A 57,671-nucleotide genomic window follows, 5' to 3' on the forward strand; every position below is an offset into this window, starting at 1 on the left:
TGGCCCCTCCTGTGACCGGACTTTCACCGGCTAGAGAATGCGTGCTTAGCTGGGCACGCCATGCAAAAAAAGACCGCACATCTATGCGCAGTCAGCATGATTACTATTCGGTTCGCGGCGATAGGAGGTACTCCGCCTCAGCGGCCGGATAACTTTTCGTCCATGTATGGTCCGCCCGCATCTGATCATCACTCAATAAAAAAAAAAATACGTATAGTCCGCTTTCCTGCCCCGGTCCGGCAAAGGATCATTCCAGGTCACGTCCATATGGTACCAAACCCCGTCAACCTGCACGAGATTCCATGCATGATCGCCGGTGGCGACTGTCCCTTCTACGATCCGGCTCGGAATGCCGGCCATATTCAGCATCTTGTTCGCTAACAGCGAATAGCCCTGGCACACCGCAAGCCCGCTGTCCAATGCATCGTAAGCCGTATACCGTTGATAACTCCGATCGTAAGCTACGTTGTAGATGATCCAATCATGGATTTGCTTGACGATCTGATCGTCATCCATTCCATTCTTAATAATATCTGTTAATATTGCTGAAACCCTTCGATCGACAAATGCCGTCTGTTCCTGCGATTCCCTGTATACAAATTCAAGCTTGATCTTCGCATTGGAACTCCAGGTTTGGATGGTATAGAAATAGGAGTCAACAATATATCCCGTATAATCGTCCGTCTCCAACGCTTCCATGATGACAGCCGGAAGGCTGGCCGACAGCTCGTCTTTATCGCCTGAATACTGCACCGAGAATTCTTCGTTCCGTATGAGCAAATTGGAGGCGATCCGCGTCTTTAACTCCGCTAAAGATGAAATGGAGGAAGAGTCTGCTATAACAGGCATGAACTTCAATTCGCTGCCTAAACCGACGATGATAACGAATAAGAGTAAACATAATTTGAATAACATTCTCTTCATCCCTGCACCTCCTCGGTTTTCTTTCATTATAAACAACATCTTCCAAAAAAAGAAACCTTTTCACTCTATCATGTCGTTGAGGAAGAGGCCCATCTGGTAAACAAATGGGCCTTTTCCACTTTATTATTCTTGTGCTATTGGTTTAGAATGCGATGGATCACTTGGCCTGCTTCGGCACGGCTCATCCATGCCTGAGGGACAAACAAGTCTGATTTCCGCCCTTTTATCAAGCCAAGCTCAAATGCGGACCGGACGGAGTCAATTGCCCATTGGTCCACTTCTTCCATATCCTTAAATGGGAGCGTGATGTCCACTGCTGCGGCTGTCCCATTGGTAATCGAATACGCCGTCATGGCCATGACCGCCATCTCTTGGCGTGTAATCGCAGCGTTCGGATCAAAGGATTCGCTGCTGCGGCCCTTTACAATGCCAGCCTCGAAAACGGCAGCCACAGCCTCCGCATACCATGCATCCACAGGCACATCGGTGAATGGCATTTGCCCGTTAGCTTGAAGCCCCAGCGCGCGAGCTAGCAGTGCGGTAAATTCAGCGCGCGTAATTGAACGCTGCGGTTCGAAAGCGCCCGGAGCGGTGCCTTCCATGATCTGTTTCGCCGCAAGCTCCTGTATGACATCATGGGCCCAGAATGAAGCCTCTACATCGTCAAACCGGGGCGTCACCTCGAGAACGGCGTACATGCTGAAATGGTCGATTTGCGCAGTAAGCTCGCCGCCTGTCCAGCTTCCTCCCGCATACTCCATGCTGCCGTCATTTGCAATATAATAGATGCCGGTCAATCGTCTGTCCGCAGCAGGATCAGCCTTTAAACGAATCGTGATCGGCTGGCTGAAATGAGATATGCCTGTTTCTTCCCCATCTTCGGTTTGCAGAACCAAAATAAAGTCGTAGGCCTGGCCGGCAATCTGAACCGTTAAACCGGGATTTCTGCCTGACAGAGCTGTTTCCGCCTCTGCTTTCCCGATCGGAGTGAAGGATAGCGCCAGCGTACCTTTTTCACCTTCCGGCAATTCGCCCAGCAGGTCCTTCAAGAGCCCGGATGGAAACTCGAGAGTCAGATTGTCCGTCTTGATCTCCAGCCGATCATCATTTAACTGGTTTAGAAGCTCCGATGGAAGTTCAACCTTAGAAGCCGTTGGAGGCAGCTCCACTGTCGCCTTCCCGGCTTGATTATGCTTCAGCTGCTCCGGACCGACAGTCACCGTCTGATTGGTATCCTTGCGATCAGGCGATTGAACCGGATCCGGATTGCTGGGCGCCGGTTCGCTTGGTGCGGGTTCTGCAGGTGCCGCCTCTACCAACATCAGCTCTACTTGGTCAAAATAACCCCAGACATCTCCCGGCGCCTCAACATCGAAGCCGATCGTCATTTGACCATCCGTTACCTTGATGTTTTCGACGGTGTACGCATTCCACACATTCCAGCCTGTGTTAACGATATCCGTGCTTAACATCGCCTTCGCAGCGCCGTCCATCGTTTCCGCGAACAGCTTCAGCTTCGTTTCGCCTCCACCGCCCGAGGCCCATGCTTTCAGCGCATAAGTGCCGTTCTCCAGTCCGTTAATCGTCTGGGTCAATTGATAGGCATACGGCGTGCCGTACCAGTAGTTAAACGCGTGGCTTCCCGCATATGAATTGCCGGCGTTATTCTCGACCTTGCCGGCATCCGTCGTTCCGGTCAGCGTCCAATCGGTCAAATCTCCGTTCTCGAAGCCCGGATTCTTGACCTGATTAACAGGAGGCGCTTCAATCAGCTCAAAATCATCGAAGAAGCCCCACACCTCTCCCGGTGCCTCAACATCAAAACCGATTGTCACTTGGCCGTTCGTGACCTGAATGTTGTCCACCGTATACGGCTTCCAGACGTTCCAGCCCGTATTCACCGCATCAGTGGTCAATGCCGCACCGCCGTAATTTTCCGCGAACAGCTTCAGCTTCGTCTCGCCTCCGCCGCCGGAAGCCCAAGCCTTCAACCGATACGTGCCGTTCTTCAAGCCCGTAATCGTCTGGGATAGTTTATAGCTATAGTCGGTATTATGGTGATAGTTAAACGAATGGCTCCCGGAATGGGCATTGCCGGCGCTCTCATCGATTTTGCCGGCGGTTGTTGTGCCCGTCATCGTCCACCCGGTCAGATCTCCGCTCTCATAGCCCGGATTGCTCACCAGATTCGGATTTTCCAGCACGGTGATTTCGATGGATGCCTTTTGGTTCAATCCCGCGACTGTACCTTGTACTGTGAACTTGCCAGGCGTATTCAACTGCTCGCTTGGGATGCTGTCCCAAGTGACGTCAGCAGGTGAGACCGTGCCTTCATTATAAAGTACGTCGGCTTTATCAGGCAGCGGAGGCGTTTCGCCTCTCACCGTTGTGATACTTTGCGAAGCGTACACCATGATTGGGGCTGTTTCGGTGATGCTTCCCGGTGTATATTGAAACACTTGGAGTGAGTCAAGCGCTCTGCCCTGATAATCGAACATCGCCTGATTTTCCCAGCCGTTGCCTTCACCAAGCTTCCAACCTACGCCCGGCAGCCAAGCCGGCTCCCAATAAAAGATACCCAATCCTTTTCCATCATTGACATGATATACCGTATTCATCACGGTTTGAGTGACCAGCTTCTGATTGGCTGCCGAAGCCGGAAAGCCTGCGACCTTTGTTTCCACTTCCCCTGCGATATTGCCTAAGTCGTCTCCGTTCTCGTAGGTGAACGGATAGGCCGTCTCGGCGACGACAATTTGCTTGCCGTAGCGGGCTGCCATGTCGTTCATATTCGTCTTTAACTGCTGGAACGTGCCGTGCCAATACGGATAATAAGACAAACCGATAATATCGTAATCGACACCCCGCTGCGTAACATTGTCAAAGAAGCTGCGGAATTTATCATTGCTGCCCCCTTCTGCCAGATGAAGCATGATCTTCGTCGTATGGCCTTGCGGTGTCGTGTCTCGAACCGCCTTGACGCCCTGCTTCAACAGCTCGGCCAAATTGTCGAATCTGCTCGCGGAGCCCTCGGGATGGATCATCCCGTTATTGATTTCGTTCCCGATCTGGACCATATCCGGATAAGCGTTAACCGCCTTCAGATCATTCATGACTTCAGCCGTGTAGTCATAGACCGCCTGCTTTAATCCGGCAAAATCCAAACCCGCCCATGCGGCAGGCTTCACCTGCTTGCCCGGATCTGCCCAAAAGTCGGAGTAATGGAAGTCGACAAGCAGCTTCATGCCTGCCGCTTTTACCCGCTGTGCCATCGCCACGGTATGGGCCTTATCATTATAGCCTTCTGCTTCTATCGGGTTATTCCATACGCGAAGACGGACGTAGTTCACGCCGTGCTCCTTAAGAATGACCAACAGATCCTTCTGCCCGCCGCCGTCATAGAATTTGATGCCTTTGTCTTCCAGCGCTTGCAGCGTCGAGATATCTACGCCTTTAATAAATTCGTTCGGATCTGACTGCCCCGCAGCTGCGGCTGGTCTCTGCACGTTTACGCCAACAAACGATGTAAGCGCTAACGTAACTGTCACTAAAATAATCGTCCATTTCCGTCTTATTTGATTCAATTCCCTTTCCTCCCTATTTTTTTATTCATTCCTAATTGTAGTTCTCAGCCGTACTGCCGAACATCGAGACAAACAACTAAAACGAATACACTTTCTACGATATATCATCTTCTTCCATTTATGGAATGCAGTCTTTCCTAACAAAAAAAGCTTCTTCACGGTCATTCTTCCGCAAAAAAGCTTCATTTGATTGGCCTGTTTTAGCTGTTATTCGGTATCCGGTGAGCCGGTAAGCGCCTCCATGGATTCCAGCTTACGGCCTGAGAAATCGAACAGCGTCAGATTCGCCCAATTGTTCGCATGTCCCACCGACCACTCTTCCTTTGATGGAATCCAGGCCGGCTCCCACCAATAATAGCCGATGCCCCTGCCTTCCGGCGTTTGTTTGATGATCCCGATCAGATCGCGAAGATAACTGCCTTGGCCCTCCACCGTCGCCGGGTAACCGTCATGAAGCTGTTCCTCCTTGTCGACGATGAACTGCCTTCCGCCCGTCGTGTCCAGCGTCCATGGATAGGCTGTTTCCACCACGTTAATGTCCTTATCGAACACCTGCGCAAGCGTGAACAGATTCATGCGAAGATCCTCAAGCGTACCGTGCCACCACGGATAAAAGGATAGTCCAATCGTATCGAATTCAACCTGATGCTTTTGGAACCTTTCGAAAAAGGCATGGCTGGCCGCAAGGTCTCCGCCCCGGTCGATATGGATCATCACGTTGATCGACGGATCAACCGCTTTGGCTGCGGCGATACCGGACTTGACCAGCGTCGTGAACCTCTCCCACTGCTCATCCGTATCGAATTCCCCGCTAACCTTGCCCTCGTCCCAGAGCATGCCAGGCGTAATCTCGTTGCCGATCTGAACCATGTCCGGCAGAGCGCCCTGCTTCTGCAGCTCGGATAATACATGTTTTGTGTAGTCATAGACCGCTTCGCATAACCCCTCGAAGCTGAGGCTCTCCCAAGCCTTCGGCTTCCACTGGTTCGCAGGGTCGGCCCACTTGTCGGAATAGTGAAAATCCAGCAAAAAATGCATATCGAGCGCTTTAATCCGTTTTGCTATGACAATGGTCCTCTCCAGATTGCAAAAGCCTCCGGCCGGCTCATTCCAGATGCGAAGACGGATCGCGTTCACTCCGCTGCGCTTCAGGATGACTAAAACATCCTCCGCTGCGCCGTTGTCCTCATACGTTCCGCCAGACATCTCGATCTCATCCAGAAAGGACATGTCCATGCCATGAATAAAAGGTTTTCCCATCACGAGGCCTCCTTGAAATGCAAGCAATCGGACGGCGATTGCCCGCCGTCCAATTACCTGTGAAGTGAATTAAACTTTTCGTTTCAAAATACGGACTCCGTGCTGCTGAAGCTCGACACGGCCTGACACGGTTTCCCCGGTCTCCGCATCGACATAACCGGCCTGATTCAGCCCGATCTCGCAAGCCGCGCCGGAGAAATTCAGGATAAAGACGTAATCGGACGCACCGTCGCTGCGAAGCTGTGCCGTGACGCCTGCCGGAAGCTCGGCATCGATCGCGCGGCGAACGCCGGCATCCTTAATCAACCGGCCGTAGAAGGCATCGTAAAACGCCGGGTCACTTACGCGCGCGGCCAGATAGTAAGCTTTGCCTTTGCCAAACGCATGTACGGTAAGGGCTGGTCTGCCTGCATAAAAATCATCTTCGTACACGGCAAGGACGTCAGCGCCTTCCGCATGAATCAGCTCACAAAGCTCATGAACCTGGTAGCTGCCGTCAAGTCCGAGCGCATTGCCCGCCTGCAGCACGATTCCGTTGCGGTCATGATCGTGAAGCCCTTCAATCTCCTCCGCCCAGATGCCAAGCGTGCTCCGAAGCGGCCCCGGGAATCCGTTCAAGTAACACAAGTCGTTCTCATTGACGACGCCTGACCAATAGGTCACGGCCACTGTGCCGCCGTCGCGGACGAACTGCTCGATGCGCGCTCCCGCCTCTTCCCTAAGCAGATAAGCCATCGGCACAAGAAGCAGCTTATACTTCGACAGATCATCCTCCGACCCGATAATATCGGTCGGCACGCCCTGCTCCCATAATGCGCGATAGTGCTGCACCACTGTCTTCTCATAATGGATGCCGCCGTTGCGCGGACCTTGGGCATCATTTACCGCCCACCGGTTGTCCCAGTCGAACAAGATAGCCGCTTCGGCAGGCACTGTTGTCCCGATGACTTCCGTCAATCCGGCCAGCGTTTCGCCCAGCGACGACACGTCCTTGAACACCCGTGTATGCTCATGGCCTACATGGTCGACAACCGCTCCATGAAATTTCTCGCTGGAGCCCCGGCTCTTGCGCCATTGGAAATACTGCACCGTATCCGATCCGTGCGCCACCGCCTGCAGCGAGGACAAGCGGTGCATGCCAGGCCGCTTCAGCTTGCTGACCGGCTGCCAATTCGTCAGGCTCGGCGTGCTCTCCATCAGCATGAAAGGCTTCTGCTTCAGCGTGCGGAACAAGTCGTGATTGAACGCGAACCAGGAGGCAATATTGCCTTCCGAAGCTGCTTCATGCCATGTCGGATACGCATCCCACGAGATCACATCCAGCACCTCCGCGAATTTGCGGTAATCCAGATCATAGAACAGATCCATCATATTTGTCGTGCATGGAAGATCTGCATTAGCCGCCTTGAGCGGAGCGATCTCATGCTTATAGAAGTCGATCGTCTGGTCGGTTACAAAACGCTTCCAATCCAGGTTTTGTCCGTGAACCTGCGTCTCGCCGTGCGGGGCAGGCGACTCCACTTGCGACCAATCCGTATAGGTGTGGCTCCAGAACGTTGTCCACCATGCGCGGTTCAACGCTTCCAAGGTGCCGTATTTGCGTTTTACCCACGCCCGGAAAGCATCCTGGCAATAATCGCAGTGGCAGTCGCCGCCGAACTCGTTGGAAATATGCCAGCCGACAACGGCTGGATGCGAAGCATAGCGCTCAGCCAGCTTGCTGTTCATGATCGCGACCTTCTCGCGGTACACCGGCGAGGTGAAACAGTGGTTGTGGCGGAAGCCGTGAAGATTGCGTGTGCGGTTGGCCTGAACGCGCAGGACTTCCGGGTACTTCTGCGACATCCATGCCGGCCGTGCTCCGCTAGGCGTAGCCAGCCAGGCATATAGCCCGTTCCCGGCAAACGTGTCTAATACATGATCAAGCCATTCGAAATTGAATTCCCCTTCTGCAGGCTCCAAGGTCGCCCAAGAGAAAATGCCTACCGCCATGACATTACAATGGGCCAATTTCATTAATCGAATATCTTCTTCGAACACCTTCGGGTCGTGCAGCCATTGATCCGGATTATAATCGGCGCCGTGCATGAACACGGGCAGCTTGCTGCTGATTGGCGGAACCTTTTTCTCCATCTCTCTCGATCTCCTTTGTCGTGATAAAGAAAGGAGGGGACACTTGTCTCCTCCTGCTCTTTATTGATTATTGTTGGTTAGCCAGGAAAGCGTCGATCTGGCTTTGCAGCTCTTGCTGAATCTCATTGATGCCAGCCGCTTCCAGCTGCTTCAACAGCTCGGCCTGCCCTTTGTCGATGTCCGGGATCAAACCGTATTCCAGCGGGATTGCATAGCGGAGCATCACATTTCCTACGCTCGCCACCTGGTTCTTCACCTTGGAATCATCGAATACAAAGGTTTCCAGCGGGAAGTGGTGCAGCTTGGATTCCCACTCAGCGGACATGTCGATCGCTTCCTGCGGATAAGAGGCATCCGTACGGTTCAGCGGGGAGTTAAAACCCCAGTTCGAGAATCCGGTATAGTTCGCAGCGCTTGGCCCTGCATTGAACTTGTCATCGCCTACAGGCTCATAGTGCGTGCCTGCAATGCCGTACATGACAAGATCATGCAGCTCTTTATCGTTTTGCATCAGATCGATGAACATGAGCGAGCGCTCCACCTTCTTGGATGTTGCATGGATCGCCATGCCGTTCTGGGTTGAGATCGCGCCGATTTTCTTTTTGTCCGGCGTAAGATCCGCAATTGCCATTTCCAGATCCGGCGTATCTCTGCGTGCTTCGGCTACATTTGCCGCAACGGTACCCAGGTTTTGCGCGTAGGAAGCCACTTTGCCTGCTTTAATATCCTGCCATACGTCATTTTTGTTGCTGACAACGTTTTTCGACCAAGCGCCGTTATCCGCCAGATCTTTGTAGTAAGTCAACAGCGATTTGAATTCCGGCGTATCGTATACGTTGAAGAGCTGGCCTGAAGCATCATCCAGCTTGTATGCTAACGGTACATTGTAGTCCACCAGATTCCATTCATTCTGCTGCTCGAGCAAAATTTGGTCCAGCTCATGCCATTTCCAGCCGTCAGCGGCTTTCGCGCCATAAGCGGTAACGCCCTTCTCATTCGCAGCAATCGCCTTCACATAATTCGCAAAGCTTTCCGGGCTGTTCACCGGCTCAAGATTGTGCTTTTGGCGCAGGTCTTCACGGATCAGAACGACTTTGTCCGTCACTTCGGTATTGTTATGAGGCACCATATACAGCTTGCCGTCTACTTTTGCCTGTTCCCAAGCTACCTTCGGCATCGCTGCCCAGGTTTGCGGCATATTGGTGGACAGCATATCCTCGGTCAATTCCAGGAAACCGCCCTTCAAGGCCTGGTCGTTATAGAACGCCCAGTTCGCTGTATAAGCGATGTCAAAATCTTCGTTTGCAGCGAATTTCAACGGATATTTTTGCGTCCAGTCGGACCAGTCCAGAAACTCCACTTCTACGGTTGCATTGATTTTTTCCTTCAGCTTGTTATTCAGCTCTGTGAATACCACGTCATAATCAACAGGCTTTGCACCGACCATGAGCAGCTTCAGCGTCAATTCCTCCGACGTTCCGCCATTGTTCGCTCCTGCGTCTGCACCGGATTGCGACCCGTTGTCTACGGCTGCTCCGTTGTTCGCATTGTTTCCGCATGCGGAAACAATAAGCGCCAGCGCCATGAAGATCGTCAATACTAACGTCGCATATCTTTTCTTGTGTTGCATGGCTGAATTTCCCCCTAATAATGAAGTGTTTTTTTGAATATTGATAACCAGGTTTCCCTGAGATCATCCTTTTACTGCGCCAATCGTCAAGCCCTGTACAAAATACCGTTGGATGAACGGGTAGGCGATCAGAATCGGGCCGGTTGCCACGATCGTCATGGCCATCTTCAGGCTTTCGGTCGGAATGCTCGTTGTCACGACTGCACCCGAGCCGAGCATCGCTCTGCGGATGCCGTCCATATTGCCGAGCATTTTATACAGATAATATTGAAGCGGCATCAGATTGTCATTGGAGATAAACAACAGCGCGTTATACCAGTCATTCCAATAGCCAAGGGCGATGAACAAACCGATGGTCGCCAGCGCCGGCTTGGAGAGCGGGATGATCAGTTGAAGAAAAATACGGAAATCTCCGGCGCCGTCGATCTTCGCCGACTCTGTGATCGCTTCCGGAATGCTGCTCATGAACGACTTCATGACGATAATATAGAACACGTTGAACAGCATCGGAAGAATTAAAACAAGCAGCGTATCCTTCAAATCCAGATAATTAACAATCAGCAGATACCAAGGGACAAGGCCGCCGCTGAACAGCGTAGTGAAGAAGAAGAAGAACGAAAAATGATTGCGCCACTTGAAATCTTTTCGTGCCAGCACATAGGATGTCATCGCCGTCATGAACAGCCCGAGCAATGTGCCGAGAACGGTTACGGCGATCGTTACGCCATAGGCCTTCATCATCTGATCCGGAAATTCGAACAGGATGCGATACGCCTCAAGCGAGAATGCCGTAGGGATTAATTGGAATCCGTCTTCAATGATTTTGCTTTCCTCCGTCAGTGACGACGAGAGGATGAGAAGAAACGGGAAGATACAGAAGACGGCTAAAATCATAAGAAAAATATATCCGATGACGGCCAGCAATTGGCGGTCTGACTGCCTTTTTCTTGTTGTCATCGTAACGTTGCTGGTGTTTATACCGGTTGTTCGCATTGCATTCCCTCCGTTTGTTTAGAACAAAGCACGGTCTTTGTCGTATTTGCGCACCGCCCAGTTTGCCAACATAATGGTCGCAAACCCAAGAACGGACTGATAGAAGCCAGCGGCGGCCGACATCCCGATTTCATTCGATGTAATGAGTGAGCGGAACACATAGGTGTCGATGACATCGGTGGTAGAGAACAGGATACCGTTATTGCCGACCATGTTGTAGAACATTCCAAAGTCTCCGCGGAATATGTTGCCTATGGCCAGCAGGATCAGAATAATTAACGTCGGGTACAAATTCGGAATCGTAATTTTGAAGATGCGTTGAAACACATTCGCACCGTCAATCTCGGCTGCTTCGTACATTTCCGTATCAATGCTCGTGATGGCGGCCAGATACATGATCGTTCCGTAACCAATCGCCTTCCAAGCCGAGATGATGACCAGAATCAAAGGCCAGTATGCCGCCGTGTTGTAGATATCGATCGGTTCCATACCGACAGCCCTCAGGAAGACATTGATCGTTCCCACATCGTAGTTGAACAAGTTATAGGCGATGGCTCCGACCACAACCCATGAAATAAAGTAAGGCAGGAACAGGGCTGTCTGCGTAATTTTGCGGAACCATTTGCCCGCCACTTCAAACAGCAGGATCGCAGCGGCAATCTGAAGCACGTTATTCACAATGATAAACGCGATATTGTACAGTGCGGTGTTTCTCGTTACCCGCCATGCATCTCCGGAGTCAAAGAAAAAACGAAAGTTGTCAAGTCCGTTCCAAGGGCTTCCGAAGACGCCGCCGGCATAATTGAACTGTTTGAAAGCAAGGACGATACCGGTCATCGGTATATAAGCGAACAGGAGAAAAAACAATACGGCAGGCGTTAACATCAACAGTAATGTTTTATGTTTTACGACTTCGCCCCAAAAACCGTGTCGGTTCATCTGTGAGCTCCTCTCTTTGTTGTCTTATCATGTTTTCATTATAGCCGCTGCGGCAATGCGGTTGGATTCAGGGAAGCAACTAAAAATAATACACATTCTACGATTTGTTGAATAACGCATATAAATTTCACTTCGTGCAGGCGAAATGATCACAAAAAAAGCCCCGGTCCGCGTCGGGACCAGAGCCAGCCGTAAGGCAGTGCTTGTTGTGCTTGTTGTGCTGTATGTTATTTTGCGAGTTAAATTTTGTGCTTCTTCCTGTACTCCCCCGGTGTCATGCCCGTCGACTGCTTGAACTGGCGGTTGAAGTAAATGATATTCTTGTACCCGCAGCGTTCGGCGATCTCATAAATTTTCATCGTTGGGTCTTTCAGAAGCCGGCATACATGATTGATCCGCTTCTCATGCAGGAAATCGCTGAACAGCATGTCGGTCTCCTCTTTGAACAGATGGCCGAGATAATTGGGCGTGAAATCGAAGTGAGCCGCAACCTCTTTCAGAGTCAGCTTATGTTCTAAGTTGCTTTCCACGTACAGCATAATCTCCTCAATCAGCTTCCGTTTTTGCTTTTGCCTCTTCATGTACAACAGCTCGGAAAGCTCGAAGAACCGTCTTCTAAGCCATGACAAGATATCATGCACCGTTTCGAACTGGAACAAAATAACCGGTTGATGCGACTCCCACTTGAGCAGCTCGTACAAATTCTCGTTCATTTGCTGCAGATCCGCATGCAGCTTCGAAGTCATGCGAATAATCAAGTCGTACACGTCCGATTTTTGGGATAATGGTACCTCCCCGCCGAAAAGCAGCAGCAGGCAGTCGTCGATCGCAACCAGGTCATATTCCAGTATCGCCTGTAACATGCGGTCCACGACGGGCTCCAGATTGGCTGCCGGCGTGCCTTGGGATGTCGACTTGGAAGGCTCTTGAATAAGCCTGTTTTTGCCGAGCAGCCATTTGACGCTTAGCGCTGCTTGGGCCTGGCGATACGATTCATGGAGCTGGTCTGTTCCCCTTGCATATCTGCCGATTCCGATCGTGATCGTGAGCGGGCAGGATTGACGAACCGTTTGAATCAACTCCTCAAGCATCGCCGTGAACCGATCCTCCTGCAGAGCAGCAAGCACTACATACCGCGAGTGATGGCTGGCAATAAAGGTTCCCAACTGCCGCTCCTCCACATAATTGCGGGTGAATTGCTCCATATTCGAGATGACAGCCCGCCGCTCTTCTTCCGGCAATTCACGCGTCTTCCACTCCAGATCGTCGGTTTCAATCAGCGCGACGGCGGTTCCCCTGCCCAGTAAAGGCTGCAGAAAATCCCGGATATGCTGCTCGACCGGGCCCGGGGCGTGTTCATTGAACCAACGCAGCAGCAGCTCCTGGTTAACTAACGTCAAGGCCTCGGAGACAGTACGATCTTGTTCCCTCTCCTGCTCCACCTTTGCGCATAACGCTGCAAGCATATCGAACAGCTCGTTGTCTTCGACCGGCTTCAACAGATAGCCGTAGGCATTGATTTTAATTGCTTCCTTTGCATAACTGAAATCCTCATGTCCGCTGATGAATACAATTTTGACTAACGGGTTGATCTCCTTCGCTTTGCGCGCGAATTCGATGCCCGTCATGATCGGCATGCGGATATCCGAGAGCACGATATCGATCTGCGACTCTTCCATCAGCTTTAGCGCATTGAATCCGTTATTGGCCGTGCCGGCAAGGCTCAGCGGCAGGTCAAAGCCTGCTACCCTGCGCCTTAGCCATTCCAGATCAATCGCCTCATCATCCACCAACAGAACATTTATGCTGTTCATGTTAGAAACTCCCTTCCGGTCCATGATCATCCTGCCCGCTCGCACCGTCCATTGGAAGAAGGATCTGGACCGTCGTCCCTCCTCCGTAAATGCTGGCGATATGAATGCCGTATTCGTCTCCGTATCTCAGCTTAATGCGTTCTTCCACATTCTTCAGTCCATAGCCGTCCGAATCGCCGGCATGGGAGAGCATCCGGCTTACCGTCTCCGGCTTCATGCCGATCCCGTTATCAATCACCTTGAGCTCGATCCGGTCCCCCAGCCGTATGCCGGTTATGCGGATCGCAATCGTGTCCCCGAACCAAGCGTGCTTGAATATATTCTCAACAAACGGCTGCAGAATTAATTTGATCACAGGGGCATCCATGATATCTTGTTCTACATCGTATTGTACTGTAAAAGCATCCGCGTATTTCACCCGCTGAATATCAAGATACGTGCCTACCTGCTCGAGCTCCTTCTCAAGCGGAATATACACTTGGCCTTGATTGAGCGACAGTCTGTAAAACTTGGACAGCCCCCGCACCATCTCCGTTACCTTCTTCGTTTCGCCCAGATTGGCCAGACTGCTGATCGTAGAGAGCGTATTATACAAAAAATGGGGATTGATCTGGGCCTGCAGCGCCTCGAGCTCAGCCTGCTTTTTCTGAATGCCCTGCACATAAACGCTGTTGATCAGCTCCTGAATATTGGCGGCCATATTGTTAAAGGCTTCGGCAATCTGCACGAATTCATCATTGCCCGAGAAGCGGATTCTCTTCTGGAAGTTACCCTCCTGAAATGAGCGGACCAAGGTAACGATCCGTTTCATCTTCCGTCCCGACAGACGCGCAACGATAAATCCGATCACAGCCATGACCAGAAAGCTGACGGTACAAACCATAATGATGACTTGCTGCAGCGCAGCCGCATCTTTGTTCAGGTAAGAATACGGGACAAGCGTCTCAATGACATAATCGCTGTCTGGAATCTGCTCCGTTAACCGAAGGGAAGCACTTTGGCCCGATTCCTGGCCGGCAGGGCCGCGCTGATAGAGATTGGCTCCCGTCTTCTGGTCGATCAGCCTTAAAGTGATGCCTTCCTCAACCGGATAGGCCGCGAAATTGCCAAGCAGATCCTCCAGGTTTGCCGCTATTCTGACGTAACCGATGACGGTCTGATAATCGCTATAGGATACCAGCTTGCGAAAATGGGAGATATTCGACAGCTCGCGGTCGGTATCGACCTGCAGCCACACATTATCCAGCCCATTTCCTGTAATGTTCCGCATCCAGTCGGTGTCCTTAATTTCATGAAAGGAAAGAATATAGTAATCGCTCTCCTTAATCCGCTCCGACATATTGTCACCTTCAACAAAATTAAGATCTCCGTTCAAGGTATACAGGATCAGCCGGATATTATTGCCGAACAATTGAAGCGGCGCTTGGATTTGAGGCACGATATCGTCCATCATCGTCAGATATATTTCCAGCGGCTCTCCCTTCTTCTGCAGCGCGCGCTGAAAAGACAGGCTGCCGAACAGCGTATCGGACATCCGGGTGATTTCATCCATTTGGTATTGAATGTTGTCTCTGGTCTGCTCCATCGCAGTCCGGATGTTCGTCTCCGCCATCTCCGTCCGCGATTGAATAAGCATCGTATAGGAGATGTAGCCGATCACGATATCGGTTATCAGCACGAGTATCAGATAGGGAACCATCATTTTGTAAGTAAACGGAAAGTAAGTTTTCATAGACGAACATCCTCATGTCGAATTCTATGTCCATCTTACCTTTCTTATCGATAGAAATAAACCGTATTCTCGTGAAACGCAGGATCAATCATTCGTTCCTATATTTCTGCAAGCACAAAAACCTTGCTTCCGCAAGGTTTTCTGTTTCCTGATTGGATGTTCCCCTATGGCATTGCATGCGTTGCGCTCGTGCCGCTATTCTGGAATCTGCCCGCCTTCCCGCAGCGCTTTCATGCCCGCTTCCAGCACGCTAACAATCCGGTCCACATCATAGACGCAGCCCTTCCAGGTGCCTCCGCTGGCCGCCTGCAAAGCCGCCCATAACCGGGTGTCATCCGGCAGCTCCGGGTCCTCTGCCAGATCGGGATGCGAAGTGCGAGCCGCCAGGATAGCCGTCCCGACCTCCGGTCCGGCAGGCGTCTCGCCGATCCCGACCATATTAATCTCCCCTTCCAGGCGTCTGCCGTCGATCCGGATATCAATCCAATCGCCGTCGCGGAGCTTTCCGACCGGACCGCCGGCAAGCGCCTCCGGCCCGATATGGCCGATGCAAGCGCCGGTTGATACGCCCGAGAATCTGGCATCAGTAAGGAGCGAAACCTCCTTGCCAAACGACAAATGCTTCAACGCGGAAGTCAGCTGATACGTTTCTTCCATCCCTGTTCCGGAAGGACCTCTGCCGATTAATACCATAACATCCCCTGCCGCGATTCCACCGTTTTTAATGGCGTGGATCGCCGCCCGCTCCGTTGTGAATACCTTTGCCCGGCCGATATGCCTGTAGACGCCTTCAGCGTCCAGCATCGCCTTATCGATCGCCGTCGATTTAATGACGGAGCCTTCCGGGGCAATGTTTCCGGTCGGAAATGTGATTGTCGAGGTTAATCCTGCTGCCCTGGCCGCCGGAGGAGAGAAAATAACCGTATCCGGATCAATATTTTCCTCATTCCGCAGATAGGCTCTCATCCGGTGACGGCGCTCCGATGATTCCCACCAGTCCAATACGCTGCCAACCGTCTGTCCGGTAACCGTCAGCGCGCGCTCCTCAACAACACCGAGCTTTCTCAGATGAAGCATCACTTCAGGTACGCCGCCGGCCAAAAACACCCTTACGGTCGGATGATAGATCGGCCCGTTGGGCAGCACGCTGACAAGACGGGGAACGCTGCGGTTCACTTCCGCCCAGTCGGAGACATCCGGCACGCGCAGACCTGCGGCATGGGCGATGGCCGGGATGTGAAGCAGCAGATTCGTCGAACCGCCAAATGCTGCATATACCGCCATCGCATTGCCGATGGCCGCGTCGGTCATGATGCTGCCCGCCGCAATCCCCTGCTCGGCCATGTGCAGCGCCGCCCGCGCCGATTGCCGCGCCATTTCCGCCCAAACCGGTTGGCCGGAAGGCGCCAGCGCCGCGTGCGGCACCGTAAGCCCAAGCGCCTCCGCCACCACCTGGGCCGTGCCTGCCGTTCCGAGAAACTGGCACCCTCCTCCCGGCGTGGCGCATGCCCGGCAGCCCAGATCGGCCGCCTCTTCGAGCGACAGCTCCCCATTGGCATACCTTGCGCCAATCGTCTGGATCTTCCCCGCGTCCTCGCCATTCGTCGGCGGAAGCGTCACCCCGCCCGGCACGATCACAACCGGCAGCCTGCGCATGCTTGCAAGGGCGATCATCATCGCCGGCATGCCTTTGTCGCAGGTGGCCACCCCGATCACCGCGGAACGGGTCGGCAGGGAACGAATCAGCCTGCGCATCACCATCGCCGCGTCATTCCGGTAAGGCAGCGAGTCGAACATGCCGGAGGTGCCTTGGGAGCGTCCGTCGCACGGGTCGCTGACATAGCCGGCAAACGGAATGCCTCCCGCATGCGATATTTCCTCCGCCGCCTCCTTCATGAGCAGGCCGACCTCCCAGTGTCCCGTGTGATAACCGAGTGCGGCAGGCGTACCGTCCTCATTGCGGATACCGCCCTGCGTGCCCAATATGAGAACCTGCTTGCCCAGCAGTCTTGAGGGGCTCCAGCCCATTCCCACATTCTGCGACCATCCGAACAGATCGCCGCTGGGCGCATTTCGGAGCATATCCGGTGTCAAGGGAAGCTTGCCCTCCGGACCCGCAGCATGGGTAATCACGTTGAAATCCCTTGCCTCTGAACTGCCGCCCATTATCTTCTCAAAGCTTGGATCCATGCCGTTCATCCCTTTCAGGGTTGTCTGTAAAGCTTTACGGCTTGATAAAGACCGTCTTGATCGAGGTGAAAAACTCGATTGCAGCCTGACCCTGCTCCCTGGAATGGGAGCTGGACTGCTTCATCCCTCCGAACGGCGCCTGCAGCTCCACGCCCGCCGTCTCCGCGTTGACACGGACCAGCCCCGCCTCCATCTCCTGCACGAACGAGAGAACATTGCCGATATCCTTCGTATAGATCGAAGCGCTCAATCCGTATTCCGAGTCGTTGGCGACCGCTATCGCTTGCTCGATATGTTCAACTGCAATCAGCGCCAGGACCGGGCCAAAGATCTCATCCCGGGCGATGGACATGTCCGGCGTCACGTTATCGAATACAGCCGGTGTGACATAGAACCCGTCCGCCAGATCCGGATCGCTTGGACGCGTTCCGCCCGCCAGCAGCACCGCTCCCTCCTCCGTGCCTTTGCGAATATAGGAAAGCACCGTATCCAGCTGATTCTCGTTCGCACAAGGTCCGAGCCAAGTCGATGCGTCCATTCCGTCCCCAACCTTCAGCGCGGCAACCTTATCAAGAAGCTTGGCCTTAAATGCTTCATAGACGTCCTTGATGACGATAACTCTGCTTGTAGCCGTACATTTTTGCCCCGTCGAACGCAAGCCCCCGCTAATGGTGGCATCAACCGCCAGATCCAGATCCGCATCAGCCGCAATAATAATCGGATTTTTGCCGCCCATCTCCAGCTGGTATTTCGCCCCTCTGGCCAGCGCCGCCTGGCCGACCTGCTTGCCGACGGCATTGGAGCCGGTGAACGTAATGCCGTGGATGCCGGGATGTGAGGCCATTCCCTGACCGATCGCGCTGCCGCTTCCGATCACCATATTGACAACGCCGGGCGGGAAGCCCGCATCATGCAGGCATTGCATCACCTTCGCCGCGGTTACAGCCGTTTCCGTCGCCGGCTTCCAGACAACCGTATTGCCATATGCGAGCGCTGGCGCCATCTTCCAAATCGGGATCGCCACTGGAAAATTCCATGGGGAAATGACACCGACTACGCCAAGCGGCGTACGGGTTGTGAACATGAGGGCCTCCGCATCGGTAGACGGAATAACTTCACCGATGCTGCGCATGCCCTCACCGGCATAGTACCGCAGGATAGCCGCACCGCGAGCGGTTTCCCCTTTGGCTTCGGCCCATGTTTTCCCCATCTCGCGCGTCATCGTTTCGCCGATCTCATCCAACCGGCTCTCCAGAAGGTCCGCCGCTTTGTACAGCAGACTGCCGCGCTGCGCGCCGGTCAGCTTGCGCCATGCGGCCCTTGCGGCCTCGGCCGCCGCGACCGCCCCGTTCAGATCGGCCTCCGACGAGTCCGGCACATAACCGACAATCTCATGACTTCTCGAGGGGTTGATACTTTTTTTCGTCCCTCCCCCGACAGCAGGCATCCATTCTCCATTGATGTAATTGTCGAACGATGGAATTGTGTTCTTCTCCATCCTGCTCACCCTTCCTCCCGCAGATTTAATGTCTTTATAGAGCTTTTAAGCCGAAGCGGCCGTATTCACAAGTCTGCCGATACCTGTAATCTCAATTTCGATCCGGTCGCCAGCCTGCAGTGAGAACTGATTAGGCGGCACGATACAGGTCCCTGTAAGCAGTACCGTCCCGTCAAACACAACATTGTCACGGCTCAAGAAGGAAACGAGCTCATCCAGCCTTCGCTTGAGCGTTCCGGTGCTCGCCGTTTCTTCCACGACCTGCTGTCCATCACGGAAGATCCGGCATGTCATTTGCAGCGCATAAGGATCAGGCACAGCCTCAGCCAGGACAATGGCCGGCCCGATGGAACAGGACTGGCGCCAAATTTTGGCTTGGGGCAAATACAGCGGATTTTCCCCTTCGATATCCCGGCAGCTCATGTCATTGCCGATCGTATAGCCGACGATGCGTCCTTTGCGGTCCAGCACAAGACCCAGCTCCGGTTCGGGAACCTGCCAGTGGGAGTCGCTTCGCAGGCAGACTTCGCCGCCAGGACCGACTGTACGCGCTGCCGTTGATTTCAGAAACAACTCCGGCCGCTCCGCGTCATATACCTTATCGTAGAAGGTCGAGGCGTCCATTCGGCCGCCGGTCGCTTCGTAATTCCGTGCCTCCTTGCTCCGTTCGTAGGTTACGCCCGCTGCCCACACTTCCGGCGCTTCAATGGGCACAACCAGTTCCAGCTCACGCCAATCCCGCTGCAGCGGCTTCGTATTCCCGATTTGCCGGCTGACGGCCTCAAGCGGTGTTATGCCTGCCTTATCGGCATGATGAACAAGCGCCATAAAATCCGGCTCCGCAAGAATAAATGTCTCATCCTGTTCTGTCACAGCAGCAAGCTTAATCGCCTGATCTTCACGAAAACGAATCACTTTCATGCGTTCCACTCCCTTTGTTTTATATTATAAAACGACGTTCTGTTAAAAAGACATCAAGATCCAGCCTCAACAAAACGTCTTTTTATAAAACAGTCCTGGTCCGTCTAGCCCCGGTATCCCAGTTCTCTGGAGATCGACCCCGTTTCTGACCGCAGCAATTGCGCGAGCCTTTGCAGTTCTGCTTCATCCACCTGGGAGACCATCGTGGATATGCTCATCGCCGCAATCACTTGGCCGCTGTAGTCGTAGATTGGCGAGGCGACGCAGCGCACACCCGGCTCATTCTCTTCACGGTCATAGGCGATTCCCTCCTGCCTGACCCGCGCAAGCTCCGTCAAAAACAGCCCAAGGCTGTCGATCGTATGCCCGGTCCGCTTCTCGAAGCGATAATCCATGAGCAGCCGGCTGCGTTCCTGCTCCGAACGGAAGGCAGCCAACACTTTGCCGACCGCGCTGCTGTGCAGGGATACTCTGCGGCCGATGCGGGAGTAGCGGATGGCAGCCTTGGCCCCTTCGACTTTGTCGATGTATATCCCTTCACTGCCTTCCAAAACAACGAGATGCGCCGTCTGTCCGGTGGCCGCCGACAACGCTTGCAGATGGGGTCTTGCAAGCCCGCGAATATCAATGCCTTGCAGCAGAAGCTGTCCCTTCTCGACAAGCTTCATGCCGAGCCTGTATTTGCCCGTTTGCTCATCTTGGTCAATATATCCATGTAATTGCAGCGTTTTCAAAAGGGAATGAACCGTACTCTTGTGCAGCTTCATACGCGAGCTGATTTCCGTAATTTTCAGTTCTTTCGTCTGTTCATCAAACAGCTCGATAATGTTTAAAGCCCGGTCCAATGCTTGGATGATTGGCATAGCGGTAAAGCTCCTCTTGCTTGTTTTATAATATAAAACCATATTTTGTAATATAGACACTTTCATCTTATCAGACGGTTCGGAATAAATCTATCCTGAATTTTTACACTGCTCCAGATTGACCGCTACGATGTAAGCCATTGGATAGCAAAACGCTAAGGCCGCCTCATTCCATTAAAAAAATCACCGACATCGTGCTGTCGGTGATTCCGTCATTGCGTTTGTTCAATCATCCGGTCGAACGCTTCACATGATTCTTTGAACAGACCTTCGATCTCGTCAAGAAGAGCGCCGCAGATGATCATGTCTTGCGCGCGGGCGTGCTGTTCGAAGCCGGCAAGCAGCTGGCCAAGTGCGCTCAATCCGACGCTGACGCTTGCGGATTTGATCGCATGGGCGATTTGCCCCATTTGGTTATAGTCGGCGGCTTCAACGGCTTCCTTGAGAAGACACAGCTTACCCGGCATGTCTTGGCGGTACATGCCGATCAGCTGCTTCAGCAATTCGCGGTCCTGTTCGTCCCATGGCAGCGCTACGATATCCTCGATTGTTTTCCGGTTGAGCATGCCGCTTTCGGCTTCATTTCCTTCTTCTCTTCCCGCTGCTGTAAAGTCGGATATGGCCAGCCACTTGTCCAATACTTCACGGAGCTTGTCCAGCAGAACCGGCTTTGTAATGTAATCGTCCATCCCCGCATCCAGACTAAGCTCCTTATCGCCTTTCATCGCATTGGCCGTGACGGAAATGATCGGCGTATACACGGCCATCCCCCGCTCCCGTTCCATTTCCCGTATCCGCCTGGTCGCGTCGAAGCCGTTAAGAACAGGCATCTGGTTATCCATCAGTATGATGTCTGGTTTCTCCTCTTTCCACAGCTTCAACGTTTCTTCTCCGTTCGCCGCCGTTATAACTTGTTCGTAACCCAGCTTCTGAAGCTGCAGAATGAGGATATTCCGGACAACTTCATTGTCTTCCGCCAGCAAAATGGTCGAAGAACGTTCCCTGCCTTCCGGCCTCCGCCGTTCTTGAATTCCTGTTGAAACCGGGTTAACGGTATGGAGCGGTTCCGTGGCAAAGTCCAGATCTATTTCAAACCAAAAGGTCGACCCGGCTCCTTCTTTGCTGATAACCCCGATCGAGCCGTCCATCATCGCCACCAGCCGTTTCGATATCGATAAGCCCAATCCCGTGGAATGAAATTGGTTCGTAAGCGAGTTGTCCACTTGAAAAAAGGGCATAAAAAGCTTCTCGCTGTTCTCGCGCGAGATGCCGATTCCGGTATCCTTCACTTCAAAACGGAGACGCTGTTTGTCTCCCCCGCCGCTGAGCTTAAATACCCGCAGGTCGATGTCACCCTTATAGGTAAACTTAACGGCGTTACCGATCAGGTTGATCAAAATTTGACCGAGCCGGGTTGGATCTCCGTAATATTCCTCTGCAAGCTGGGGATCGATATAGCAGGTCATCCTGGTTTGCTGCGTCTCGGCGCGGCTTCTCAGCATCCCCTTCGCATGATCGATCGTTTCCTGCAGCCGAAAGCGGACCCGGCTCAGCTTCATTTCCTCGGCTTCGATTTTTGACAGATCGAGAATATCGTTAATGACATTTAGCAGAAGATGGCCGGAATCCATGATGATACCTAACGATTTACGCTGAGTATCGCTCAAGCCCGAATGAGCCAGCAGCTCCGCAGTGGCGATAATTCCATGCATCGGAGTCCGGATTTCATGGCTCATCGTGGCCAGGAACATGCTCTTGGTCCGATCCGCGCTTTCCGCTTTCTCCTTGGCCAGCTTAAGGTCGATATTGGTTTTCGCCAGTTGGCGCTGCAAAGAAACAAGCTCGTTATTGAGCGAAGAGAATTCATCATACGTTTTGAGCTCCTGCTCCAGCTTCAGCACCATCTCCTGAGACAGCTTCTTGATCGTCTCCCGCAGTGAAACCATTTGCTGGTTATTGATTTTCATCATTTCATCATAAAAATAGGCGTGTCCGAAACTGTAATCCGAAGCAACGATTAACGCATTGTTCTCAAACAGTCCTCCGTTAAAATAGAACGTTTTCATGACGTCGCCTGTACGCAAATTGATTTCCCAATTGAAGATCGCCTGTTTTTCATACAGTTCTGTAAGGAAATCTCGGAATTTCATTGCATTCAATTCGTCCAGCACAGCATAGACGCCCGTCCGGCCCTGCACACCGTCCGCAAAACGAATATCATCCCGAATGATGCGGATAATCCCGCCTGCACTGTCGCATAAGAGTGATAGGACGCTGTCCGTGCGCACATTCAATCCGGGATCCCTCCTATAGATTATAAATTTTCGGATATTGTACGATTGCCGAGCAAGATATAAGCTGTTTCGATCGCTGTTTTCGCATCCGGAGCATATCCGTCTGCGCCTACGGTCTCCCACAATTTCTGATCGATATTGAAGGGCATCCCCCCCACGAGTATGCGGACGCGCGCTCCCGCCTTGCTGCTGCGGATCTCTTCAATCATCTTGGCAACCAGATGTACATGGTAGGTCATCGTCACTGAAATGGCCAGAATATCGGCTTCCAGTTCATTAATTGTCCTTATAATGGAGGCGGATGGGACATTGGCGCCAATATAATAAGTATCCCAGCCGTTCATCTCAAAAATATCGGATACCATGCGCAATCCGATCTCGTGCAGCTCTTCGCCGATGCAAGCGGCAACCAGCTTATGCCCTTTGCTCGCTGTGGTGAAAATATAAGGATACAGCTGGGACATGATCATTTGGGTCGCTGCCGTGAAATAATGCTCCTGGGCGACGGATATTTTATTCGCTTGCCAAAGCCGGCCGATCTCGTATTGAGCCTGCTGAAAGATCTGCAAATAAATACTTTCGACCGGCACCCCGTTCCTGACAAGCTCCATGATCAGCCCCGATGCGCCGTACCTGTCGCCCTTGAGCACAAGCTCCGTATACACCTGCGCTTCTTCTTTCAGCTCGCTCTGCTCCAGAAAGGACGGTACCGGTTCGACGGGTTCCTTGACCTGTGCGATGGCCTGGTCCATATAAGGCTTAACCATTTCGAAAATTTCCGTTGGCAATCGCTCCTGCATAACCTGAATGATGCACTCCAGGTTCACCTGCAGGTCCTTCGTCGTTACCCGGTAGCCGGCAAGCAGCACCTTCAGCCAGGTCATATAGCTGGCAAATAACAGCGGACTCTGTATTTGAACGCTTTGAGCCAGGTAGCGCAGGTTATATCTTGTGTCCTGCTTTGTCTTCTCGAGGCCGCGCGGACCAAATCGCTCATGCAAATCAGGCTGCAATTGATATTGAATTTCCGTTACCCGTTCAGTCATTTCATCGATGCGGCTCAGCAAGGCGTTGCCAACATCGGGTAAATCCTGCTTGATAGGCACTGATTAACGCCTCCTTCCTCAGTCGGCCCGGACGTGATAGCGTCTTACTACAGGCTTGATACTGGCCAACTCCTGATCGGGATATTTCTTCTCCAGCTCATGAATGCGCTTAAAATCTTCACTTGTCACCCACGCGACATAATGCTCCTTGCTCTCCCAGGTCATGTGAACGATCAGCTCTTCCGGCTTCGGCTCGTTCTGCAGCAGCTGAAACGACAAAAATCCAGGCTGCTTATCTACGGATCTTGAGCGGTTCCTGTACAGCCCGATGACCTCTTCCACTTTTTCCAATGGGACTTCAACCACAGACTGAACGATATAGATCATTTGTACCTCCCCCGAAATTACCGTCCTCACGGTTATATTTAGAAATAACCAAATGATAATACTATTCCATAAATCTGACATTTGCACGAAGTAATCTCATCTTCATTCTGCCATTTAAAAATAAAATCAACTTAATCATACCATTAATTCATACGATGAAACATAATTTATACCAATAAAATGAAAAAAATTGCAAAAAAATGTCGCATTCTGGCTGAATATGTCCAGCCGAATTAAGAGGCATGCCTATAAAAAAATATGAGATCTTATTGCCGAACAATTGAAGCGGCGCTTGGATTTCTGCCGTATTAACGGGGGATTTGGGAAACAAGGAGAAACGACAAAAAAAACCTTGCTTTCGCAAGGTCGATTGTTTATTTGCTCCAGTATTCATGATGCGGCCCGGATCGGTTCCCCGAATGTATCAAACTCTCCGATATGAAGCACATTGCCTTCAGGGTCGTAGAGCGTTCCCTCTATAAAACGGTCGTCCAGGTAGATTCCCTCAATCATGACGCTGCCGTCAGCGTAAAACCATGTCGCCTCTCCGTTCATCCTCCCTTCCCTGATTTGGACGATCAGGACCTCGCCTTCTGAGTTAAAGCGCACTTCAGTGCCTTCCCAATGGGAAGCCGTGCGGTGATAAGTACCTTGATATCGGATTGCTCCGCCGGGATAATATTCTACTCCCTCTACCATGTTGCCATTCTCCATGATTCCTTCAAAAAATACTTCATCCGTAAAGAGATAATATCTCTGGCCCTTCCCATGCATCTTATCGTTCTTCCATTCCCCTATATATTGGACTCTCCCATTGTCGTGATAGAGCGTTCCATACCCTTCCCGTAGTCCGTTAACAAGGTCTCCATGGTATTTCACGGTTCCATCTTCGAAATACAGCGTATCGTCCGTATCTTTGGGACGAATGAACACGATTCTTTTCTTCCCGTTCCAGGTTACGATGCGGTCCGCCGCTTCTCCGATCAGCCGAAGCGGAACATACGTCGTGCCGCCTCGAATGATCGGCGCCTGCGCGGTTTTGACCGCTTTTCCGTTCACCATGATTTCCTTCCGGTCGATGGTCAGCTTGATTTCCGTATTATCTTTCGTGCCGGTTATCGTGCGGGTTTTGCCGTCCCACTTGATCCGGAATCCCATCTTCTCGAAAATGGTACGGAATTCCACGTATGTACTGCCTTTAATGATCATTGGCGGCACGCGCTGCTCGATTTCATCGCCGTCCATAATAATCTGAATCGGTTCCACATCCCGGACGGCGCGGGCGGCCGGAGGCTGGAAGGACCGCAGAACGACAAATCCGTCTTTGCTCAAATAAACAAGCTTATCTCCGGAAAATCCGATGACACGATGGTAATTCACATCAATCGGCATCTCGAATGTGTCCTTATAAAGCAGATCAACAACGGTGATATGCGTCCGATCCTGCTCTCCCCTTTCCACCCATGCGCCATAGCTCTGCCCGGCGAACATTTTGAACGCGGGGAGCCCATTCTTGACAAGGGCGGTTCCATACTCTTCAGGCTGGGAAGCATTCAGCCATTTATATTGACTGACAGAGTTAGGATATTTCGTTTCGGCCACAATTTGTTTGCCATTGGTAGCGAAAAGCCCGATTGTACTTGAACTTACCCCGGCCATCTCCTGCTTTATTCCGGTCTTAGGGACATAGGCGATTAATTTGTATAGCCCTTCCAGATAGAAAAGCACATTATTTTTCAGCTGCGGGTCCGTCCCCTCGCCGACCGCTTCCGCCGCTCCGGTCGTCAAATCAAGCAAATGGACAACCCGAGTGCCCCTCTCTTCCCAGGCGATGTAGTTGCCGTCAACAGTGGGCTTCTGGTAACTTTTTTCGTTGCTGGAGGCCAGCTTCTTCATTTCTTTGGTCGTTAAATTATAGCTCCATACTTCACTGCCTGCCCCTAGATAGGACTGTGTCCAGACAACCAAAGTACCCTGAGTAGTCTGCGCGGCGACAGGTTCGCCTTTATTGGATTTGTCGTTGGTCAATTGAAGAACTTCCCCGTTTTGCAGGTTCAACGCAAATATATTTTGGGCGTAATCTTCATGCAGTACCCATATGATATAGCCGCCCCCGACATTTACATACTCATATTCTGTAAAATCCATCGGCTCGACTTTCATCTTTGTTACCTGGTCGGTATACGCGTATTCGTTGCCGTCTGCCCCGTGAACGAACCTCCCCTTGTCCCCTAAACCAAACAGTGTAAAAATCATAACAGCAGCAAGCAGACTCCAAAGCATTCGTTTCATTCCAATTCCATCCTTCCCTCTCCCATAGTCAGTAAAGCTGGATGATGCGTAACGTTTCTCCCTCCTTAGGCAGAAATGAACGGCCCGCTATCGCTTCCGGAAGCGTCTCTGACAGGTCATGGCTATGTATGTATACCTATCTGCTGTCTGATTCATCATGACTTACGCCTTATCTTACCGGCAAATGTTCAGGCCAAATGTCCTATCATTTCTATATATCGGTCATTCCAGCGATTTTGTTAATAATTGGCTAACCATTTCCAACGCTTGATAGCTAACGGAATAAGGAACCGGAAATCTCCCTGACTCTATTGTCGAATTGGAAAATACGCCAAATGGGAATATTGAAAATCTCTACGGCGTTATTCAGCGTTATGGCTGATACTCAAAAATATTCTCCTGAGTAACAAGCTCGAACGGGACGATGTTCATATGGTTAACCGGTTCTGAATTTGCAGCTCTGACGGCAATCTCTACGGCAAGGCTTCCCTGGCCCTGCGCGTCCTGAAAGACCGTGGCCGCCAGCTTCCCTTCCTCAATAGATTTCAACGCATCCGGGATCGCATCGACGCCGACTACAACGACATCGTCCTGCCTGTTCGCCGCCTCAATCGCCTTGTACGCCCCTAACGCCATTTCATCGTTTTGGGCGATGACCGCATCAATCCGAGGATATGTTTGCAGCCAGCCTTCCATCAATGAGAAAGCTTGCATCAGACTAAAGTTGGCGGTTTGCTCCGCAATAATTTTGATGTCGGGCGTTTGGGACAGCACCTGCTTAATCCCTTCGGTACGATTCATCTGTGCCGAATCGCCATTAGGCCCGTGAATGATAACCACAGCGCCATTACCACCCAATGCATTCACTATAAATTCGGTTTCCATCCGGCCTGCTATGACATCGTTTGAACCGACATAGGCCGTCGCTTTATCCAGATTGGATACCTCAGCGGTGAGAACAATGATCGGAATGCCCGCATCAACCGCAAAATCGATGGCAGGAGCCACGCCCTTTCGATCCGTTGGATTCACGATAATGGCATCCACCCCATCCGCAATAAACCGTTCCACCTGCGTAATTTGATTATCCGCTCTCCCCTGCCCGTCCGCCTCAGCCAGTTCAACGTTTATCTCCTGTGCCTTAGCGCGGATCGCATGCTGAAGGGCAGCGATATATTCATTTTGCAATTTGGAGTAGGTGACGCCCAGCAGCACCTTTTTGTCGGCCATACCTTCTTCATGCCGGACAGCTGAATCCGCCGGATCGCGTCCAATGCCGCTGCTGCCGCATGCCGTGAGCTGAACCATTAAGAGTGCCGCAAGAACAACTGTTTTCCATTTTTTCATCGTTTGTTTCTCCGCTTTATCATGCATTCTCCTTAAACTCTTTAATCGTACGGCCGGTATATTTCTTAAACACGTTTGAAAAATAGATCGGATCGTTAAAACCGACAAGCAAAGCCACATTGACCGCTTTCATGTCTTTTTCCGCCAGCAGCTCCTTCGCCTTCTCGATGCGAATTTGAATGAGGTATTTTTTGAATGAGCAGCCCGTTTCCTGCTTGAACAATTCGCTGAAATAGGTCCGGTTCATATGGTATTTCAGAGCCATACTTTCCAGTGTCAAGCTTTCGTAAAAACAGCGATCCATATATTCGCGGGCTTGTTGGATGACATTTTTAGTTTCATAGTTTGATGTATTACACACCTCGGCTATGTCGTCTAAAAGCTGAATGAGGCCGTATTTCATATCATCCTTTAATTCAAAGGAGTCGATCCACTCATGAAACCGCGGAAGGCTGTATTCTGATTGGCCTCGCACTGACAGCTGCATTTTGGGAAGATTCATCTCCACCGCGCGGTAAATCTGTGCAGCCAACTCCCTGTATTTCGCACGCTCTTCTCCATACTGCTTGCCAGCCTCGGCAAAAAGCTCTTGAATCTGTGTCACAATGGCTTTTCTGTCATTTTGCTTTATATTATCCATCAGTAAACCGCTCTTTTCTGCATTCCACAAATGCAGCAACCCGGCATCACCGAAATCAATATCATCATAGAAGGCAATCCTGGATATCTCCTTGTCCTGCCACAGGTAGGATGTCTCCAGATAGTATGGATGGGTCGACATGATCGAATCAAAGGGTCTGCTGATCGACACATTGATTTTTGTCTTGTTATAGGTCTCTATATTATCCGTTACTTTCTGATAGATGCCTGCCAGCACTTCGCGAATCTCTGAGGGATCGTCAAATCCATGGATACAGATGTATTCGTTCTCTCTGAACTCACTCTTGAAGCCGACAAAGTGAATCGTATGCGGGATCGTCTCCGCCATCACATTCTCGATCGCAAAAAAGACGAGCGCCGTATTTTTGCCGTAAAAGGATTTCACAGCTTCGTAATCAATGACATTAATAATCGCCAGCGCATAATGCCCAAAACGAAGATTGATGTCCATCAGCTCGATTTTTTCGAGTAGATTGTGCGTATCCATCTGGCTGCCCTGCAGCATCGTGTTAAGCAGATTGCGTTTTAACAGAGGAACGCTTTGATTAAGCAATATATGCTGCTCAATCTTCTCCTTTCTGTTCTTCATGCGAATCCCCAGTTCGTCCACAACTTTCTGCAGCGCTTTCTCCAGCTCCTCTTTGATAATCGGCTTTAGCAAATAATCCGACGCTCCGCACACGATCGCTTTCTTCGCATACTCGAAGTCGGAGTAGCCGCTTAACACGATGATCTTGATCAAGGGAAACTCTTTGTTCAAAATCTCCAGGAAAGCCATTCCTCCCATGCCCGGCATGCGCATGTCCAATAAAATGATATCCGGAGGATGGACCTTGATCGCTTCATAGGCCTCCTCCGCATTCTGCGCTTGGCCCATCAGGCGAATATTGAGCTCATCCCACTTAATTTTGCCGATCAAGCTGCGTCTGACCCCGATTTCATCCTCCACAATAAACACGTTAAATGTATCTTTATGAGGGTCCATGCTGTTCTCCCCATTTCATTTGTAGTCAATCCCAGGAATGTTAATAATGACTGTCGTTCCCTCATGCTCCTCACTGACGATGTCGAATATTAACTCCTCTCCAAACACAATCCTTAACCGGTTAAATACATTCTTCAATCCCAGATTGCTTGAAGCGCTCATGTCAAAATAAGAATGCCCGGACATCCGCTTGTATCGCTCGAAATCGGATAATTTATCGGCGCTGAATCCTGCGCCGTTGTCGGCAATCCGTATTTCCACCCTCTCGCCGTTCCTATTGGCGGATATGCGAATGAAGCCTTTTCCCAGCTTTTTTTCAACGCCATGCTTGATGGAGTTTTCAAGTAACGGCTGCAGCACCATTTTTGCAATTTTACAATGAAGGATGGTGTCATCGATATCCCACTGTACATCCAATTGATCCTCAAACCTGCTTTTTAAAATTAAAACGAAGTTACGGCTGTTCTCCAATTCGTCTGCCAGCGCAACCTGATCTCTGGACAAATCAATGTTGTATCTCAACATTTTGCTCAATGACTGGGTAATCTCTGAAATTTGTTCCACGCCTTCATAATCGGCAATACCGTTTATCACTTCAAGCGTGTTATATAAAAAATGAGGGTTAATTTGCATTAATAGAGCTTTAAGCTCCGCATCTTTTTTGTGAAGCTCTGTTTCATATTGGATTTTTATTAACTGATTGATTCTCGTAACCATGGAATGGAAACTGTTATTTAATTGATGGATTTCCCGGTTTGTATTGCCCATTTTCTCACGGCCGATATTAAAATTGCCGCTCTCCACTCTGGTCATTAGGCTATTCAGCCGCTGGATCGGCCTTGTCATATAGATCGACAAATAATAAGAAAGAAGGAATACCAGAATTAGTGAGAGAATGCTGACGGCCAGCGTGATATCCCGCAGGCTTTGCAATCCTTCAGTGAGCTCGGACATGGGCACGGAGCCCACGACTGCGAGCCCGCTGTTCATGAGCGTATTATAGGAAAAAATAATATCCTTGCCATTCATCTCGGCTACAAAGGAATCCGCGCGTATCGTTTCCAGACGGGAGCGGATACTGTCATCGACCGGTTTGCCGATGCGTGCATGATTGGAATGATAAAGATAAGTATCGTTGTTCCGTACAATTTGCATAATTCCACCGCTGCGGTACTCGATCTCTCTGAAATAGGAGGCAAATGAGGAAAGAGATTTATCATAGCTGATATACCCGAGCCTCTCGCCGCTCACCGGGTGGATGATTGCCCGGGACGCCGTAAAGCTGTAGATGCCATTCACCTCAAACGTATGCATATCAAAGATAAGGTCATCGCCGTCATTGTCTTTCATTAGCTGCTGCCATGTAAGCTCCTCCGGAGAATTATACTTGTGATTATATGTGTCCGCGTTTCTGGCATAGCTTATCAATTGCCCATCATCCGAGAAGATGCGTATACTGATATACTCTTCATCGTTATCGAGAAGATCCTTCATATAAGTAGATAGGTAAGCTAGATTTACAGGATCGGATAAGTCGGCGTGGATGCTGCTTGTTCCATCAGCGGCGGCGTTTTTGATAATTAATGCGGTGAATATATCGGATTGGTCATAGATTTCCTTCAGATACGAATTGACGTTCCGGTTAATACTTTGAAGGAGCAGGTCATTATTTTGCATCGCTTCGCGGGTTATTAAGTCAGCTGCTACCCGATAGGATAAACTGCCGACAATAATGAGGGGCACCAAGTTAATTAACAAATAGGTTAATAACAATTGATACTGCATGCTTCTCATGTTGAAAATCCTGTTCACCAGCTTGCGCATCATGCGTGGTTCCCCCATTCTACTTCAAAACGTATACAATATAAAATATACGCCAAGATGACAGTCTCTGAACGCAGTCGGAGGCTGTCACCTTTGGCGTAACATCAATGCAGTTTATTGAAAATCAGCAAGATTTTCTTTCGTTACGAGCTGGAACGGAATGAAGTTCATATGCTCTACCGTCTCACCATTTGCCGATTTCACGGCAATTTCAAGCGCCGTGCTTCCTTGGCCTCGCGCATCCTGGAATACCGTTGCCGCCAGTTTGTCTTCGCCGACGGATTTCAGCGCATCCGGGATTGCATCGATTCCAACTACCATGATTTCATCCTGTTTTCCCGCAGCTTCAATTGCATTGTAAGCGCCAAGCGCCATTTCGTCATTTTGGGCAATGACCGCATCGATGTCCGGGTACGTTTGCAGCCAGTTTTCCATCAAAGACAAGGCTTGTGCACGATCCCAATTTGCGGTTTGTTCAGCCAGTACTTGTACGTCGGGATTTAGGGATAATACCTGCTTGATCCCTTCCGAACGGTTTATTTGAGCCGAATTGCCATTCGGTCCATGCATAATGACTACATTTCCCGTTCCGCCCAGCTTTTCCAGAACGAATTCGGTTTCCATCTTGCCCGCGATGACATCATCCGAACCGACGAAGGCTGTTGCCTTATCGAGATTCGCTACCTCAGCGGTTAGAATAATAACCGGAATGTTCGCATTAACCGCCAGATCTATGGCAGGCGCTACACCGTTTCGATCCGTGGGACTGACGATGATGGCATCTACTTTTTGCGTAATGTAGTTCTCGACTTGCGTAATTTGATTCTCCGCTTTACCTTGTCCGTCGTTCTCAATCAATTCAACGCCGAGTTCTGCCGCCTTATCGCGGATAGCGTTTTGCGTGGCGATGATATATTCATTTTGCAGGTTGGAGTAAGTGACGCCTACTTTCATGGCTTTGGTCGCTTCTTCTCCTGCGCCCGCCGTTGTTGCCGCCGGCTCATTGCCGCCGCTGCCGCATGCCGCCAATACAAATGTCAGCAGTGTTACAAACACTAAAATGTTCATTTTTTTCATTGAAATTCCCCCAATCGTTTTTTTATAACATCGCCAAATGCAGCGAATGTATCGTTATTGATTCTTTTTATCCAAAAGCACGGCCAATACGATGATCGCGCCTTTGATAATCTGCTGATAGTAAGAGGATACATTCAGCAGATCCAGCCCGTTGTTCATAATGCCGATGATCAACACCCCAACGACTGTTCCAACGATCCTGCCCCTGCCTCCGGCAAGGCTTGTCCCGCCGATTACGACGGCGGCAATGGCGTCGAGCTCATAACCGGTACCAAGAACGGGGGAGCCTGTCATTACCCTTGAGGAGAGCAGGATTCCCGCAAGTCCCGCTGCCAAACCCGATATCGCGTAGACCGCAACCTCAACTCTGCCGACTTTGACGCCCGACAGCTTGGCCGCTTTTTCATTGCCTCCCGAAGCAAATACGTGCCGTCCGAACTTGGTTACATGAAGCGCAAAGAAGCCAAGCAGGATAACCCCTACGAAAATGAGAACAGGTACGGGAATCCCGGCAATATAACCGCCGCCAATAAAGCCGTAGCCTGCGTTCAGGTTGATGATCGGCCGCCCGTCTGTATAGACCAGCGTCAAACCTCTTGCTGCGGTCATCATTCCCAGCGTCACGATGAAAGAAGCGACTTTCCAGCGGGAGATGATGATCCCGTTAATGCATCCCAAAACCAGGCCGGCAATCAAGCCAAGCGTGATCGGCACAATCGTCGGATACATGTCCGAATGCGCAAAGCTGGAGGCGACAACTGCGGAAAAAGCGAGGATGGAACCAACCGATAGATCAATTCCTCCCCTGATGATGACGAATGTCATGCCGATCGCAATAATGCCGCTGATCGATGCTTGGCGGAGAATGTTCAGCAGATTGGTCACCGTCAGGAACGATTCCGAACTGACCGATAACACAATCAGCAGGATGCCAAATGCAATATAAATGCCATACTTGGCTAAATATTTACCGGTGTCTTTTTTTAGGCTCAAACTTAAGCTGCTCATTTTTGCGATTCTCCTTTGCCTGTCATACTGTTTGTTTCAAACGTTTCTTTTTGAAACCTGTCGCGCATTCCATAATGCTCTCCTGGTTAAAGTCCTCGCGGCTGAATTCACCGGTGATTGTTCCTTCATGGAGCACAAGCACGCGGTCGCTCATTCCGAGCAGCTCGGGCATTTCGGAAGAGACCATGATAATCGCTTTACCGTCATGGGCCAGCTGATTAATAATTTTATAGATCTCGGATTTTGCGCCGATATCGATGCCTCTTGTTGGTTCATCCAGAATGAGAAGATCAGGATTGCAGAGCAGCCATTTGGCCAAGACCACTTTCTGCTGGTTACCGCCGCTTAACGTGTCCACCATGGTATTGCGGCTCGATGCTTTGACATTGAGATATTTCATCTGGCGGTCCGCAACCTCACGCTCTTCTTTGAATTTCACGATTTGGCCAAAGCGCACGTAGCGGTCCAGGTTCACCAGCGTCATGTTATCCTTTACGGAAAAATTCAGGTTAAGGCCAAAAAGCTTCCTGTCCTCGGTCACCAGAGAAATGCCCCGTTCAATCGCTTTTTGCGGCGAGTCGATGACGACTTTTTGATTTTGGATATAGATCTCCCCGCCGTCGATCTTTCTCGCGCCAAAAATGGCCTCCACAAGCTCGGTTCTTCCAGCCCCCATCAATCCTGCGATACCCAGAATTTCGCCCTTTCTTACCTCAAGGTTAATATCTTTGAATTTCCCGTTCAGCGACAAGTTTTTAACCTCGAGAAACCGGTCGCCGATCGGAGAAGGCTGCCTGACGTACATATCCGCCAGGTTCCGGCCAACCATCAGGGAGATTAATTTCTGCTGGTCCAGTTCTTTGGTCGATTTTGTATCGATATAGGTCCCGTCGCGCATGACGGTGATCGTATCACAGATGGTATAAATCTCGCTCATTTTGTGAGAGATATAAATAATAGCCTTGCCCTGTGAAGTCAACTTGCGAATGATCTCAAATAACTTGTCGACCTCCCGGTCGGTAATCGCTGAAGTAGGCTCATCCATAACAATGATATCAGCGTTGTAGGAAATCGCCTTTACGATTTCAACCATTTGCATTTCTGCGACACTGAGTTCATGGAGTTTTTTGTCCGGGTCGATCGCCATATCTACCGAACGGAACAATTCCATCGTCTTGCGGCGCATTTCCTTCCTGTTCACGATGCCCAGCCTTCTGCAGGGCTCCCGGCCTGTAAAGATATTCTCAGCAATCGTCATATCCAGGATCGAATTGAGTTCCTGATGCACGATGCTGATTCCGGCATTCATGGCGTCGAGCGGCTCAGCAAACCGGACTTTTTGTCCCTTCAACACAATTTCTCCGCGATCCGGCTGATAAATGCCGGTCAATATTTTCATCAGCGTGGATTTGCCTGCGCCATTCTCTCCCATAAGCGCATGGACCTCGCCTCTTTTTATATTCAACGATACGTCACTCAGCGCTACAACGCTTGAAAACGCTTTACTAATGTTCTTCATTTGCAGAATATAGGGCTTATCCTCCATACTTCCCATCCCCTCATCAACGATAGTTCTGATTATAGACTGTGAAAAATTATAAAAATATGGATCTTTTTCGGAACCCGCTGTGAATTTTTTCGGAAATTAGACATAAAAAAGACGCCTCAATACGTATGAGAGCCTTCTCTTCATGCCTTATGTTATGGATCGTTAGAAGCTTGGCCAAACCGTCAAACGCTCGAACGCTCGATCAGCCGGTATTCAAGCTCCCGATACTCCGGCAGTTCCCTTATTTTCATGATTTGATCGTATGCGATACGAAACGCCTGGCTGCCCATTTCATACAGTTGATTATCAATGGTCGTCAGATCAAATACCTCGGCAATCGGTTGATTGTCAAATCCGATGACAGCAAGGTCTTCGGGAACCCTTAACCCGTTCTTTCCGGCTTCCATAATAATGCCTGCCGCTACCTGATCGCTTGTCACTAACAGAGCGGTCGGCCTGGTTTCCATCTGCAGCAGCTTTCTTAACACATCCACTCCATCTTCAATCCGGTAGCTCTGATAAAAGATCCATTCCTCGCGAATCGCCTCCTGAATGGAAGTAAGCGCATCGACATAGGCCCTCCGGCGCATCTGACTGTTAACGCCGTTATTTCTTCCCAGGCAAAAGCCGATATGACGATGGCCCCGTTCGATCAGATAATTTATGCCTCTGCGAAAACTTGTATAATGGTCAAGAAAAACGGAAGAAACAGGAGAACTGCCGACATCCTCGCAGGCCACAATCGGCCCGTAACGGGCATAGGGCTCAATCTGATCCAAAGGCATATGTTTAGAGCAAATGATGATGCCGTCAATCTGCTTTGTCTTCAACATTTTCAGCACGTTTATTTCATTTAGCTCATTATAATCCGTCTGGCACAGCATCAGCTGGTAATTATTTTTTAAGGCCTCGGCAGAGATCCCTTCTACCAGCCCAGTAAAATAAGGGTGGTTAATGAAGGGCAGCATAACGCCGATCACATTGGTTTTGCCATTGATCAATTGAACGGCACTCATATTTCTTGAATAGTTCAAATGCTCAATCGCCTCTAAGACGGCCTTGCGTTTGTCGCCGCTTACATATGCATGGTCATTCAATACCCGCGAGACCGTGGATACGGAAACCTTCGCGAGCTTGGCAATCTCTTTGATATTGGCCATATGAAGCACCCCTTTTATCCATTCTATACTATCATCACTATACTATAACTAGCAGTCCGCCGCTAAAAAGCTCCATTCCCTCAAGTGGGACAAGTTAATCCCATCTACGTTGTGAAAAAAAGCTGAACTGCTTATTCAGCAGCCCAGCCTTTATACAAACTCGCTTTATTCTTGCCAGCTTCTCGATCCGAGCAACCTCTCGCCCAATACCGTTAGTGTCGCTCTTTCGTATTTTTCCTGCTCCCAGTTACGCGGATCTCCAGGGAATGCCATGCCTTTCGGAGGAATGCGGTCACTCCAGGATTCGATTCTCGACTGTTTCAATTCCTCGTTGCTCTCTTGTGCCGGGAACATGGAAATGTACTGCGCAATACGCGGCTTCGTCGAATGATTCGGACGAATGCCATGTGCCAGCATGCTGTTGAAAATAAGCAGGTCGCCGGCTTTTGCAACTACTTTTGTTGGCGTAAAGCCAGTCGTATCCGGCTTGTGCGGATCTCTGTCGGCAGGCTGTGTTTTCACCCATTCATCAAAATCCCGGTACAATTCCGGAATACATTGAAAACCGCCCATTTCCAGATCGGTATCAACGAGCGTCAATACGCCTTGAACATTTACGGGAATCGGATTCAGGGAAGTATTCACATCCCAGTGAATAAAGCCTTTATACTCATGTCCCGGCCGCATAGGAAGGTTCAGGTTGCAGCGGTCAATGCTGGACCACAACTGCTCGGTGCCCCAAATGTCCACAAAAGCATTGTACACTCTCTCATGCGTGCGGTTATCCCATAAATATTGGTGGTTATAGAGCTCCACCATTCCCGTATTCGCCAGCTCTTTCATTTGAATCTCCCGGCGAGGGGCCGTATACCAGGTTGACGGATCCTGAGGATCTTTTTCTTCAAACTCCCAGATGAGATTGACCATACGGTCGATGTTCTCTTGCGGAATGGCATTCGGGATAATAACATAGCCGTTTTCTTTCCAGAACTTCCAGTCTTCTTCGCTGAGCACTCTGAGCGGTTCGTTATTCGGGCGCTCATTTAGTTTAAAATCCGTTTCAATAATGTTATTCACTACGTTTTCTGTTTTCATGTTTACCATCCTCCAATGATATCGTGTGATTCGGTGATCGTCCTTGCGAACGCCATCCGATGTAATAAATAACCCTTCGAAGACAGCTTAAAATATGAAATGCATCCCAGGTCAAGCGTTTTCATAAAATTTTTTTTGACTTTTTATCTGGAACCTTTTTTTACAATAATCCAACCATGCGAAGCCCGAAAAATATGCCGTCTTCATGCACATTTTTTGTAATATACCTGGCTGACTTTTTAACGACTTCTGGCGCATTTCCCATGGATATGCCATGCCCTACAAATTGGAGCATTTCCAGATCGTTCAGGTTATCGCCGAAGGCATACACGTCTTCGATCCCCACTCCGAGCCCATTCATTACATAAGCAATGCCGTTTGCTTTGGAGCCATTCGCAGGCATAACATCCATAGAGAATGGATGCCAGCGGACAAACCTTAACCGGTCAAACGATTCGTGATATAAACCTTCTTCTGCTGCACCGCAAAAGACCATCGCTTGATAGATCTCATTGGTTAAGTAGTATTCGGGATCGTGTACCGGCAGGGTGATATTAATGGTTCCTAAGCTTGATTCGATATGGTGATGATGAGGGACATTTGATCTCATGCCATTCTTATCCATGTACACAATCGGGTGATCGTTAGAAGCGGCAAAATCGGTTACATCAAGCAGCAATTCGGTGGCGATCGGATTTCGGTAGATCACTTCTCCTTGTGATACAGCGTACTGTCCGTTCAACGAAACAAATGTATCGATCCCGAGTTCTTTCCTTAGGTCCTCGAACATAAACGGAGCGCGTCCCGTCGCAATGGCGACTTCATGTCCCGCCCGAACCAGCTCAAAAACGGCTTGTTTGGTTGAGGAAGGCAGGTTCTTGTCATGATCAAGAAGTGTGCCGTCGATGTCAAAAAAGATTAGCTTTTTATTCACCATGTTAACCTCCTTTCTATTCGAAGCTCCTCTGCAGTGATTTGATCCTACGTTATGAAATGCATCCCAGGTCAACAACTTTTTGCACATATTAACACGGGCATGAACAAGGACCAGATTGGGGAGACAACACATAACGACTCCGCTGCCATTCCACTCGAACGGGCTCGCAGAAAATATCAGCCATCTGTACTGGCGCTAAAAAATCGGCTATAATAAAACCAAGTAAATTAATAGGAAATTGGGTGATTTAAAATGATGAATGTACTGAAAAAGATGATTGCCAACACCTGCCCCGATTGCAATCAAGCCTTGTTATGCGATCATGATGCGATAAGTTATACCAAGGCCTGTCCACAAGGTCATTACAAAGAAGAGACTTATCCTATACTTGGAGTCAAGATTGTATTTGATGCTATAAAATAAACAAACATATGTAGTGCTTTTGAGATCTCCATCATTCATAACCTGCTACAAAACACTAAAAAGGAGCCGCTTTCGCGGCCCCCAAAAGTTTTTTCTATATAGAGCAGGTTGTCCGGATTATGATTCCATTGCCGTTGAATCCTGGCCATTTCGCATCGAGCGGTATTCTTTCTTCGGTCAAGTGACATGGGGACTCATCGGTGTCATGCTTTGCCTTGCTAACGAAAAAAAACCGGCGCATTTGAAAATGCACGGGTTCTCTTAGGCTCCATCCAGCAAAACAAATCATTCCGTATGCGATGCTTCGAGGTCCGCGAAATCGGGCACCCTATACGTCGCCATGATGGTGAAAATAAACATGGTCCCGTCCCCGGCATTCGAAGACGCGTATATCGTGCCGCCCATCAATTCGACGAGCGTCTTGCAAATGGACAATCCAAGACCGGTGCCGCCCAGCTTGTTCGTACCCGAGGAGTCGATCTGGGTAAACGGCTGGAACAGGTGACCCATCTTATCCGAGGATATTCCGATGCCGGTATCTTCAACGACAAACTCCAGTTGCACGGCAGCTCCGGCTTCACTGCGTTTGTTCACATATATTTTTACACCGCCGGACTCGGTAAATTTGATCGCGTTGCCGATCAAATTGTTCAGCACTTGCCGAAGCCTGTTCGGATCGCCGATAATGACTTCCGGGATCGTGGAATCCACATAGGTTTCCAGACTGAGTCCGCGTTCGCGGGCAAGCGCCCGGAACAAGTCCGCCGTTTCTTTGAGGCATTGCTCCAGGCTAAACGGCATGTAATCCAGTTCCATCTTGCCGGCTTCAAGCTTGGAATAGTCCAGGATATGATTGATCACTGACAGGAGTCCGTATCCGCTCGTACGGATGATTTCCGCCGTTTCGCGATCCTGATGACGAAGATCCGATTCCAGCAGCATGTCCGACATCGCCAATATGCCGTTTAGCGGCGTCCGGATCTCATGGCTCATCATCGCCAGGAAGCTGCTTTTGATCTGGGAGGCGATTTCGGCGGTTTCCTTCATTTGCGTCAAGCTGCGGTTGGCTTCCTCAAGCTCGTACGTTCGCGCCTCCAGCTGGATCGTCTTTATGTGAAGCTCCTTCCGGATCTTGTACAGCTGTACGAATCCTTCAATTTTGCTGCGCAAAATGTCGGGGTGAAACGGCTTCGTTAAATAATCGATCGCGCCGGCGGTATATGCCATCATATAATCCTCAAGCTCCGAGGTAAGCGAGGTGAGAAAGATGATGGGGATATCCTGCGATTTCTTGCGCATTTTAATTCGTTTTGCCGTTTCAAAGCCGTTCATGTCCGGCATGAGCACGTCCATGATGATCAGCGCCACTTCGTTTTCCAGCAGCATTTTCAACGCCATCATGCCCGAGGAAGCGCCGATCAGCTCATACGGCGTATTGGACAAAATCGCCTGGATGGAGGTGAACTCGTCAGGGCGGTCATCCACCAACAGTATTTTAATCGGATAGTTCATCGAATCCCCCCTTCGTCGCTCACGTCTATTTGATCAACCAGGCTTTCAGCATCGTCACGAGCTGGGTCGTGTTGATGGGTTTCGGAATATAATCGGACGCGCCGGCCTGGAGGCAGTTGATGCGGTCTTCCTCCATCGCGCGCGCGGTCAGCGCAATTATGATCAGGTTCTCGTATTCGGGCATGTTACGGATGGCCTTCATCGTCTCGTAGCCGTCCATCTCCGGCATCATGATATCCATGAAGACGAGCTCGATATCCTTCTCTTGCTGCAACAGGCCCAATGCTTCCCTTCCGTTCTGGGCGAACCGGATATCCATATTATAGCCTTCCAGCACGCTGGAAAGCGCGAATATATTGCGCATGTCGTCGTCGACAAGCAGGATCCGGCGTCCTTCGAAAGCCGCTTCGGGATTGTGAAGCTTCTCGATGAGACGCTGCTTGTCCGGCGGCAAATCCGAGGTTTTTCGGTGCAGATACAGGGCCGTCTCGTCATAGAGCCTTTCCAGTGACCTCACGTCCTTGATGACGATGCTCTCTGCGTAATGCTTCAGCCGCTGCTCGTCCTGCTTGCTGAGCTCCTTGCCCGTATAAATGATGACAGGGAGAGTCTGCAGCTTCCGGTTCGTCTTGACTTGTTCAAGCAGATCGAAGCCGGAAATGTCCGAGAGGCCCAAATCGAGCACCATACAGTCAAAATGCTGAAGCGTCAGTTGCTCCAGCGCTTCCCGCCCGGTTGCAACCGCCGTGATGTGTACATCCGGATGGGCAATAAAGGCGACAAGACTTTTGCGCAAGTCGGGATTGTCTTCGACGATTAAAAGGCTTTTGGTTTTACGCCGGATATACGTTTCGATTTGCAGGAACGCGGCTTCCAGCTCTTCGTGGTCGCTCGGCTTCTTCCAGAACGACAAGGCGCCGATGGACAGGGTCAATGGGTTCGTTTCTTCCGTCGAGATGACATAAACCGGAATGTGCCTGAGCTCCGGACGGCTCTTGAGCCGGGTGATGATCGCCCATCCGTCGAGGACCGGCAAATCCGTATCGAGCAGAATCGCATCCGGTTTGTAGGCATGGGCAAGCGCCAGACCCTGGTCGCCCTGGAAAGCGACGATAGCTTTGAAGCCCCGCTTGCGCGCAAGCTCAAGAAGTATGGATGCGAAGTCCTGATCATCTTCAATTATTAGAAGCACCGTATCGTCCGGCTGCAATTGGTAACGATCGTCTTCCATTTCCGAGAATTGCAGCAGCTTCGGATTGGAGATTGAGATATCCGGAACGAACGACTCCCTGAAGGAGGATTTATCCTTTTCGGTATGCTCGGCGGCGGCGGCAATGGACACAACAGTGTCTGCTGCCGGCTGTAGGACGGCGTCCGCCAGAATGGCAGGCAGGATCAGGTAGAAGGTGCTTCCCTGGCCTTCGACAGACTCGAGTTCGATCCTGCCGCCGAGCAGACCGGCAAGCTCGCGGCTGATGGTCAAGCCGAGTCCCGTTCCGCCGTACTTGCGGCTCGTCGTTCCGTCCGCTTGCTGAAATGCCTCGAAGATCGCGTCGAACTTCGAAGACGGGATGCCAATGCCTGTATCCGACACGACAAAGACGGTCTCGTCGACACCGGCCGAGACCCGCAGGCCGGCACTCGCGCCTCCTTTGAGGATATCGAGCGAAACTGTGCCCCGTTGCGTAAACTTGAGCGCGTTGGATAACAGGTTGCGCAGAACCTGGCGCAAGCGATGCCCGTCGGTCATGATGAATTCCGGCAAGCTTTTGTCGAGACGCACATCAAATTTAATCTCTTTCTTCTGCGCCTGGAGCTCAAAATTCCGGAACAGATGGTCGGCGACATCCCGAAGGTCGGTAGGTTCGACGACGGACTGCATCTTTCCGGTTTCCAGCTTGGCAAGGTCAAGAATCTCGTCGATGAGCTGCAGTAAGTCCTTGCCTGCGGAGAAGATCGTATGAACATATTCCAGCTGCTTCGTCTGAAGGTTCCCTTCCTTATTCTCCGCAAGAATTTGCGAGAGGATGAGCAAGCTGTTGAGCGGTGTCCGCAGCTCGTGCGAGACGTTCGCCAGAAACTCCGACTTGTGCTGCGCCGCCATGTAAATCTCGTCCGCCTGCGCCTTGATCTCCAGCTTCTGCCGTTCGGTAAGCTCTATCTGCTGCCGCAAATTCTCGTTAGATACCGCAAGCTCTTCCGTCTGAGCCTTCAGCTCCTCCGTCTGGGCTTGCAGCTCCTCCGTCTGGGCTTGCAGCTCCTCGGCCTGCTGCTCGATCTCTTCTTTCTGATGTGCGGTCAGCTCCACTTCGACACGAAGCTTCTCATTCGAAGACGCAAGCAGCTCGGATTGCTTGAACAGCTCCTCCGTCTGGGCCTGCAGTTCTTCCGTCTGGGCCTCCAGCTCTTCGGTCTGAGCCTGCAGTTCTTCCGTTTGGACCTCCAGCTCTTCACGCTGATTCTGCGTTTCCCGCAGAAGCGCGTCAATCCGCGCAATATCCGCCAATGTATTCAGCAGAACACCCAGGTTGCGGCTGACAATGTCGATTAACTGTCGCTCTTTGCCCGAAAATTCACGGAATGAAGCCAGTTCCATCACCGCAACCGCTTCGTTCTCATAGAGGATCGGGACAACCAGTAGATGGGAGGGAGCAGCGTCGCCCAGCGCAGACCGCACCTTGATATAACCATCCGGCAAATGGTCGACTTCAAGCGGTTCCTTGTCTATTGCGCATTGTCCGACAAGGCCGCTGCCAATCGCAATCGGCTCGCGCTGCGTATCCGCTTCGTCGCAAGCATAGCCTGCGGCGAAGTGAAATGAATCCAGCCTTCTTACATATAGAACACCGTAGCTGGCGTGCAGGACGGAAGCCAGCTTGCTCATGAAAATGCCGGAAGCTTTCTCCACCTTGACCGAACCCTGCAGCAGGATGGCCATCTCCGACACCTGCATATTGATCCAGGCTTGTTCTTCCGCTTCTAACCGAAGAACCCGCTCCTGCTCGGTGCTGTCGCGAAAATCGGCGGCGAGCGTGTGGAACGAGCGCGCCATATGGCTGAACTCGTCATGGGCAGCCAGTCCTGACAGGGAAGATTCGATCGTCCCGTTCTTCATGTCCGACGCAATGTTACCCAAGCGTTTCAGCCCGTTCTCCATATTACGATGAATGCGGTATGTGATTGCGCATACCGCTGAAATACCGATCACACTTAATGAAACGGACAGGAGCAGCGACACGCCCTGAAAATATATCAAGGCCGATGCTCCGTAAACTGCCGACAACATGGTGATCACTGCCGTATTTAGCCATAGTTTATTCCGAATGCTCATCTTCTCACCTATTCTTCGCAGTCTATGGTGAACCCAGTTGTAACTTTTCTACCGTTTATGTGTGCATTTGAATAATTTTAGTAAATTCTATTATACTAGTCTAGTACTATTTTCGCTAATCTACAACAATTATCTACAACAATTACCCCACGCCGCAGCAATAAAAACCGCCTGTCCATTCAGGCGGAGATTTCGGATTGCCAATGTTACTCGTATCCCTTCTCAAACCGGGACATTGGCTCACTTTCCCGGCTCTGCGCATCCTGAAAGACCGTGGCCGCCATGTGCTTTTGAGATCTTCATCATTCATAACCTGCTGCATAACACTAATAAGGAGCCGCTTCCGCGGCCCCCAAAAGTCTTTCTATATAAAGATTAGGCCGGGATTACTCCCCGCCTAATCTTTTGCTTATTTATTACAGGCTTCGATCAATGCATGAAATGAGGCGCTTCTCAATGTCCTCGGCGATTCCCTTCAGCTTTTCATTCTCTACGAGATCAATTAGCGCCGTTGGCTTCGGCATCCCAATTTTGGTCACTCCGTCCTCAGCATATACGGCTATTTTACAAGGTAAAAAATAGCCGACAAGCGAGTTCTCCGTCAACACCCGTTTTGCCTCAACAGGATTGCATACTTCGAGAATATGATACGTCTGGTCAAAATCGACGCCTTTTTCATTAAGCTTTTCTTTCAGGTCCAGCTGCCACAGCACGCCGAACTTTTCCTCTTTCAGATTTTCCTGCAGGTCGGCAATCGCTTGATCCGGCGATTTGGTTGTTTCCACGGTGTAATGAAACATCGCTTTCATCCTCCTCGTAATGGAGCTATCACATTCTACAGTCTCATCCGATTCCTATTCCCCGAACGTGATTACCTTGAAACTTTACCGCTCCATGCCCCAATTCCGCCCTGAAGGTGAGCAAGTTTCCGGTAGCCGTTCTTGGCAAGCAGCTTGGCAGCGGTTTTGCTTCGCATCCCGCTTCGACAGTACAAGTAAAGCTCCTTATCCTTCGGTATCTCGTCCAAACGCCGGGCAAGCTGAGACAGCGGAATGTTTCGGGCGCCCGGTATGAATCCGCCTTTGAATTCACCCGGTTCACGGACATCAATCAGCATGCCTTCTTTCGTCCCTTGAAGCGCGCTGTTGAAATCCTGACTCGGCAAGTTCTTCAGCCCTTTGACGGGCGCCAAGCGAGAATAAAGAAATAATGCCGCCAGAGCGACCAGGACGATGTTTATGATTGTTGATGTATCCACGTTATGATTCCCCTCCCATATTTTCTGTATGATTCGCGTAAGTCATACCGATTTTTTATCTGCTCTTCACCAGCAATTCGACGGCTTCCTGGACCAGCTTGCCGGTATCATTTCCTTTTTCCTGTTCATCCATGATGCATTGTTCCAAATTGACCGCTACAATGTAGGCCATAGCTTTATCGGCAGCACTGCGTACAGCGGACAGCTGCGCTACGACCTCCTTGCAGTCCTTGTCCTCTTCCATCATTTTCATTACGCCCCGTATTTGGCCTTCCATTCTTTTTAGCCGACGGAATACGTTCTCATCATATTTCATCTGGTTATTGTCCTCCTTTCAGGTTCGATACTATATACAACCCACATTCGTGTCTCCTCCTTGCCAAGCATTCGCAGCCGCCATCAAGGTAACGCCTGATGCAGCGGCTGCATGTGATCCATAAACCAATACATGTATAGGTATAAAAATTACCAAAATAAAACCTTCAAATCTCTTAAATAAACAGGTTCACTTTTCCGTTCGAGGCATCTCCCAAGTAAGCCGCTACGCCTGCGTATTCCAGTCCGTCAATGAGCTCTTCTTGCTGCAAGCCAAGCAGATCCATTGTCATTGTACAAGCGACCAGCTTTACTCCTTGCTCCTGCGCTAATTCAATCAGCTGTGGAAGGGTTAACGCATTATGCTTCTTCATAACATGCTTGATCATTTTCGGACCCATACCTGCAAAATTCATCTTGGATAAGCCCAGCCGTTTCGCTCCACGCGGCATCATCCAGCCAAAGGCTTTTTCCAGAATACCTTTGTTTGTCTTCACCAGTTCATCCTTGCGAAGTGTATTTAATCCCCAGAAGGTAAAGAAAATCGTTACCTCATGATCATAAGCTGCCGCTCCGTTAGCAATGATGAACGCCGCTATCGCTTTATCTAAATCACCGCTGAACAGCACGATCGTAGTTTTATCTTTTGTTTCTGCCATTGTTTCTACCATGTTGTTCTCCCCTCATCTTGTATTACCTTTACCCCACTCATTTGAATTGGCAAGTGAATTGCTCCAAATCGCAATCAACACTTGCAGTGTTGATGTGCCCGCTTATGATTTTACCGATTAAATTTTTCTCACATAAAATTTATATACGCCGTTTTCTTCCTCATGCTTAATCAGCTCATGTTTGGTTTGCTTGACCCAAGCTTGAAAATCGTTCACGGAGCCTTTATCCGTCGAGAGTACCTCCATGATTTGTCCGGACTGCAAGCCATCCAGCGCTTTCTTGGCCTTTACGATCGGCATTGGACATGCCATTCCTTTAGTATCTACTGTAATATTCGTTTCCATTGTTAGTTCCTCCTTATTTATCGTGGATGGCACAGCGGTTCGGACCAATTTCCATCTCACGCTGCTCTTCATCCGATGGTGTAATTTTGCCCATGTTCGTCTGGCGAATTTCTTGATAAGCGTTCGGCTGCTGCGGCAAATTGCCGGTCACCGCACGCCGGAATTCTGCTTCGTCGTGCATGTTTAACCCCGGATTGCTATAATACAAATCTCCCAAGCGGGCCGACACTTTGCCGCCTTCGCCAAGCTCGGTTATTTTACCGAAATGGGCAGGCAGAACAATTAAATCATCCGACAGCTCTTTATACCGGTTATATAGCGTATTGCGCAGGTCTCCAACCCAATCTTCAGCTTTCCCGGCCAGGTCAGGACGGCCAATGGACTCGATGAATAAAATATCGCCTGTCAGAAAATACTGATCATCTACGATAAGCGAGGTGCTGCCAATCGTATGGCCTGGCGAGTAAACGGCTTGGATATTCAACTTCGTGCTGCCAACCGTAAGCACCTGACCTTCTTCCAGCTTGTCGTATTGGAATACGACTTCGTCTGCATCTTTCGGCGGCAGCCAGTAAGTGGCGCCCACTTTGTCGGCGAGTTTCCGGCCCCCGGAGATATGATCCGCGTGAAGATGCGTATCGATGGTGTATTTGATCTGCAACTGATGCTCCGCTGCGAATTTCTCGTACACGTCACTCATTCTGAGCGTATCCACGATCGCCGCTTCGCCGTTAGAAACGATCATATAGGAAAGACAGCCTTTACCGATGCGGACGAATTGATAGATCGAGCCGCCGTCCTTCAGATCGCCAATCTTAACGGGCTCCAGATGCTCGCTCCATGATTTCATCCCGCCTTCCAGGTAGTAAACCTCATTCAAGCCGGCTTCCACAAGCTGTTCACCGACAAATTTGGATGAGCCTTCTTTGGCGCAAACAACGAGCACTTTTTTCCCTTCCGGGATGCTGCCCAGCGCCTCGTCTACACCTTCCAGCAAATCAAAATACGGGATATTAACGGATGTAACGCTCTCCCCTTCAATCTTCCAATCATTAAAATCGCTGTCGTTGCGGACATCAAGGATGAAAAGCTCTTCCTTGTTCAGCACGATGCTCGTCAATTCTTGTGCCGTCATCCCCACTAAAGCTGTTGTCATTTTCTTCTCCCCTTTTATCTAGAATGTTAATGAAACGTTGGCATCCTTCGCGAAATCCAGGAAAACTCATAGTACATTCGCAGTTTTGAATCCTTCAAAGATATGATTATTGATTGCTTTCAGTCGGTCCCGTCCAGCCGGACATGCCGGGGATTACGTTTCTAACATTCTTGAAGCCTTTATCCGCGAGCAATTGACAGGCCAGATCGCTGCGGGCACCAGTTCTGCATACGACATGAATATCTTGCTCTTCGTTCAATTCCTGAATACGCTCCTCCAATTCCCCCAATGGAATGGAAATTGCGCCGGGGATCCGGTTGAACGCATATTCAGCAGGCTCCCGCACATCCAAAACCGTTACCTTTTCATTGTCTTCGAGCTTCTTTTGCAATTCTTCGTTGGTCAAGGTGTGGGGAAATTTGGTTTCCTCCTTCGCTTCACTGCTCTTGGCTTTACGCAGGTAGTGCTTCAATACCTCCCCTTCGGTATACGTACCTAAATACTGATGGCCTGTATTTTTAGCCCAGCCCTGGATATCTGCAAGTGAGCCTTTATCGGTTGCCAGTACTTCAATCACTTTGCCGGCCTCTAATTGATCGATTGCTTTTTTTGTTTTTACAATTGGCATCGGACAAGCAAGCCCCTTACAATCCAGTGTTTGATCCGCTTTAATTGTCGGCATGATTTTAACCTCCGCTTTTATATTTTGTTCTTATCAGCTTTCCTGTCAGGTGGGGATTATTCGCTTCATACTAATACCCCTATGGGTATTATAATAATCAAATTTTTTTCACCTGTCAACAGCACTGCTTCGTAAACTTCTTATTCGATGTCACCGGTCCACTCCAGCATTCCGCCTGTCATATTTACAACGTTGTAACCTTTAGACTCCAGCACTTCACAGGCAAGCCCGCTTCGATTCCCGCTGCGGCATACGACAATCGTTTCCCGGCTCGAATCCAGTTCCTGATGCCTCTCGCCAATGGATCCTAAGGGAATATGCTTAGCTCCGGGTATGTGGCCGGATTCCCACTCAGTATCTTCACGCACATCGACGATAATGAGTGCTTCACCTGATGCTAACCGTTGTTTGACTTCCTGCGGCATAACCGCCTTCGAAAATTTCCCTGCCATGCTGAATCACTCCTTAACTAGACTAAAATATCAAACCAGATTTTAACGACGGTTGCCATTATGAGTCCCGCCAGAATCCATTGCAGCGCCTTTACGTTCATTTTTTGCCCCGCCTTTGCTCCAATTGGTGAAGCAATGATGCTTGCAACAACCATAATGATCGATGGAATAAGGAGCATATGGCCTCCCATCACTTTCCCTGCGGTCGATCCGATCGAGGAGATGAACGTAATCGCCAAGGAAGAAGCGATCGCCACACGGGTTGGAATTTTTAATACGACGAGCATAATAGGCACTGTAATAAAGGCACCCGCCGCACCTACTATACCGGATAGAACACCTACAACAGCAGCTGAGATTGAAGCAATGCTTTTATTAAATTGAAGCTTGGAATAATCTTCGCTCTCCGCGCCTTTTTTAGGCATGAACATCATGATCGCAGCGATTAATGCCAATACTGCATAGGTAAAGTTAATTGCCGAATCGGGAAGAAACTTGGAGCCGTATCCGCCAATGAAGCTTCCGATGACAATCGGGATACCCATATACAGGACTAGCTTTTTATTGATAAAGTTGCCCTTCCGATATGCGAATATTCCGGCCAATGTGGCGAAAAAGACTTGAACCGCACTGATTGCCGATACTTCCTGCGCTGTGAACGCAATAAATCCTAAGGCTGCAGGAATATACAGAAGCATTGGATATTTAATAATCGAGCCTCCGATACCAACCATGCCTGATATAAAGGAACCGATGAAGCCAATCGCGAACAAGGTCAGCATCCAGCCTATATCAAGTTCCATACTTAATCCCTCCCTGATACGCTACATTTAATCATCTTTAGTGTTTACCAAGTCCCCTCCTTAATGTTTAATGCTCAGCATTTAATACTTATACCCCTATAGGTATTATGATAAGTGATGCTGTACTCTTTGTCAACAGGATGAAAAACATTTATGTTACCCGTTATGTTTTAGCAGCCTGCAAACTGCAAAATTCCAGAAAAAAAGCGGAATGCTTTGGGCATTCCGCTTACACTGATCTATTGGAAATCAATCATTTCATTATAACTACTTGATTGTCTGTATATTCTGCTTTGTACGGGCGATCCGGGTCGCTTCAACCATGTTGCGCAAGGATTCGACAGTTTCTTCAAATCCGCGAGTCTTAAGTCCACAGTCCGGATTAATCCAGAAAAGATTAGGATCCAGCACATGCAAGGCGCGTTCGATCATACTCGTCATTTCCTCTACGCGAGGAATACGCGGACTATGAATATCGTATACGCCTAAACCGATGCCCTGTTTGTAAGTGTTCAACTCAAAGCTATGAATCAGTTCACCATGACTGCGGGACGTTTCGATCGAGATCACATCCGCATCCATCGCTTTAATCGAATCAATCATGTCATGGAACTCGCAATAACACATATGCGTGTGAATTTGCGTTGTATCCTGGACCGTGCAGGTGGCCATGCGGAATGCTTTGACTGCCCATGCCAGGTATTCTGCCTGCTCATTTTCCTTAAGCGGCAGCCCCTCGCGAACCGCAGGCTCGTCTACCTGTATCATACTAATGCCCGCATGCTCAAGCGCCTCCACTTCTTGTCTAAGCGCATAGGCAAGCTGGTAGGCGATTTGTTCGCGCGGGATGTCCTCACGGACGAACGACCAATTCATTATCGTAATCGGTCCGGTCAGCATGCCTTTGACTGGGCGTTTAGTCCGCGACTGGGCATACTTTGTTTCTTCGACGGTCATTTCCCCTGTGAACGCTACATCCCCAAATATAATTGGCGGTTTAACACAGCGAGAACCATACGACTGCACCCATCCATTCTGCGTAAACGCAAAACCCGCGAGCTTCTCACCAAAGAACTCGACCATGTCGGTTCGCTCAAATTCTCCGTGCACGAGAACATCCAGGCCGAGTTCCTCCTGCAGCTTGATCCAGATATCGATCTGCTGCCGGATAAAGCCGGCATACTTCTCATGGCTCCATTCGCCCTTGCGCCACAGTTGACGGGCCTTGCGCACCTCTACGGTTTGCGGAAAGCTGCCGATTGTCGTTGTCGGGAACACCGGCAATTGCCATCTCTTCTGCTGTGCAATATGCCGCTCGGAAAAAGGGCTGCTTCGCTCCAGATGCCGATCACTAAGCGCAGCGACAGCATGCTGAATATCGCTGCGTTTGCGCTTCCCTGACTGCTTGAATGTCTCATAAGCTTGCTCGCTTTGCTCCAGTTCACCCGTAATTCCGGTTTCATCCCGAGAGAATGCTTTTGCAAGTAACACAAGCTCGTCCAGCTTTTCATCCGCAAACGCAAGAGCTTCCTTCAATTCGGATTCAAGCTTCGTCTCAAGTCCTGCCGTCACGGGAACATGAAGTAAACTGCATGACGATTGGACGATCAGGCGCTCGGGTGATACAATCTCAGCCAACTCCTCGATGAGTTCCAGTTTCTCACGAAGCGGCGCTTTCCAGATACCCCGGCCGTCTATAACACCCGCACCCAGAACCTTGTCCTCCGGAAAACCCAGTGCTTTTATCGACGACATATTTCCGGAGAAGCCATGCACGAAATCAAGCCCGATTCCTTTGACAGGTAATGCTGCAATGTCTCTATAGTGCTCAACCGATTCAAAATAGGTTTGCAGCATGATGTTTAGGTTTGGCGCTGATTCGGCAAACGTCTTATAGATTGTTTTCAGCCGCCGTACGTCAGCCTCGCTTAACTTAGTTACCAGAATCGGTTCGTCGATCTGTACCCATTCCACCCCTTCTCTGGCCAGCTCTTGAAAAATCTGCACGTAAAGCGGGAGCAACCGGTCCAGCCAGGCATCGGTCTCCGATAGGCTGTACCCTTTTGACAGCTTCAGGAAGGTAAGCGGTCCGACGATTACCGGCTTGCCCTCTATGCCGAGCTTCTCCTTAGCTTCCCTGTAAGCGATAAGGGGCTTATTCTCCGTAAGGTACGGGGATGCACCGTCCAATTCAGGAACAATATAATGATAGTTCGTATTGAACCATTTGGTCATTTCGCTTGCCGCGGCCTCCTTCGTCCCACGGGCAATCCCGTAATATACAGATAATGGCACGACGCCGCCCTTATGGCCAAAGCGTTTCGGAACAATACCGAACATGGTTGCCGTATCAAGCAGATGATCGTAACAGCTGAAATCATTGACCGGGATGAGGGCGATGCCCTTCTCCTGCTGCTTCCGCAAATGATTCAAGCGGATCTCCTGCAGTTGGCGTTGAAACTCCGATTCTTCGAGCTTGCCTGACCAGAACGCTTCGAGCGCTTTTTTCCATTCCCGATTTTCTCCAATACGCGGATATCCGAGCACACTGCTTTTCACCATCTTGTAAACTCCCCTTCGTTAGCTTTTGGAACATGCGGTTGTTTACAAAGATATCACGGTTCACCTGGTATAGCGTAACTCGATTAAACTATACCTGGATATAGCCTGTAGATATAGCAACGATGATCAGGATATTGCCTGCTTAAGCGCCTCAACGTATGCGATACCAAGTCTGGAAAGCGAAATATTGCGATGGGAAATCCAGCCGACGTTAATGCTTTCCTCAATATCCAGAGGTACCGGGATAATTTCATTGCCGTTCAGATCGGCGCTTAGCACTCCTGTCGATATGGTGTACCCGTTCAATCCAATCAATAAGTTAAAAAGCGTCGCCCGGTCATGAACACGAATGCTTTTTCTGCGGGTCACCGTACTGAGAATCTCTTCTGAGAAATGAAAGGAATTATACTCCCCTTGATCAAAAGAAAGATATGGATAATCCTGAAGCTGCTCTATAGTCACGATAGATTGCTTTGCCAGCGGGTTCCTTACACTGATGAAAATATGCGGCTTCGCCGTAAATAAGCTGTTGAACTGCAAATTAGCTTCTTTGAGCAGCTTGTTGATGACTTTTCCATTAAACTCATTGCGATATAAGATTCCGATCTCGCTGCGCAGGCTTTTGACATCCTCAATAATCTCGTAGGTTTTGGTTTCACGCAGAGCAAACTCATATTCATCCTGACCATACTCCCGAACCAGACTCACAAATGCATTCACCGCGAAAGCGTAATGCTGGGTAGATACCGAAAAATGCTGCGGGGACGGCTTAGCGTTGAGATATCGGCTTTCCAATAATTCGGCCTGCTCGACTACCTGCCGCGCGTAGCTTAAAAATTCAACACCCTCGTTAGACAATGAGATCCCTTTATTGGATCTTTCAAAAATCACAATCTGCATTTCCTCTTCTAAATCTCTAATTGCATTAGAAAGGCTGGGCTGAGAAATAAATAGCCGTTTGGCAGCCTCATTAATCGAACCCTGATTCGCGACTTCAATAACGTACTTTAATTGTTGTAAAGTCAATGAAGTACTCCCCTTAAAGAAACCTATATTAGTATGCTCTTCAGTACATTATACATTTAGAACGAGCTTTTTACGGACCCATTTATAAATGGAGTTTCACTTCTACTACCAAGCTTCTCCATAATCATAGAATAGGTCCATTGTTATAGACTAGGCCCAGTGAGGGCGATTTAATCCTCCACAATCATTGAGGTAACTTCTGGTAGACATTTAAATGAATCGCTGTATAATGAAGTGATACATAAACATTGAAACGGCAAACCCGTTGAAAGATGGGGACGCAAAGCCACGGGTCTAAAGTCGCATGCGATCATGACAGCCGGGCTGCCGAATTATCATACGTCGGCGGCTGCTCCTCTCTCAGGGAGCAGTTTTTTTATGGATCACAGTTTATCACCTTGGAGGAGATTTAGTTGACAGGTTTGTTGCGCACCGTTGTAATTTGTCTCATGTTGTCTGTCGTCACCGTGTTTTGTTTCCCCGTCTCACCTGCATCCGCAGCTGTACCACAAAAAATCTTTATGCTGAAAGCAGCCGGAAAAACAGTCCTTCTCCCGCAAGTATTCGTAAAAGGGACACCTATGATTCCATTGACTGTACTGAAGCAGTTTGGTGTTGCCATTGTGGAAAACAAGAAAGTGAAGACGTGGAAAACCATGAAGGGCAGCCACTATGCCATTTTCAAATTAAACAGCAAATCATATACACTACCCAAAAACAAAAGACAGCTGCAACAGCCGGCACAGATGATCAATCAAACGCTCTATATCCCGGCTGAAGCATTCTTCGATATTCTCAAAGCGAAAAAGGCGCTTGTCATAAGGGATGCAGCTTTTATCATTCAAGATACCAGCATTTGGACCCCGGAAAATGAAGCCGCCAATATCGTCCTTAAAGGCCAAAAACTGAAACCTGAATTTTATATTGACCGCAAAGCGGTACCGTTCAAAACGAAGCCTGTCATTGAGGGTGGGATTGCCTATTTTCCTATAAAGGAACTTTATGAATACGTTGGCGCAAAAGTTGAAGAAGATCATCGGGCCGGTAAGGTTTCAATTATTCACCATAAAACCATACACACGTATACCGATGGAAGTCCTCATTATACGTATCATGACGTCAGCGATTCGGCAGACTGGCCGGTTGAAGAACTGACCATTGAAGGTGATGTACCGGTAAAACGGATCAACGGTGTCTTTATGATGCCGCACGTCGGCTTTGACGGCCCTACTGCTGTTCGGAACCCTACCAACCTTCAATATGGAGATGTAGGGATCGTTGCCAACGGACGGTGGATTTTTGAAAGACAAGTTTATTATACCTACAACATCAGAAGCTTCTATCGGGATATTGATGAACACGGTAACGAAATAACCGATTCCGATGAAGACATGGACGGCGGAAATGAAAAAGCGACCTTTGTTTCTTTCATGAGCAAATCTTATACCGTTAAGGATAAAGGCACGCAGTATTGGGGCGGAATGGTGCGGAATCAAAACCTGTCCGGCGGCAAAGTACGCCGTATGGAAATCGAATTTAATTCACATCTTGAAAACGGCAAAGCGGTAGGCGCCCTGGTGTATAAAACGGAAATTATGGATACGGAAGGGAATTATACCGCCGAGAGCGAGAAATCGATATACACCGCCGTCCCTCTGAAAGACGGTTTCCCCTCCTTCTCGTGGGATGAAGCCATGACGGCGCTCGACATTAAAAAATAAATCTGCTCATCCTAAGAGGAACGATCTGCATGAATAAAAACATAGCCAGCCGCGCTCCAGGAATTTTCCGGATAGCCCCTATAAAAAAAGCTCCTGCAGATGCAGGAGCTTTTAATATGACATTGACCAGCGAAGAAGATGGAATTCAACGTCGAGATGTTCATCGGTTAATCGAAAAAGCACATGACGTCGCTTTGAAAATTCAGCAAATAATTTACGCTATCATGAAATGAATAGCCAGATACAGATGACAAGTCGAAAATAAAGCCGGTGCTGGAGAATTCCGCAAGACTTTTTTATTGAATTGAGTACTGAATGGTTTTCGAAGGAGAACGATATTGTTAACCTTAAAGAACCGGTTCTGCCGCTTATGCAACAAATAAACAACTTTATTTCAATTAAAGAACTTTATTTTTCCTCACTAACATAGCATAGTCACTCTTTTTGTAACCGTTTAATTTTTTGTAATATAACTGTAATTTTTCCTTCATGTTACATTCATGTTCCCCGCCTATAATTTAACACATGACCCCCCTTTATTATATATTCTCTCTTGTGCCTGCGGTTTGTTCCGCAGGCATCTTTGTGTCTTAGGACAGCAAATGCTTTTTTAAAAATGGAAGAACCTGCTGCCAAAACGCCGGGTCTTTCTCGGATACACTGTGGCCCTCCGAATCCACCAGCAGATGCTCAACCGGCACTTTCTTAACCAGCTTCTGCAGATCATCCGCTGGAATAAATCCGTCACGAACAGAATGCACCATCAATACAGGGGTACCGCCTGCTGACAGATTGCGCTCCAGTATGGAAGGAATATCGGACTGGCGGATATCTGCCCTGGAAATGCCTGACCGCCACAGCCATATCCACGGAATCAAATAGCCCAGCGGGAAAATCGGCAGCTTTCGCCGCTTCAACTCCGCTGTAAACATCGTGTCAAAGCGGATCGGCGTGGAATCCGTAACGACTGCCCGTACAGGAAGTCCTTTACCCAATGCAAGCAAAGCCCCGAATCCGCCCATTGAATGACCCAACACCGCAATTCGCTCCGGGTCGACACCTGGCTGCCTCTTCAAAAAGTCCACAGCCGCCGTTACGTCATCCCGGAACATCAGTCCGGATGGCGCATTGATCGGGTCGCTATCGCCATGGCTACGGGCATCGAACAACATCACCGCTATACCGCTGTCATAAATCGGCCCGGCATAACGAAGCACGCGCGACCGATTGGAGCCCCAGCCATGCGCAATGACAACCGCCGCACAGCGATCAGCATTCGGAGGCATAGCGATCCATCCGTGCAGCTTGGAACCTTCACTTTGAAAGGTCACTTCTTCATACGGCACATCGGGCACGATTTCATTGGGCATTAGGCGTGGACGTTGGCTGGCAACACTCATTTTCCATATTCCCACAGCGACAAGTATTAAGATCCCCATTCCGATTAAGCTGATCGTCCACCACAGCACACAAACTCGCCCCTTTGGCATTTCATTTGTTTATACCGATTTCACTGCTTCTACAAATTTGCTTGCCCTTTCCGTCAACAAATGAAAATCGCCGCGGCGTACCCAATCCAAATTCACCAGCTTGCTGCCCATGCCGACGCTGCATGCTCCAGCCGCAAAATAGTCCCTGATATTGTCCAAATCAACGCCGCCTGTAGCCATCATAGGAATGTTGTTCAGCGGGGCGCGTACTTCCGCTAAATACTTCACCCCTAGCGTTGCCATCGGAAATATTTTTACCGCTTCCGCCCCTGCCTTCCATGCCCTCACGATTTCCGTGGGCGTCATTACCCCAGGCCATACCGAGACGCCATGCCGTACACCGTACGCAATGACTTCCTCATCGAGGTTTGGAGAGATCAGAAATTGTGCGCCTGCAGCGACAGCCTCCTCGGCCATCGCCAGATCCAGCACGGTGCCCGCTCCAATGGCCGCTTTTCCGTCAAATTTTTCCCGCCAGCGATGGATAATCTCCGTTGCGCCTTCCGTATTCATCGTTACTTCCATCAGCCTGATCCCGCCATCTATTAATGCTTGACCTGCTTGATCCGCATGCTGATTCTCTATATTACGAAAAATGGCTACGATTTTTTCCTCTACAAGCATCTTTAACATGGTACTCATCGTTCAACCTCCCATTTAAAAAAACCTCACTACTGGTTATTGTAACCAAGCTTTTGCTCAGGAACAAGCATTTGTGACGGGATAAGCGCCCGGTGCATACAATGCATCAAGACGAAAGCCCAATTTAAAAATAAGGGAGTTTTGTATGCATGTCGAATGAATCTGTAAGATATTCAACCGTAAGAGCAGGTGGCTGTGGCTGCGGAGGTGCTGCCCGCGCAGTAATGCCGCCACCGCCGCCGGCACCGCCAATCCCACCTGGTCCTGGGCCAGTTCCCCCAGGAGGAGGGATGTTCCCTCCAGGACCGGGCGGCTTCCCCGGCGGACCGGGCGGATTCCCCGGCGGAACGGGCGGCTTCCCCGGTGGACCGGGTGGCTTCCCCGGTGGACCGGGCGGATTCCCCGGTGGACCGGGCGGATTCCCCGGCGGACCGGGTGGGTTCCCCGGTGGACCGGGTGGGTTCCCCGGTGGACCGGGTGGGTTCCCCGGCGGACCGGGTGGGTTCCCCGGCGGACCGGGCGGGTTCCCCGGTGGACCGGGTGGGTTCCCCGGCGGACCAGGCGGCTTCCCCGGTGGACCGGGTGGGTTCCCCGGTGGACCGGGCGGCTTCCCCGGTGGACCGGGCGGGTTCCCCGGTGGACCGGGTGGGTTCCCCGGTGGACCGGGCGGGTTCCCCGGTGGACCGGGTGGGTTCCCCGGCGGACCGGGCGGGTTCCCCGGTGGACCGGGCGGGTTCCCCGGTGGACCGGGCGGGTTCCCCGGTGGACCGGGCGGGTTCCCCGGTGGACCGGGCGGGTTCCCCGGTGGACCGGGCGGGTTCCCCCGGTGGACCGGGCGGGTTCCCCGGTGGACCGGGCGGGTTCCCCGGTGGACCGGGCGGATTCCCGAGCGGCTTCCCGAGCGGGTATCCTATGGGATCTTTCCCTCCGGGGCCACTCTCTCCTGGACCCGGGCCGATCACTCCTGGACCAGATCCGTCCTCTCCCGGTCCTGGGCCTTTCTCTCCCGGTCCTGAGCCTTTCTCTCCGGGACCGTGGACGTTCCCGCCAGGGCCTGGACCTGGAACATTTCCAAGACCTGAAGAGGAATAGGCCCTAGCCAATCCAACCAACAAAAAAACCGCCAGTGTGAATTCCATT

At 50.2% G+C, this 57,671-nt stretch carries 45 protein-coding genes and 1 riboswitch; of the genes, 4 read left to right on the forward strand and 41 right to left on the reverse strand.

Translation table 11 applies throughout. From position 1 onward, the window contains the following. Nucleotides 1–192: 192 nt before the first annotated feature. The 26 genes from IEW11_RS22120 to IEW11_RS22245 all read right to left on the reverse strand — a co-directional run bounded on the left by IEW11_RS22120 (nucleotide 193) and on the right by IEW11_RS22245 (nucleotide 38,139). Nucleotides 193–924, reverse strand: a complete 732-nt coding sequence (locus IEW11_RS22120) for a transglutaminase domain-containing protein (RefSeq protein WP_188533263.1) — start codon at nucleotides 922–924, stop codon at nucleotides 193–195. A gap of 134 nt (nucleotides 925–1,058) precedes the next feature. Next, complete coding sequence (locus IEW11_RS22125; protein ID WP_188533264.1) at nucleotides 1,059–4,508, reverse strand: glycosyl hydrolase 53 family protein; 3,450 nt, start codon at nucleotides 4,506–4,508, stop codon at nucleotides 1,059–1,061. Nucleotides 4,509–4,715: 207 nt separating this feature from the next. Further along, the gene (locus tag IEW11_RS22130; protein WP_188533265.1) at nucleotides 4,716–5,768 is read right to left on the reverse strand and encodes a glycoside hydrolase family 53 protein; all 1,053 of its coding nucleotides are present in this window, start codon (nucleotides 5,766–5,768) and stop codon (nucleotides 4,716–4,718) included. 69 nt (nucleotides 5,769–5,837) lie between these two features. Then, nucleotides 5,838–7,901 carry a beta-galactosidase gene (locus tag IEW11_RS22135; protein ID WP_188533266.1) on the reverse strand — a complete coding sequence of 688 codons (2,064 nt, stop codon included), beginning with the start codon at nucleotides 7,899–7,901 and terminating at the stop codon, nucleotides 5,838–5,840. 67 nt (nucleotides 7,902–7,968) lie between these two features. Beyond that, complete coding sequence (locus IEW11_RS22140; protein WP_188533267.1) at nucleotides 7,969–9,531, reverse strand: extracellular solute-binding protein; 1,563 nt, start codon at nucleotides 9,529–9,531, stop codon at nucleotides 7,969–7,971. A gap of 63 nt (nucleotides 9,532–9,594) precedes the next feature. Then, nucleotides 9,595–10,488, reverse strand: coding sequence for a carbohydrate ABC transporter permease (locus IEW11_RS22145; protein WP_229725586.1), 894 nt, complete (start codon nucleotides 10,486–10,488; stop codon nucleotides 9,595–9,597). Between the two features lie 54 nt (nucleotides 10,489–10,542). Then, nucleotides 10,543–11,463 (reverse strand): ABC transporter permease, encoded by a 921-nt coding sequence (locus IEW11_RS22150; protein ID WP_188533269.1) that lies wholly within the window; start codon nucleotides 11,461–11,463, stop codon nucleotides 10,543–10,545. 239 nt (nucleotides 11,464–11,702) lie between these two features. Next, nucleotides 11,703–13,277, reverse strand: coding sequence for a response regulator (locus IEW11_RS22155; RefSeq protein ID WP_188533270.1), 1,575 nt, complete (start codon nucleotides 13,275–13,277; stop codon nucleotides 11,703–11,705). 1 nt (nucleotide 13,278) lies between these two features. Continuing rightward, on the reverse strand, nucleotides 13,279–15,009 hold the full coding sequence (locus IEW11_RS22160) for a sensor histidine kinase (protein ID WP_188533271.1): 1,731 nt from the start codon (nucleotides 15,007–15,009) through the stop codon (nucleotides 13,279–13,281). Between the two features lie 195 nt (nucleotides 15,010–15,204). Then, a complete protein-coding gene (locus IEW11_RS22165; RefSeq protein ID WP_188533272.1) occupies nucleotides 15,205–17,199 on the reverse strand; it encodes a YjhG/YagF family D-xylonate dehydratase in 1,995 nt (664 codons plus the stop codon). Between the two features lie 34 nt (nucleotides 17,200–17,233). After that, on the reverse strand, nucleotides 17,234–18,697 hold the full coding sequence (gene gucD / locus IEW11_RS22170) for an alpha-ketoglutaric semialdehyde dehydrogenase GucD (RefSeq protein WP_188533273.1): 1,464 nt from the start codon (nucleotides 18,695–18,697) through the stop codon (nucleotides 17,234–17,236). Nucleotides 18,698–18,742: 45 nt separating this feature from the next. Then, complete coding sequence (locus tag IEW11_RS22175) at nucleotides 18,743–19,618, reverse strand: fumarylacetoacetate hydrolase family protein (protein ID WP_188533274.1); 876 nt, start codon at nucleotides 19,616–19,618, stop codon at nucleotides 18,743–18,745. A gap of 104 nt (nucleotides 19,619–19,722) precedes the next feature. After that, nucleotides 19,723–20,481 (reverse strand): IclR family transcriptional regulator, encoded by a 759-nt coding sequence (locus IEW11_RS22180; RefSeq protein ID WP_188533275.1) that lies wholly within the window; start codon nucleotides 20,479–20,481, stop codon nucleotides 19,723–19,725. A 212-nt stretch (nucleotides 20,482–20,693) separates the two neighbouring features. Beyond that, nucleotides 20,694–22,769, reverse strand: a complete 2,076-nt coding sequence (locus IEW11_RS22185) for an ATP-binding protein (protein WP_229725588.1) — start codon at nucleotides 22,767–22,769, stop codon at nucleotides 20,694–20,696. A 26-nt stretch (nucleotides 22,770–22,795) separates the two neighbouring features. Next, a complete protein-coding gene (locus IEW11_RS22190; RefSeq protein WP_229725570.1) occupies nucleotides 22,796–23,881 on the reverse strand; it encodes a cobalamin-dependent protein in 1,086 nt (361 codons plus the stop codon). Nucleotides 23,882–23,899: 18 nt separating this feature from the next. Further along, nucleotides 23,900–24,205, reverse strand: coding sequence for an antibiotic biosynthesis monooxygenase family protein (locus IEW11_RS22195; protein WP_188533356.1), 306 nt, complete (start codon nucleotides 24,203–24,205; stop codon nucleotides 23,900–23,902). Nucleotides 24,206–24,598: 393 nt separating this feature from the next. Then, nucleotides 24,599–26,500: a stalk domain-containing protein gene (locus tag IEW11_RS22200; RefSeq protein ID WP_188533277.1), complete on the reverse strand. Its 1,902-nt coding sequence runs from the start codon at nucleotides 26,498–26,500 to the stop codon at nucleotides 24,599–24,601. 372 nt (nucleotides 26,501–26,872) lie between these two features. Next, on the reverse strand, nucleotides 26,873–27,847 hold the full coding sequence (locus IEW11_RS22205) for a substrate-binding domain-containing protein (RefSeq protein WP_188533278.1): 975 nt from the start codon (nucleotides 27,845–27,847) through the stop codon (nucleotides 26,873–26,875). A 19-nt stretch (nucleotides 27,848–27,866) separates the two neighbouring features. Continuing rightward, on the reverse strand, nucleotides 27,867–29,492 hold the full coding sequence (locus tag IEW11_RS22210; protein WP_188533279.1) for a response regulator transcription factor: 1,626 nt from the start codon (nucleotides 29,490–29,492) through the stop codon (nucleotides 27,867–27,869). 15 nt (nucleotides 29,493–29,507) lie between these two features. Then, entirely contained in the window at nucleotides 29,508–31,319 is a 1,812-nt protein-coding gene (locus tag IEW11_RS22215) for a sensor histidine kinase (protein ID WP_188533280.1), read from the reverse strand. A gap of 111 nt (nucleotides 31,320–31,430) precedes the next feature. Beyond that, the gene (locus IEW11_RS22220) at nucleotides 31,431–32,393 is read right to left on the reverse strand and encodes a substrate-binding domain-containing protein (protein WP_188533281.1); all 963 of its coding nucleotides are present in this window, start codon (nucleotides 32,391–32,393) and stop codon (nucleotides 31,431–31,433) included. 54 nt (nucleotides 32,394–32,447) lie between these two features. Next, on the reverse strand, nucleotides 32,448–33,401 hold the full coding sequence (locus IEW11_RS22225; protein WP_188533282.1) for an ABC transporter permease: 954 nt from the start codon (nucleotides 33,399–33,401) through the stop codon (nucleotides 32,448–32,450). Nucleotides 33,402–33,423: 22 nt separating this feature from the next. After that, the gene (locus tag IEW11_RS22230) at nucleotides 33,424–34,947 is read right to left on the reverse strand and encodes a sugar ABC transporter ATP-binding protein (protein ID WP_188533283.1); all 1,524 of its coding nucleotides are present in this window, start codon (nucleotides 34,945–34,947) and stop codon (nucleotides 33,424–33,426) included. Nucleotides 34,948–35,132: 185 nt separating this feature from the next. Further along, complete coding sequence (locus IEW11_RS22235; RefSeq protein WP_188533284.1) at nucleotides 35,133–36,110, reverse strand: LacI family DNA-binding transcriptional regulator; 978 nt, start codon at nucleotides 36,108–36,110, stop codon at nucleotides 35,133–35,135. Nucleotides 36,111–36,275: 165 nt separating this feature from the next. Continuing rightward, nucleotides 36,276–37,205, reverse strand: coding sequence for a phytanoyl-CoA dioxygenase family protein (locus IEW11_RS22240; RefSeq protein ID WP_188533285.1), 930 nt, complete (start codon nucleotides 37,203–37,205; stop codon nucleotides 36,276–36,278). 160 nt (nucleotides 37,206–37,365) lie between these two features. After that, the gene (locus IEW11_RS22245) at nucleotides 37,366–38,139 is read right to left on the reverse strand and encodes a Cof-type HAD-IIB family hydrolase (RefSeq protein ID WP_188533286.1); all 774 of its coding nucleotides are present in this window, start codon (nucleotides 38,137–38,139) and stop codon (nucleotides 37,366–37,368) included. A 255-nt stretch (nucleotides 38,140–38,394) separates the two neighbouring features. On the opposite strand from IEW11_RS22245, the gene IEW11_RS22250 reads away from it, so the two are divergent. Then, nucleotides 38,395–38,565 carry a hypothetical protein gene (locus tag IEW11_RS22250; protein ID WP_229725572.1) on the forward strand — a complete coding sequence of 57 codons (171 nt, stop codon included), beginning with the start codon at nucleotides 38,395–38,397 and terminating at the stop codon, nucleotides 38,563–38,565. 285 nt (nucleotides 38,566–38,850) lie between these two features. Here IEW11_RS22250 and IEW11_RS22255 read toward each other — a convergent pair whose 3' ends face one another. The 13 genes from IEW11_RS22255 to IEW11_RS22315 form a co-directional block, all read right to left on the reverse strand. Beyond that, nucleotides 38,851–40,077 (reverse strand): ATP-binding response regulator, encoded by a 1,227-nt coding sequence (locus IEW11_RS22255; protein ID WP_188533288.1) that lies wholly within the window; start codon nucleotides 40,075–40,077, stop codon nucleotides 38,851–38,853. Nucleotides 40,078–40,102: 25 nt separating this feature from the next. Further along, entirely contained in the window at nucleotides 40,103–43,408 is a 3,306-nt protein-coding gene (locus tag IEW11_RS22260) for a response regulator (RefSeq protein ID WP_188533289.1), read from the reverse strand. A gap of 416 nt (nucleotides 43,409–43,824) precedes the next feature. After that, nucleotides 43,825–44,208, reverse strand: a complete 384-nt coding sequence (locus IEW11_RS22265; protein WP_188533290.1) for a DUF302 domain-containing protein — start codon at nucleotides 44,206–44,208, stop codon at nucleotides 43,825–43,827. 71 nt (nucleotides 44,209–44,279) lie between these two features. Further along, entirely contained in the window at nucleotides 44,280–44,666 is a 387-nt protein-coding gene (locus IEW11_RS22270) for a rhodanese-like domain-containing protein (protein ID WP_188533291.1), read from the reverse strand. A gap of 55 nt (nucleotides 44,667–44,721) precedes the next feature. Next, nucleotides 44,722–44,982 (reverse strand): metal-sensitive transcriptional regulator, encoded by a 261-nt coding sequence (locus IEW11_RS22275; RefSeq protein WP_188533292.1) that lies wholly within the window; start codon nucleotides 44,980–44,982, stop codon nucleotides 44,722–44,724. Between the two features lie 175 nt (nucleotides 44,983–45,157). After that, a complete protein-coding gene (locus IEW11_RS22280; protein WP_188533357.1) occupies nucleotides 45,158–45,640 on the reverse strand; it encodes a DsrE/DsrF/DrsH-like family protein in 483 nt (160 codons plus the stop codon). Between the two features lie 129 nt (nucleotides 45,641–45,769). Then, nucleotides 45,770–45,997, reverse strand: a complete 228-nt coding sequence (locus IEW11_RS22285) for a sulfurtransferase TusA family protein (RefSeq protein WP_188533293.1) — start codon at nucleotides 45,995–45,997, stop codon at nucleotides 45,770–45,772. Nucleotides 45,998–46,010: 13 nt separating this feature from the next. Continuing rightward, nucleotides 46,011–47,132 carry an MBL fold metallo-hydrolase gene (locus IEW11_RS22290; protein WP_373289377.1) on the reverse strand — a complete coding sequence of 374 codons (1,122 nt, stop codon included), beginning with the start codon at nucleotides 47,130–47,132 and terminating at the stop codon, nucleotides 46,011–46,013. A gap of 127 nt (nucleotides 47,133–47,259) precedes the next feature. After that, nucleotides 47,260–47,835 carry a sulfurtransferase TusA family protein gene (locus tag IEW11_RS22295; protein ID WP_188533295.1) on the reverse strand — a complete coding sequence of 192 codons (576 nt, stop codon included), beginning with the start codon at nucleotides 47,833–47,835 and terminating at the stop codon, nucleotides 47,260–47,262. Between the two features lie 140 nt (nucleotides 47,836–47,975). Continuing rightward, nucleotides 47,976–48,287 carry a rhodanese-like domain-containing protein gene (locus IEW11_RS22300; RefSeq protein ID WP_188533296.1) on the reverse strand — a complete coding sequence of 104 codons (312 nt, stop codon included), beginning with the start codon at nucleotides 48,285–48,287 and terminating at the stop codon, nucleotides 47,976–47,978. Between the two features lie 17 nt (nucleotides 48,288–48,304). Further along, nucleotides 48,305–49,090 carry a sulfite exporter TauE/SafE family protein gene (locus IEW11_RS22305; protein WP_188533297.1) on the reverse strand — a complete coding sequence of 262 codons (786 nt, stop codon included), beginning with the start codon at nucleotides 49,088–49,090 and terminating at the stop codon, nucleotides 48,305–48,307. A gap of 267 nt (nucleotides 49,091–49,357) precedes the next feature. Next, nucleotides 49,358–51,652: a 5-methyltetrahydropteroyltriglutamate--homocysteine S-methyltransferase gene (gene metE, locus IEW11_RS22310; RefSeq protein ID WP_188533298.1), complete on the reverse strand. Its 2,295-nt coding sequence runs from the start codon at nucleotides 51,650–51,652 to the stop codon at nucleotides 49,358–49,360. 126 nt (nucleotides 51,653–51,778) lie between these two features. Next, a complete protein-coding gene (locus tag IEW11_RS22315; RefSeq protein WP_188533299.1) occupies nucleotides 51,779–52,678 on the reverse strand; it encodes a LysR family transcriptional regulator in 900 nt (299 codons plus the stop codon). A gap of 245 nt (nucleotides 52,679–52,923) precedes the next feature. After that, nucleotides 52,924–53,010, forward strand: a riboswitch (cyclic di-GMP riboswitch). An 81-nt stretch (nucleotides 53,011–53,091) separates the two neighbouring features. On the opposite strand from IEW11_RS22315, the gene IEW11_RS22320 reads away from it, so the two are divergent. Both IEW11_RS22320 and IEW11_RS22325 read left to right on the forward strand, forming a co-directional pair. Beyond that, nucleotides 53,092–54,399 (forward strand): stalk domain-containing protein, encoded by a 1,308-nt coding sequence (locus IEW11_RS22320; protein ID WP_188533300.1) that lies wholly within the window; start codon nucleotides 53,092–53,094, stop codon nucleotides 54,397–54,399. Nucleotides 54,400–54,428: 29 nt separating this feature from the next. Beyond that, nucleotides 54,429–54,632 (forward strand): hypothetical protein, encoded by a 204-nt coding sequence (locus IEW11_RS22325; RefSeq protein ID WP_188533301.1) that lies wholly within the window; start codon nucleotides 54,429–54,431, stop codon nucleotides 54,630–54,632. 357 nt (nucleotides 54,633–54,989) lie between these two features. Here the strand turns inward: IEW11_RS22325 and IEW11_RS22330 are convergent, their stop codons facing one another. Together IEW11_RS22330 and IEW11_RS22335 are read right to left on the reverse strand one after the other, a co-directional pair. Continuing rightward, nucleotides 54,990–55,868 (reverse strand): alpha/beta hydrolase, encoded by an 879-nt coding sequence (locus IEW11_RS22330; RefSeq protein ID WP_229725576.1) that lies wholly within the window; start codon nucleotides 55,866–55,868, stop codon nucleotides 54,990–54,992. Between the two features lie 30 nt (nucleotides 55,869–55,898). Continuing rightward, nucleotides 55,899–56,531 (reverse strand): bifunctional 4-hydroxy-2-oxoglutarate aldolase/2-dehydro-3-deoxy-phosphogluconate aldolase, encoded by a 633-nt coding sequence (locus IEW11_RS22335; RefSeq protein WP_188533302.1) that lies wholly within the window; start codon nucleotides 56,529–56,531, stop codon nucleotides 55,899–55,901. 540 nt (nucleotides 56,532–57,071) lie between these two features. Between IEW11_RS22335 and IEW11_RS25255 the strand changes: the two genes are divergently transcribed. Next, entirely contained in the window at nucleotides 57,072–57,623 is a 552-nt protein-coding gene (locus IEW11_RS25255; RefSeq protein ID WP_188533303.1) for a hypothetical protein, read from the forward strand. The last annotated feature ends 48 nt before the right edge of the window (nucleotides 57,624–57,671 follow it).

It is taken from the genome of Paenibacillus abyssi (assembly GCF_014640295.1).
Classification (GTDB): domain Bacteria; phylum Bacillota; class Bacilli; order Paenibacillales; family Paenibacillaceae; genus Paenibacillus_D; species Paenibacillus_D abyssi.

Coding starts and splice junctions, on each gene's coding strand:
- IEW11_RS22175 (WP_188533274.1), bottom strand. CDS start 19,618: ATGAAAGTGATTCGTTTTCGTGAAGATCAGGCGATTAAGCTTGCTGCT.
- IEW11_RS22275 (WP_188533292.1), bottom strand. CDS start 44,982: ATGAAATATGATGAGAACGTATTCCGTCGGCTAAAAAGAATGGAAGGC.
- gucD (WP_188533273.1), bottom strand. CDS start 18,697: ATGGAGAAGAACACAATTCCATCGTTCGACAATTACATCAATGGAGAA.
- IEW11_RS22325 (WP_188533301.1), top strand. CDS start 54,429: ATGAATAAAAACATAGCCAGCCGCGCTCCAGGAATTTTCCGGATAGCC.
- IEW11_RS22160 (WP_188533271.1), bottom strand. CDS start 15,009: ATGAAAACTTACTTTCCGTTTACTTACAAAATGATGGTTCCCTATCTG.
- IEW11_RS22290 (WP_373289377.1), bottom strand. CDS start 47,132: ATGACGGCACAAGAATTGACGAGCATCGTGCTGAACAAGGAAGAGCTT.
- IEW11_RS22230 (WP_188533283.1), bottom strand. CDS start 34,947: ATGGAGGATAAGCCCTATATTCTGCAAATGAAGAACATTAGTAAAGCG.
- IEW11_RS22180 (WP_188533275.1), bottom strand. CDS start 20,481: ATGCCAATCATCCAAGCATTGGACCGGGCTTTAAACATTATCGAGCTG.
- IEW11_RS22200 (WP_188533277.1), bottom strand. CDS start 26,500: ATGAAACGAATGCTTTGGAGTCTGCTTGCTGCTGTTATGATTTTTACA.
- IEW11_RS22285 (WP_188533293.1), bottom strand. CDS start 45,997: ATGGAAACGAATATTACAGTAGATACTAAAGGAATGGCATGTCCAATG.
- IEW11_RS22155 (WP_188533270.1), bottom strand. CDS start 13,277: ATGAACAGCATAAATGTTCTGTTGGTGGATGATGAGGCGATTGATCTG.
- IEW11_RS22130 (WP_188533265.1), bottom strand. CDS start 5,768: ATGGGAAAACCTTTTATTCATGGCATGGACATGTCCTTTCTGGATGAG.
- IEW11_RS22265 (WP_188533290.1), bottom strand. CDS start 44,208: ATGTTTCATTACACCGTGGAAACAACCAAATCGCCGGATCAAGCGATT.
- IEW11_RS22335 (WP_188533302.1), bottom strand. CDS start 56,531: ATGAGTACCATGTTAAAGATGCTTGTAGAGGAAAAAATCGTAGCCATT.
- IEW11_RS22135 (WP_188533266.1), bottom strand. CDS start 7,901: ATGGAGAAAAAGGTTCCGCCAATCAGCAGCAAGCTGCCCGTGTTCATG.
- IEW11_RS22280 (WP_188533357.1), bottom strand. CDS start 45,640: ATGGCAGAAACAAAAGATAAAACTACGATCGTGCTGTTCAGCGGTGAT.
- IEW11_RS22145 (WP_229725586.1), bottom strand. CDS start 10,488: ATGACAACAAGAAAAAGGCAGTCAGACCGCCAATTGCTGGCCGTCATC.
- IEW11_RS22235 (WP_188533284.1), bottom strand. CDS start 36,110: ATGGCCAATATCAAAGAGATTGCCAAGCTCGCGAAGGTTTCCGTATCC.
- IEW11_RS22140 (WP_188533267.1), bottom strand. CDS start 9,531: ATGCAACACAAGAAAAGATATGCGACGTTAGTATTGACGATCTTCATG.
- IEW11_RS22215 (WP_188533280.1), bottom strand. CDS start 31,319: ATGATGCGCAAGCTGGTGAACAGGATTTTCAACATGAGAAGCATGCAG.
- IEW11_RS22255 (WP_188533288.1), bottom strand. CDS start 40,077: ATGAACTATCCGATTAAAATACTGTTGGTGGATGACCGCCCTGACGAG.
- IEW11_RS22210 (WP_188533279.1), bottom strand. CDS start 29,492: ATGGACCCTCATAAAGATACATTTAACGTGTTTATTGTGGAGGATGAA.
- IEW11_RS22240 (WP_188533285.1), bottom strand. CDS start 37,205: ATGAAAACAGAAAACGTAGTGAATAACATTATTGAAACGGATTTTAAA.
- IEW11_RS22120 (WP_188533263.1), bottom strand. CDS start 924: ATGAAGAGAATGTTATTCAAATTATGTTTACTCTTATTCGTTATCATC.
- IEW11_RS22250 (WP_229725572.1), top strand. CDS start 38,395: ATGATGAATGTACTGAAAAAGATGATTGCCAACACCTGCCCCGATTGC.
- IEW11_RS22305 (WP_188533297.1), bottom strand. CDS start 49,090: ATGGAACTTGATATAGGCTGGATGCTGACCTTGTTCGCGATTGGCTTC.
- IEW11_RS22260 (WP_188533289.1), bottom strand. CDS start 43,408: ATGAGCATTCGGAATAAACTATGGCTAAATACGGCAGTGATCACCATG.
- IEW11_RS22220 (WP_188533281.1), bottom strand. CDS start 32,393: ATGAAAAAAATGAACATTTTAGTGTTTGTAACACTGCTGACATTTGTA.
- metE (WP_188533298.1), bottom strand. CDS start 51,652: ATGGTGAAAAGCAGTGTGCTCGGATATCCGCGTATTGGAGAAAATCGG.
- IEW11_RS22225 (WP_188533282.1), bottom strand. CDS start 33,401: ATGAGCAGCTTAAGTTTGAGCCTAAAAAAAGACACCGGTAAATATTTA.
- IEW11_RS22295 (WP_188533295.1), bottom strand. CDS start 47,835: ATGCCGACAATTAAAGCGGATCAAACACTGGATTGTAAGGGGCTTGCT.
- IEW11_RS22300 (WP_188533296.1), bottom strand. CDS start 48,287: ATGGCAGGGAAATTTTCGAAGGCGGTTATGCCGCAGGAAGTCAAACAA.
- IEW11_RS22150 (WP_188533269.1), bottom strand. CDS start 11,463: ATGAACCGACACGGTTTTTGGGGCGAAGTCGTAAAACATAAAACATTA.
- IEW11_RS22205 (WP_188533278.1), bottom strand. CDS start 27,847: ATGAAAAAATGGAAAACAGTTGTTCTTGCGGCACTCTTAATGGTTCAG.
- IEW11_RS22165 (WP_188533272.1), bottom strand. CDS start 17,199: ATGGATCCAAGCTTTGAGAAGATAATGGGCGGCAGTTCAGAGGCAAGG.